Below are 57,671 nucleotides of genomic sequence, written 5' to 3'. Positions count from 1 at the left end.
ATATTTTGAAATCTTCGAAGACAATTGCAGTTGTCGGTTTATCCGATCAGCCTCATCGAACTTCTTATCAAGTGAGCGAAGCTATGCAGAAAGCTGGTTTTAAAATCATCCCGGTCAATCCGAATATCAAAGAGTCCTTAGGAGAGAAGGCGGTAAATTCTCTCAGTGATATTCAAGAAAATGTGGATATCATCAACGTATTCAGACGATCGGAATTTTTACCTGATGTAGCGAAAGAGGCGAAACAGAAACACGCCAAAGCATTCTGGGCTCAACAGGGCGTCTATCATCCGAAAGCTTATGAGGAATTGAAAGACACCAGCCAGATAATAATTATGGATAAATGCATCAAAGTAGCCCATTCCATGTTAGTTTAACCCCCTTTTTATCGGGGGGTTTTTCTTTTTTATTAACAAATAACTTTTTTTATAAGAAAAAAAAAGCTACAATGATACGAGCGAAGAGGTTTACGTTTACAAACCCGAACATTAGTTCTAATATAGAGATAGATAGAATGGACGGCAGAAAGGGGAACACGGAAATGACATCTGATCAGAGCGCATACAATGACAGTTCCATCCAGGTATTAGAAGGACTGGAGGCTGTAAGAAAGAGACCTGGAATGTATATAGGTTCCACCGATCATCGGGGCCTTCACCATCTTGTATTTGAAATCGTCGATAACTCTGTTGATGAGGCCTTAGCCGGGCATGGCTCCACCATCACCGTGACAGTGAAAAAGGATAACAGTATTTCAATCAGTGATAACGGAAGAGGAATGCCGACCGGGACACATCAGACGGGGAAACCTACTCCTGAAGTGATTATGACAGTCCTTCACGCAGGAGGAAAATTCGGCCAGGGAGGTTATCAGACCAGCGGCGGACTTCACGGCGTGGGGGCCAGTGTTGTGAATGCGCTCTCAGAGTGGCTCGTCGTTGATATTTACCGGGAAGGCACGCATTACAGACAACGCTTTGAAAATGGTGGTCTCCCGGTCACCACCCTGGAGCAAAAAGGGAACACACGAAAATCCGGGACGACGATAACGTTCAAGCCGGATACTTCTATCTTTTCAACGATTAACTTTCATACGGAAACACTCATGGAAAGGTTAAGGGAAGCCGCTTTCCTTTTGAAGGGCCTGGAGATCAAACTTATCGATGAAAGAGAAGGATCCCCGTTTGAAGAAACCTTTTATTATGAAGACGGAATAGAATCTTTTGTGGCATATTTGAATGAAGAGAAAGAAGCGCTTCATCCCGTCGTTTCATTCGAAGGAAAACACGCATCCATTGAAGTGGATACGGCTTTTCAGTTCAACGATGGGTATACAGAGAACATTCTATCTTTCGTCAACAATGTGCGTACCAAAGATGGGGGGACGCACGAATCGGGAGCAAAAACGGCAATCACCCGTGTGTTCAATGAATATGCAAAGAGAACACAGTTGCTTAAAGAAAAAGATAAGAATCTTGAAGGCAATGACATACGTGAAGGATTCACTTCGATAATATCCGTGCGTATTCCGGAGGGACTGCTTCAGTTCGAAGGCCAGACGAAAAGTAAACTCGGAACGCCCGAGGCTCGTTCAGCGATTGATAATGTCGTATCAGAACGACTCGCCTACTTTCTTGAAGAAAATCCTGAAACAGCCACTATGCTTATCAAAAAAGCGATCAAGGCAAAAGAAGCTCGTGAAGCTGCGAGAAAAGCGAGAGAGGATGCAAGAAGTGGGAAGAAAAGGAAGAAGAAAGATGCTCTTCTAAGTGGAAAACTCACGCCTGCACAATCCCGCAATCCAAAAAGAAACGAGCTATATCTCGTCGAGGGTGACTCCGCTGGGGGATCAGCGAAACAAGGACGAGACCGCCGCTTTCAGGCCGTGCTTCCTTTGCGGGGAAAGGTCATAAATACAGAAAAAGCGAAGATCGATGATATATTCAAAAACGAAGAAATTTCGACGATTGTTCACACAATCGGAGCAGGGGTCGGAAACGACTTCGAACTCGAGGACTGTAATTATGATAAAGTAATCATTATGACAGACGCAGATACTGATGGAGCCCATATCCAGGTACTGCTACTTACGTTCTTCTATCGCTACATGAAGCCCCTGATTGAAGCTGGAAAAGTATTTATCGCTTTGCCGCCTTTATACAAAATTTCCAAAGGAAAAGGAAAGAATGCGAAAGAAGAGTATGCGTGGGACGAAGAAGGGCTTGAAGGTGTATTGGAGAAATTCAAAAACGGATATACGATCCAGAGATATAAAGGACTCGGCGAAATGAACGCCGATCAACTATGGGAGACCACTATGGACCCGGACTCCCGTACACTGATCCGTGTTACGATTGACGACATCGCCACTGTTGAGAAACGTGTCACAACATTGATGGGTGATAAGGTCGCACCGCGGAGAAAATGGATCGAATCCCACGTGGCATTCGGTCTTGATGATGGAGAAAATATTCTGGAAAATGAAAAATTGCACGACTAACAGGAGGAAGTTTTCATGTCCGAAACAGAAAGGCTATTAGACCTGCCCCTCGAAGAAGTACTTGGAGACAGGTTTGGACGATACAGCAAATACATCATACAGGAACGTGCTCTTCCGGACGTCAGAGACGGTCTGAAGCCCGTTCAGCGAAGAATCCTGTACGCAATGCAGCAGGAAAAAAATACGGCTGACAAACCATATAGGAAATCCGCAAAAACGGTAGGTACAGTGATCGGTAATTATCATCCTCATGGGGATTCCTCTGTCTATGAAGCTATGGTTCGATTGAGTCAGACGTGGAAGGTGAGATATCCGCTTGTCGAGATGCACGGAAACAACGGGAGTATAGACGGTGATCCACCCGCAGCGATGCGTTATACCGAGGCGCGTCTTTCCGGTATTTCCACTGAGCTGCTGAGGGATATTCAGAAAAACACGGTAGAGCATATCCCTAACTTTGATGATACGATCGAAGAACCCACAGTACTGCCGTCTCGATTTCCGAACTTATTAGTTAATGGTTCGACAGGGATTTCGGCGGGTTACGCCACAGACATCCCTCCTCATCGCCTTGAAGAAGTGATCGATGCAGTCATTATGAGAATCGATTCCCCCAATTCCTCTGTAGATAAGCTTATGACTAAACTTCCGGGTCCTGATTTCCCGACCGGAGGGATCATACAGGGGAAAGAAGGGCTCAAAGAAGCCTATGAAAATGGAAAAGGGAAAGTGGTCGTCCGTGGTAAAACCGAAATCGAAGAAATCAAAGGTGGCAAAGAACAAATCGTCATTGATGAGATTCCGTACGATGTGAATAAATCCACGCTTGTAAAAAGGATGGACGAACTTAAAATCGACAGGAAAGTAGAAGGGATTGCAGAAGTCCGTGATGAAACGGATCGCACGGGGCTGAGAATCGTAGTTGAACTTAAAAAAGAAGCCAATAGTGAGGGGATTCTTCACTATCTGTATAAGAACACGGATCTCCAAGTGTCGTATAATTTCAATATGGTCGCGATTTCGGAACGTACTCCGAAACAGATGTCCCTGCCGATGATCCTTGATTCCTATATAGCCCACCAGAAAGAAATAGTTACTAATCAGTCAAAACACGATTTGGAAAAAGCGAAAAACAGAGCTCATATCGTACAAGGTCTTATCAAAGCTATTTCCATTCTCGATGATGTCATCAGTACCATCCGTTCCTCCAATGACAAAGGTGACGCAAAAGAAAGGATAAAAGACAATTATTCTTTTTCTGAATCTCAGGCGGAAGCTATCGTCAACCTCCAGTTGTACAGGTTAACGAATACTGACATCACCTCATTGGAAGAAGAAGCCGATACTCTTGAAGCTACTATAAAAGAATTGGAAACACTGCTGTCGGATGAAAATGTATTATTAAAAGAGATCAAGAATGATTTACGTGCTATTAAAAGGAAATATAAAGATGAAAGACGGACAGTCATTGAAGAAAAGGTACAGGAACTGAAAGTTGACCTCGAAGTTACTGTAGCCAGTGAAGATATACTCACTTCAGTGACGAAGGACGGATATGTCAAACGGACGAGCCTTCGTTCCTACGGTGCGTCCCAGGAAGATGACCTGCCCTTGAAAGAGGGAGATTACTTGCTTCGTTTAATGGAGCTGAACACAACCGACACGTTGCTTCTTTTCACTAATAAAGGGAAATATCTTTATATTCCCGTTCATAAATTGCCTGACATCAAATGGAAAGAATTGGGGCAACACGTAGCCAATCTTGTACCTATCGAAGTCGGAGAAAAAATTGTTGAAGCGATTCCTGTGCGAAGTTTTGAATCAGAGGATTATTTGCTCTTTGTTACGAAAAATGGCATGGTCAAACGCTCCTCATTAAAAGAATATCAGGCTCAACGTCATTCTAAACCTTTAGTAGCTATTAAAACGAAAGAGCATGACGAGGTTATTTCTGTGTCTCTCACTGATGGAACGAAAGATGTCATATTAGCCTCGAATAAAGGATATTGTCTCAGGTTTGAAGAAGCTGAAGTGAATACGGTAGGTCCTAAAGCAGCCGGGGTCAAAGGTATACAATTACGAGAAGGGGAGTCTCTCGTCTCGGGTGAAGTGTTCGATCCGGATGCCTCAAATATGATTTTTGTCGTCTCCCAGAGGGGAGCAGTTAAACGTATGGACATGCGGGAACTCGATAAAGGAACCCGAGCTACCAGAGGAGTAGTCGTTTTCCGGGAACTCAAAAAGAACCCACACCATCTTGTCCAGCTGCTCGTAGTGAAGAAAAATTCCTTAGTACGTATAGTGACTGCCACGGATTCTCTGGAAGTCGAACCAAGCCAATACCGTGCCAAAGACCGCTACAACAACGGAACTTTCGTTATTGATACCGAACAAAACGGGAAAGTTGCAGGGGCGTGGCGAAAAGTGGATTATGAAAAGCCCTTAGACAAATAAACTTCTTATGTAAAAATAATAGCGCTTTTAATGGAGATAATGTTATTCTATGTATGTATGTTGATTTAGGAGGGAAAGAAAAATGAAAATTATTGTTGCCGGAGGGGATGGCTTCTGCGGTTGGCCGACAGCTTTATACTTGTCAAAGCAAGGTCACGACGTAGCAATCCTCGATAATTTAGTGCGCCGAAAAATTGATGATGAATTACATTCCAATTCAGTAACACCAATCGCTTCTTTGGAAGATCGTGTGAACAAATGGAAAGAAATAACCGGGAAAGAGATCAAAACATTCGTTGGGGATCTGAATCATTACGATTTCCTTGCTCAGGTATTCGAGCAATTTGAACCGGATGCTTTCGTACACTTTGCTGAACAGCGCTCTGCGCCTTATTCTATGATTGATCGTGAGCATGCCGTTTATACACAAACAAACAATGTCATGGGGAATTTGAACGTCCTGTATGCCATCAAGGAATTTGCTCCAGAGTGCCACCTGATCAAACTTGGTACTATGGGAGAGTATGGCACACCAAACATTGATATTGAAGAAGGGTATATCGAAATAGAGCACAAAGGAAGAAAAGATACAGTCCCATACCCTAAACAACCAGGGTCTTTCTATCATCTTTCCAAAGTTCACGATAGCCACAATATTCAGTTTGCATGTAAAATTTGGGGCATCCGTGCAACGGATCTGAACCAGGGAGTGGTGTATGGTTTACATACAGAAGAAACTAAGTTGGATCCGGCTCTCAATAACCGACTTGATTATGATGGAGTCTATGGTACTGCATTGAACCGTTTTATCAGTCAGGCAGCTATCGATCATAATCTGACCGTGTATGGGTCCGGAAATCAGACAAGAGCATTTCTCAACATTGAAGATACAGTGAGATGTGTAGAAATCGCTGCAGATAATCCAGCCGACAACGGTGAATTCCGCGTGTTCAACCAGTTCACGGAGTGGTTCTCTGTGCAAGAACTTGCTGATAAAGTTCAAAAAGTGGCAAAAGAAGAAGGAATCGATATTTCTGTCGACCATTTGGAGAATCCGAGAGTGGAAAAAGAAGAACACTACTATAACGCCATCAATACCAAACTACGTGATCTTGGTCTGGAACCTCACTTGCTTACGGACGAAGTAATCAGAGATATACTTAAGACGGTCATTGAACACAAAGAACGTGTTATCAAGGACAATGTTCTACCGTCGATCTCCTGGAAGTAAGAGGGGAATCTCATGAAAATAGTCATTGTAACGGAAACTTTTTTGCCTTCTACAGACGGGGTCGTCACTCGTCTGAAGGAGGCTATTACCCATATACACAAGCAAGGTCATGAGGTAGTGATCATCGCACCGGATTTGGGCGTCAAAGAATTTGATGGAGCTATAGTAGAAGGGGTGAAACCTACAAAATTACCGGTTTACTCATCAAAGTATTTCTCCCTTCCTCAAAGAAGGGTGAAATCTCTGCTTGAAAAGCACAATCCTGATATCGTTCATGTCGTCAACCCTGCATTTGTAGGCGTTTCTGGTGTCTACTATGCGAATAAATTGGGCTTACCACTCGTTGCTTCTTATCATACTCACGTTCCTAAATATTTGGATTACTATAATTTACATCTGTTCAAGCCATTATGCTGGGCATACTTTAGAAAATTGCACAGCTATGCTCATTTGAATATTTGTACATCACAATCCATTTTGAAGGAATTGCAGCAAAAACGTTTCCATAATCTTGAAGTATGGAAACGCGGAGTAGCTATCGAGCATTTCCATCCTAAGCATGAGAATCAGGAGATGAGACAGCGTCTGACCAATGGCAATACAGGGGATAAATTACTTGTATTCGTCGGACGTCTTGCTCCTGAAAAAGAGATTCACAAGATCAAACCATTATTGAAAGAAAGAAATGATATTTCTCTTGCTATTATCGGTGATGGGCCAATTAGACAGCAGTTAGAAAAAGAATTCGAAGGCACAAAAACGATTTTCACCGGGAATTTACACGGAGAAGAGCTCGCAGAAGCATTTGCAAGTGGAGATGCCATGATTTTTCCATCTATTACGGAAACTTTGGGGCTCGTCATACTAGAAGCAATGGCCTCAGGATTACCGGTTATTGCAGCGCAAAGTGGACCTACGAAAGAACAGGTAGTCGATGGGAAAACGGGCATACTTTTTGAAAATGAAAATACACAAAGTATGATCGATGCAGTAGAAAAACTCGAAGACCCGGAATTATTAGAAACATTAAGTGAAAACGCGAGAAAAGAAGCAGAGAATTTCAGTTGGGAAAAGCCATCTGAACAAATTTTGGAGATTTACAAAAAAACCATTGCTATAGCTAAATAAAAGCAACTCCCGTTACATATGTATCAGGGAGTTGCTAATTTCTTTATCTGTCTCACTATCAAAAGTAAACTTGGTAAATGAGACGAGAAATGTATTTTACTTATTACTTCCTATAATATATATTATGTAAACTAGAATAAAATAAAATATATTTAGATTGCACCCTATTCTTATAGAAAGAAATCAGCAGTAATTGTAATCACTGCTGATTTCTCGTTAAGAATGCTTTATAACGGTACGTTCTTTTTCCTGGATTACTTTATCTTCTTTCATCAATTTGCCCATGGCTCGTTTAAAAGCTGCTTTGCTGATACCGAATGTCTCTCGTATAGCTTCAGGGCTGCTTTTGTCTGTCAGAGGCATAACACCGTCATTATCCTCCAAATACTCATAGATTACTTCGGCGTCTTCTTTTTGACTGATTGACTTTACAGGTCTCAGCGATAAATTCAATGTTCCGTCTTCTTTTACAGCTATTACGCGTGCCGTAAGATTTTGACCCATACGGGGCTCTTCTGTACGTTCATGCGGATGAATGAATCCTCGATACCCTTCTTCTGTTAATACAGCAGACCCTGCCTTTGTAGCTTTGTATACGCGTACTGTAACTTCTTTTCCGAGCATTTCTTCCGGGGCCTTGTCCAATTCGCTGATTACTTCATTCTCTGATATAGGTTCAGCTTCAAGTCTCCCTTTCTTATCCACTTCCAAAGAAACGAATAAAGAATCGCCCTCTTTTGGCCAGACAGATTTCAATAAGGGTAGATCGTCTTTTGAGACGAGGATGTCTTTACCTTTTACGCCAATGTTGACGAATGCTCCAATATGAGGAAGGATACTGGCTACTTCCGCCCATCCATAAGAATACCTCGTTGCTTGTGGCAAGCTATCACTAGCCACTTTATCTCCTTGTTTATTCAGATAGATGAACACCTGTATCTGCTCGCCTTCGACATATTCTTCTGAAGAGCTTTCCAAAGACAGAAGCGTTCCATTAACTTCCACTTTCGAATCTTTCATTACTTTACCGTTTTGAATCGTTCCAATATAGTCTAAGTTCATAAATGATCCTTCCAGGCTGAATTATGCAAGATTATCTACAGCCATTTTAATATTTTTGTATGAAGCTTTTTTCTTTTTGAAATCATAAATGTTCGTAATCAAAAGAAATTCCTCTACTGAATAGATATCTGCCAGCTTTTGAAGTTCCTTTGCTACCTCGTCAGGTGTTCCGATAATGCATCGTTCTCTATTTTTAGATATTTTACCTTTTTCTTCTTCAGTTAAATCTTCATATGATAATTCCTCAGGGGGATGAATCCTCGTGTCCAACCCTTTTTCTACTTGCAGTAACCACATATCCTGACTTTTCGCCAGGAACTCTGCTTCTTCTTCAGTCTCAGCACAGACAGCAAACACACACATGTTCACTTCAGGGCGCTCCAGTGAGTACGACGGTTGAAAGTTGTTTCGGTATACTTCTATAGCTGTACCGGCGTCCCTCGGGTCAATGAAATAACCATAAGTGAAGCCGGTCCCATTCAATGCAGCATGTTTAGCCCCTCTTTCAGAAAGACCGAGAACCCAGACATCAGGGTTAGAAGATGTATCAGGTTTCGCTTTTACTCCATAGTAGTCATGCCCTTTAGGTATGCTGTCATGTAAGAATTGCTGGAGTTCTTTCACTTGTCTTTGAAAAGAACTCAGGGATTTATTCATGCCATCTGTTAAAGCTGTTCTCGTTTTATTTCCACCTCCAGGGGACCTTCCTAACCCAAGGTCCACTCTACCGGGATGAAAAGCTTCCAGCATCCGGAACGTTTCCGCCACCTTCAACGGGCTGTACTGCGGAAGTAAGACTCCTCCGGATCCGACTTTCAGTTTTTCGGTGTAATTCAAAACTGTACTTACAGCTATTTCAGGTGCTGAGCTGGCAAGACCATTTGTATTATGATGTTCTGCGAACCAATAACGAGTAAATCCCAATGATTCGGTTAATTGAGCCAGTTCTATGGAATGATTCAATGCCTCTTCGGCTGATTCACCTATCGATACGGGCGATTGATCGAGCACACTCAGTTTCATATCAGTTCAACTCCCGATGTCACTTGTAGATATCATTCATTATCTTATTCAAAATCTGCTGTTGCTCTTCGAAAAGTATCTTATATCTTTTTTTCAGAACCTCAAATTCTTCTCTGCCGTCATCGGTCAGATAATACCAGTATACTTTTTGACGTTTTTTATCGTGAGACTTATAGTCTTCTTTCCTGGCTAATAGTCCTTCTTCAGTCATCTCATGCAGTGTATCAAGTAATGTAGAAGGTGCAGGTATCCAATTCTTCGTTAATTTTTTGAATTCTTTTTTGAAATGTTCACTGATCATCGGTTGACTTACTTGAAGTAAATGCATAATATAAAATTTCGTGAATTGAGCAGCACTCATATTAAGAGCGAACTTTTTCGGATTATTTTTATGACTCATAAAACTCCCCTCCTCCCTTTATTTTACCTTAGAGACGAGGGGAATTAAATAAATAAGAACATTTGTTCATTTATTGTTTTATTTAAATTTATATTTCGGAGTTACTACTAAGTATGAAGAAAGATTAGAATTCGATTCCTACCTTCCCAAGATTCTTTGATTCTTTGATATATGAAAATGCAGATTGACAGTCAGCGGCAGCAAAGATCTTATCGACTACGGGGTGAATGTCATATTTTTCAATGAAATGAAGCATCTCTTTCCATTCTTCTGCACTCCCCATGGTCGACCCCAGTAGATTGTACTGACCATAAAAAAAGCTTCGAATATCCATCTCGAACGTATCCTCCGTAGTAGCACCGAACGCTACAATAGTTCCTCCTCTTCGCACTGCATCGATGGACTTTTGAAATGTCTGTCTCCCTATGCTTTCTACTACTACATCAATTTTTTCATCCGAGAGCACTTCGTTCCAGTCATCATACGTGTTCACTGCTCTGTCGGCGCCAAGTGCCAATGCTTCTTTTTTCTTGTCTTCGGAACGGGATGTCACAATCACTCTCGCTCCAGCCGCTTTGGCGAATTTAAGTGCGAATGTCAATACCCCACTTCCGATTCCGGGAAGCAGTATTGTATCCGATTCTTTGATTTGAGCACGAGTGAATAAAACCCTGAAAGCTGTGATAGCTGCCAGTGATAGGACCCCGGATTCTTCAAGTGTGAGATGAGATGGTTTTTTCATCACATTTTTTGCAGGGACGACGATATACTCCGCAAAAGTACCATCTTCCGGAAAGCCTACAATCTGATACCCTTCTGGAGGAGCATCACTGTTTTCATCCCAACCGGTACCGGGATACACAACGACTTCTTCTCCTTTTGTAACATTTGTCACTTGCTCTCCGGTTTCTTCTATGATCCCGGAAGCGTCGGATCCGGGTATGAACGGGCCGGAATCTGGGTCGTGTTTATTCTCTATTACAGAAACATCCCTTCTGTTCAACCCGCCGACTTTCACTTTAAGTAATACGTCTTCGTCCCCAGGAGACGGAGGTGTCACGCTTTTATATGTAAGACCCTCTATACCTGCTACGTGTTCATGTACAATCGCTTTCATTGATAAAACTCCTTTCCGTAGTAAATCTAATACTAGCTTACCAATAATTCACGCAAAATAAAATAAGAGTCTATCCAAATTTGGATAGACTCTCAAATAATTTATTATTAGTCCAGTACTTTAACAGTTACTGACTGACGTCCGAAATCAAGTGCATCTCCTCTGTTAGGCATGAAGACATCGATACGGTTACCGTTGATGGCACCACCAGTGTCACCAGCGATAGCTGTTCCATATCCTTCTACCCATACCTTGGAACCGAGTGGGATTACATCAGGGTCAACCGCAATTACTTTCTGGTTAGGGTTAGCTCTTAGGTCCTGACCAGTTGCAGTTACACCACTGCACCCAGTGCAATAAGCTGTATAAGCTGTAGCTTCAGCCGTGAATTGCTGTGCTACTTCCTGGCTACTGCTTTGAGTAGACTCGGAACTGCTGCTTTGGCTCGCACTGCTGGAAGCATTGCTGGAAGCAACATTTGTTGCAGCTCCGCTTCCTACAGCAAGCTGATCTCCTGGATGGATCAAGTTACTGGAAAGATTGTTCCAGCTTTTCACCTGAGATACGCTTGCTCCGTGAGCGGAAGCGATTCTATAAAGAGTGTCTCCGGATTTGACAGTATAAACATTCGTTTCAGATTCAACTGCTGTGTTATTTCCAGAAGCTTGACCATCCACGGATAGGGATTGGCCTGGGTAAATGATGTTTGAATTAAGTCCGTTTGCTGATTTCAACTGACTTACGGAAACATTATACTGCTTGGAAATACCCCAAAGCGTGTCCCCTTTGTTTACGTTATAATCTTCCGCACTTACCGTTGTTGCGAATGCACCTGTAAGTGCTGCCGTTGTTGCTAGTGTAACGATCTGTTTTTTCATTACTGATTCCTCCTTGCTAGTTATCTCATCTGCACAATACCCATCATAACAGGTGTACAGAATAATTCTAGAACAAGGAGCTAACAGTTAGATTGCAATTCTAACATTCGTGTTTCACTGAGATTACAAAGCTAGATTTTTTGCGCTTCCGCCTGTGCTTTTGCATCATCAAGGTATTCATCGTATCTCATTTCTTTATCTACCATACCATTAGGCGTTATCTCTATTATACGATTAGCCACTGTCTGAATGAACTCATGGTCATGAGAAGCGAAAATGACGGATCCCTTGAAGCTGGCCACTCCTTTGTTTAAGGAAGTGATAGATTCAAGATCAAGGTGGTTCGTCGGTTGGTCAAGAATGAGAACGTTCGCTCCAGAGAGCATCATTTTCGATAGCATGCAACGGACACGTTCCCCACCTGATAATACATTAGGACTTTTCAATGCTTCCTCACCGGAAAATAACATACGCCCTAAAAAGCTCCGCAAGAATGTTTCCGTCTCATCTTCAGGAGAATACTGGCGCAACCAGTCCACTAACGTTTTTTCATTTCCTTCAAAATACTTTTGGTTGTCTTTCGGGAAATAACTTTGTGAGGTAGTTACTCCCCATTTATAAGTCCCTTCATCAGGTTCCATTTCGCCTGCGAGAATTTCAAGCAGTGCTGTTTTTGATAATTCATGGGAACCGACAAGTGCAACTTTATCATCTTTATTCAACGTGAAACTCACATTGTCCAATACTTTCTGGCCGTCTATAGTCTTGGAGAGATTCTTTACTGTCAAAAGATCGTTTCCGATTTCCCTTTCAGCCTGGAATGCAATATAAGGATATTTCCTGGAAGAAGGTTGGATGTCATCAAGCGTTATTTTATCAAGCATCTTCTTCCTTGATGTCGCCTGTTTTGACTTCGAAGCGTTCGCACTGAACCTGGCGACGAATTCCTTCAATTGACTGACCTTCTCTTCTTTCTTCTTATTCTGGTCTTCTGCCATTTTTCTTGCAAGTTGGCTGGATTCATACCAGAAATCATAGTTACCTACATAGAGCTGGATTTTCTGAAAGTCCAAATCAGCTATATGGGTACAAACATTGTTAAGGAAGTGACGGTCATGAGACACGACGATTACTGTGTTCTCAAACTGAATCAGGAATTCTTCCAACCAGCGAATAGCATGAATGTCCAAGTGGTTGGTAGGCTCATCGAGAAGAAGAACGTCAGGATTACCGAATAGAGCCTGAGCCAGTAGAACTTTCACCTTATCAGTTGCAGGGAGTTCACTCATTTTTTTATCGTGCTGGGCGTCATCGACTCCCAAACCTGTCAACAATCGCGCTGCTTCCGATTCCGCTTCCCAACCGTTCATTTCAGCAAATTCACCTTCTAGTTCTGCTGCACGCATGCCGTCTTCTTCAGTGAATTCTCCTTTTGCGTAAATAGCGTTCTTCTCGGCCATCACTTCATAAAGACGTTCATATCCCATAATGACAGTTTCGAGCACATTGTATTCATCATAAGCGAAGTGATCCTGTTTCAAAACCGCAAGACGTTGTCCTTTTCCAAGAGCCACATCGCCGGTCTGTGCTTCCGTCTCTCCGCTTAAAATATTCAAAAACGTAGATTTTCCTGAACCATTAGCTCCGATCAGACCGTAGCAATGGCCTTCCGTAAATTTAATATTTACATCCTCAAACAATTTTCTATCTCCGTAACGTAGACTTACGTTTTGTACTTGTAGCATAGTAAAGGTCCTCCATTCCAAAATTCTTATTCATTATATCAGGAAATAACAAAATAAAAAACGCGGGTGTCCGCGCTCTTTACTGATTATAATATAAACTTTTATTTTCAACCACTTGAACAACTTTTGTTGCCCGCTTCATTTCACTCTGACAGACGGGGCATGTATGAACTTGTTTATCTTTAAAGTTATCCCTCATCCAGCAATTGCAATCATCTGCTGTACATTCCCATACAGACGTTTCTTCTTCGGGTGCTTTCTCTTGATTCTGTCTACCAAATGCCATAACTCTTCACCTCTTATTCTAGAGAATAAACAATTGTCTTAATTTTACTACTTTTTATTGTAAAAGTCAAAATTGTATGGCACAAATGTGTAAATCCTACTGGACGTTTTACACCACTATACCTGTGTGCTACACTCCAATTAACGCTTTACGGAAAGGAGCTTTTTCATGAAAAAAGTAATAATGATCGCATTGTTTTTAACAGCAACTCTTCTCGCAGCATGTTCCTCCGGAGATGACGGAGAAAGCAGTAGCGGAGGAGATTCAGGAAATAGTGAAAGTTCAGGAGGAAGTGGCGGTGAAGCCGCGGCAGTCGTAAACGGAGAGGAAATCTCCCAGGAACAGTTCAAATCGAACGTAGAAAGTGTCAAACAGCAATACAAACAGTTCGGCATGGACCCTTCCAAACAGGAAGACCAAATCCAACAGACAGCAATCGATCAACTGATCGGCACAGAACTTGTTATTCAGAAAGCAGAAAAGGCTGACATTGAAGTTACTGAAGAAGAAGTCAACAAGCAGTTTGAACAGATGAAATCAAAGTATACTGAACAGGATCAATGGGATCAATTCCTTGAACAACAGGATATGACAGAAAAAGAAGTGAAACAGGAACTTAAAACGAGCGCAAGAGTCCAAAAATACGTCGATAACAACGTAGAGGTTCCGGAAGTAACGGATGAAGAAGCTAAAAAACAATATGATAAAATGAAAGAACAACAGGAAAGCGCTGAGCAGCAGGAAGGCTCACAACAACAGCAAGAACTAGGTTCCTTTGAAGAAATGAAAGGTCAGATCAAACAACAGCTGTCCTCTCAAAAACAAAGCGAAGCAGTCAACAAACACATTGAAGCGCTTCGTGAAGATGCAGATATCACTGTTAATGTATAAATAAAACCCCCGACTAGCGGGGGTTTTTTATATGAGATCTTTTAATGTCTCCTCCAGGTTACGTAATTCCTCTAAACTGAATTCTTCTCCTCCGCTCTGCTTCAGATTATCGTAATACTTGATAAGTTTCTCTTCGTAACTCTCCAACATCTCTTTGAGCAATCGCTCATGCTCCCTGTTGTAATATGTTTCAAATCTCTCTTCAACAGGGGCGAGTGCCTCTGTAAAAACATCCGGTAACTTTTCAGCAAATTCATCTTTCAGTTTCTCTTTTTTATTAGCTTCAAAGAGTAATTTTGTACTGCTATATTCCTGCAACCCCAAATCAAGATCACTTACACTCTCCGTAAACTTCACCGTAAATGCAGGGGTATCTATCGCGATGGCCGCTTCGTTCTCCCCGAAAGGTTTCGCATCAGTGATTTGCTTCACCTGCTCGATTACTTTAGTTGCCCGTTCATTGACTACTTGAGCGATGAAGCTTTCCATACGGAGCGTTAAGGCTCTGATTTCATCCACGAGTTCATTTTCATATCTTTTCAGCAAGCGATCACAAGCCTTATGGAGTTGTTCTTTCACTTCCAGTTTATTGCCCTGGATCGTACCTGGATTGACTTCTTCTTTAAAGAAATCCGTCAGTTGAAGTAGCTGTCTTTCCTGAAGGTAGTGGAACTGTTTATTTATCTTCTGAGTGATCAACGTAGGATCCACCCGCTCCTTCTCTTCCTGTAGAACGTGATGAATCGACTCTTCTTCCTCCGACCACTTTTCAAACCGTTCCTTCTTCTCTTTTTCGTCGGACATAGCATACTCAATCAGTTGATCCGTAACCTGAAGCGTCTCATTCAAGTCATAGTCGATCGACTGGAATACCATAGACTGAAGGTCTTCATGGATAAACCTTTCAAAGTCACGTTCAAATGAAGGGAAATTGCTTTTTTCCCGTTCTTCATTTTTCGCATGAAGACTGGATACTGCGTGAAGTCTGGGGTGACGTACGCCGTAATACGTCAGCTGGGACGTAATGTAAGACTGGACTTCCCGCAGGTCTCCCTCATTCTGAGCCAAGTCACTCGCATTAATGATGAAAAACATCTTATCTACAGCGAAACTATCCTTGACCCTGCCAAGTTGTCTCAGAAATCCGGCATCAGCTTTCGTGAATGCATGATTGAAGTACGTTAAGAATAAAATAGCATCGGCTTCTTTGATATAGTCGAAGGATACGTCGGTATGACGATCGTTCACAGAATCTGCGCCAGGTGTATCGACAAATGTAATACCTTCTCTCGTATATGCGGAATCTACATAGAAATCTATCGCTTTCACAAATACAGAATGGGACTCCTCACTTACATAAGTGGCAAACTCCTCGACGGAGACATCCATGTGACTGCCTAAGGAATTTTCGAACTGTCGGTAACCGGCCTGGAAAGCCTGCACCATCGTGCTTTTTCTCGTTTCGAGAAGAGTCGTATCGAATTCCTTTATTTCTTCTAAAGACGTTACATCCAGAAAGTCGAACGACCGGATCAGTTCCTCTTCTGTCAGAAAATAAACGGTAGCAGTCTCATTCGGATGACCTTCCTCCGGAGCCATGACTCTATTAATCGAAGCGGTGGTCGGATTAGGAGACGTAGGCAGGTAGTCTTTGCCCAACAATGCATTGATAAAGGATGATTTCCCTGCACTGAAAGCACCGAAAAGAGCGACGGTGAAGGTCTGATTCTCTATCCGCTCCATTTTCTCGCTGATAGATCGATGATAAGGCTTCAGAAATTCATAGTCGGATAGAACGGAAAGAGCTTTTTCAGCCCTGTGCTGGATATCAGCGCGAGCACCCTGGTATTCACTTGCTTCCTCCTCTGATTCCTCCATCTGTTCGAGGCGCTGGTCAGTATCCAGCTCAAGCGCTGAGGAAAAATCTTCTTTCTTTCTGGACTGTAACGCTTCCTCGGCCAGCTGTGCATCCATCTCCTCCTTCCCGTCGTAAACCTCGTAGAGGGCTTTAAGCTTTTCCTCCCATTTCCGAGTCTGAAGCTCGACCATTTCTTCCAGGTCCCGCTTCTTTTTCAGCTCTTCCTCTTTATCGTCGCTGAGGGAAAGCTCCCGCTTCTTTTGCTCCTCAAGCTGAGTTTTCATCTGTTTGTATAAACGTTCGGTCTCCTGCTGGTATACCTTCAAAATTTCTTTGCTCAAGTCTTCCATGTATCTCAGCACATACTCTCCGGTAACTCCTGCCCCGCTTGCGATCACATCTTCTAATAGCTGTTTATCGATGGTCGCTTGAAAATTATGGATCTCCTGATCGAGCTTCTCGTTCGTCAGGGAATGGGTCTCACTCAATTCCCTGAGTCGATCCCTAAGAGGCCATTCCAGGTTCTTTTCGAGCGTCTTCTGTAAATTACGGTAAAACGCTTCCGTACGATTTTCCCGTTCTTCCCGTGTTCGATCTTTCGAAAACAATAAGCCTTTTTTGAAATTCGGCTGCATCGACTCCAGAAAAGAAGCAGCATCATCTCTGAGCACGGCAGGAGTGATATAAGCATTCTTCAAAAAGCCGCGTACTCGTTTATTATATTGCTCCTTTAACGATGTGAGTTTTTCGTCGTACGTCTGTTCAATGTCCTGCATTCGGGATTCCGCTTCTTCTAACGTGTCCGTGTTATATGCTTGCAACTCTGATTTGTAGTCATATAATTCGTGTTTTTCAGCTAACGCCTCTTCACACTCTTCGAGAACAAAAGAAAGGTGGTTCTGCATCTCCCGTTCCTCTATCTTTTGCTGAACATGATGATATAATTCGCCATTTTCATCATAAGAAGAACGGTAATCCGAATGCATGGATGTATAAAAGATTCTGTCCGGCTGTAGATTGTATCCATTCAGCCATTTTTCAATAGAGGAGGAGAATACAGTAAAAGGTACTTCCTCCTCTTGATGCTTATCCATCTGATTAATTACGAGAGTAAACGGAATCCCTTTTTTCTCAAGCTCTGTCAGAAAACTGCTGTTCACTTCCGACTGGACATGGTTATAGTCCACCACGTAATATAGATGATCCAACACATGAAGGGACCCCTCCGTAATGGTGCGGTCCATGTCCTCGGTAGAATCGACGCCCGGCGTATCTACGAACACTACGTCTTCAGGGAACTCTACATCAGACTTATAAATCGATAACGAAGCGATCTGACTGTTATCTTTACACATCTCTTTCAGTCGTTCCATATCCCGTGAGGACTCTTTGGCTATGGGGTGCTTCTCATGATTGTAGGCGACTGCTTTTTCCTCCCCCTTCCTGAGGTTCACGATATTCGCACTCGTCGGTATCGGACTCGAAGGAAGAACATCTGTTCCGGAAAGATAATTGATCAACGAAGATTTCCCGGCAGAAAAATGCCCCGCAAACCCGATCATATAAGTATCTGACTTTTCTTTTTCATATATATCAAGAACTTTTTCAGCCTGCTCCGTCAAACCTTCCTTTATCAGAAAAGCGTATAATTGTTTCGTCGTATGCAAAGTTGATGGTGCGATCGTCATAAAATAACTCCTTTACGTCTCTTTGAAAATATCCTTCGCGCTCTGTAATCCGAATGCGCTCCCCGCTTCCAGCACAGCAGTTGCTATCGCTTGTTCAACCACGTGCACGACGAGAGTCGAAAGTGTGAGCAGAGAAGTTTCCTTTTCCCCTTCGGCCATGACGAACATAGCATCTCCGTCCATGACTGTATGGACCGGCCGGATGCATCTCGAAAGTCCATCATGCGCAGAGGCTGCCAAATGGTTGGCTTCCGGTTTGGTTATCCGTGCATTCGTCGTAATACAGCCAATGGTCGTATTTATACCTTCCTGAGAATCTGGTGAGGAAGATTCCCTTAGTATACGCTCCGTATCAAGGAATCCTTCCTTCTGATTATAGGCTCCCGCAATAATCCGGTTCGTTTCCGGATCCATTATATCACCGAACGCGTTCACAGCAATACAGGCTCCTACCTTCACGCCACCTGCGTCCACAGCATAGGTTCCTATCCCGCTTTTCATTGCGCTATCAAATCCATGGACCTTTCCGACACTCGCTCCCGTCCCTGCCCCTTGATTACCGGAAAGGAATTCCGTGCCCTGAAAAGCTCTCTTTGCTGCCTCATACCCATAGGAAGCATCGGGGTATACGGAATTTGTAGACGGTAGGAAATCAAATAAAATTGCTGACGGCACAATAGGAATGATGTTACCGAGAAGCTCGAAACCGATCCTTTCCTCTTCCAGGTATCTCATCACCCCTCCGGCTGCATCCAGGCCGAACGCGCTGCCTCCGCTCAAAGTGATCCCGTGAATTTGTGCGACAGTATTTTCGGCTTTCAATAGATCGGTTTCTCTAGTGCCTGGAGCTCTCCCCTGGACACTGACTCCCCCTGTAGCTCCTGCCGTATGAATAATGGCGGTCGTTCCTGTACCATTATCGGCATCGGTATAATGGCCATACAAAAAATTTCCTACATCACGAATATCTATTTTTTTCAAAATAAATCCCTCCACGTTTGAGATATCGAATTATAAGGAAAATAAACATGAGAAAGAAAGGAGTGGTGGTATGCTGAAGCAAATAGTAGTACACGGCCGCGTTCAGGGTGTCGGCTTTCGCATGACGGCGAAACAACTCGCCGACACTCACAACATCAAGGGTCAGGTCAAAAATAAAGAGGATGGGACTGTTGAGATCTTAGCAAGCGGAGAAGAACAGGAAATGGATACGTTCATCGAAAAAATAAAAAACGGACCTTCTCCAGCAGCTCGTGTAAAATATACCGACATTACCGATCTTAATGGAAAAGAAAACTTCAACGGTTTTAAGATTATCGGTTAATCCCTATCCTTATGAAAAAAAGCTGCCTGAATAAGGCAGCTTTTTTATGATATTTTATTCCTCGAAGAACTTCCTATTCATCTCGATGTATGGTGTTTCTTCCTCCGGCACTTCATCTTCAATATAAATAGCCTCTACTGGACATACAGCTTCACAGGCGCCGCAGTCAATGCAGATATTCGGATCAATATAGAACATATCTTTACCTTCTTCTATACAATCAACAGGGCATACCTCTACACACTCACCTGATTTTTCCGATTTACACGGAGATGTAATGATAAACGCCATTATTCTCATTCCTCCTTTTATAAAGATAAACCTTCCCTCTACCTTAATCTAGAAAGAAGCACTATCTGTAATCATACCTATATTCCTAAGAGCTCGCAATTAATTATACCAAATTCTATTAAAATTCCATGTGTCCCCGGACTTTTCCAATAAAAATGCATCGGGGTAAGAAAAATTAAGCCAATCTTCAAAAGAGACGTCTTTCCCGAAATATTCCAGAATGTAAACGAGCAGTTCTCCGTGAGTGACTACAAGTGGGTACGTATAGGAATCAAGCTCAGCGAGAAAAGACGTGACACGTTCTTTCGCTTCCCGTGAAGATTCCCCATCTCCGAATTTAAGCTCTCGATCATGAAAACTGTCTTCGATAAAAGCCTCCCAGTCTTCGAGAGGAGTTTCACTCAGAATTCTTTCTTTAAGACGTTCATCTGTATGAATCGGAAGCTCGTGCTGTTCAGCAAAAGGTTTTATCGTTTCGATGGCACGCAAAAAAGGACTGGAAAATATGACTTCACAGCAGTGGTGCTCATTCAACACTTCGACAAGTTTACTCGTCTTTTTCAGGCCACGGTGACTCAAAGGAGAATCACGATGCTGCCCTTCCGCTTCCGCATGTCTGATAATTAACACTCGCTCCATCTACAAAACCTCACTTTATCTGTGAATACTATAAGTATTCCCGAAGCGAGGCCCTTTTACACGTAAAAAAACGTCGATTCTATTTCTCTTCTTCGAAATAGTGTTTATAGAAACCGCCCATGCGTCCGGAATCGTCTATGATAAAGTAAAATTCGCCACTTTCGTTTTTCACTTCATAGATTTTCCCTGGAGTGAGTACATCTTCCACGACGAATTTCTCGGCGTCATTGTGAATACACTTGATCTTCTTGATCGTTTCATTGCTTTCCCACGTCTTGTGAATCATTCTTTCCCCTCCTCCCTTTCATTTTACAATGAAAATTCATTAGGAGACAACCTGTCTCGGCTGATTATGTAGAAGAAAAAGGACAGCCTTTTTCTTCTTGCTTCTTTTATTTGAATAAATAAAGGTAATCCTCGTACCCCTGGGCTTTCATTTCCTCTTTCGGGATGAATTGAAGAGCAGCGGAATTGATACAGTACCTCAATCCTCCCTCTGCTTTAGGACCATCTTCGAAGACATGCCCCAGATGAGAATCGGCCTCTGAACTTCTGATTTCCGTACGGATCATACCGTGCGTCTGATCGACTTCCTCTTCCACCCGCTGTTTCTCTATAGGTTTGGTGAAGCTCGGCCAGCCGCAGCCAGCGTCATATTTATCGGTGGAAGAGAATAGTGGTTCCTTAGAAACGATATCCACGTAAATCCCCTCTCCTTCATGGTCATGATATTCATTGTGGAAAGGTCGTTCCGTGGCGTTCTCCTGCGTCACCCTATACTGGATATCCGTGAGCTGTTGTTTCAAGTCCTGTTTCGTTTTGTCCGTTTTCCAGTGGTCTTTGATAAATTTCGCCCTCCCTGAACCTTTTTTGTAAAGCTTATAATGGAAGCGATTCTTCTTATAGTAATCCTGGTGTTCTTTTTCCGCTTCGTAGAATTTCTCGACAGGCACGATCGGAGTAACGATCGGAGCTTTGAACTTACTGGAAGCTTCCAGTTCTTTTCTGCTTTCTTCAGCAAGTCTCTTCTGCTCATCATCATGATAATATATTGCAGTGGTGTAGGAAAAACCACGATCGGCGAATTGACCCTCGTCATCCGTCGGGTCGATCTGCTGCCAGAAAATCTCAAGCAGTCTCCGATACGGAAACATCTCCGGATCAAAGACGATCTGCACGGCTTCTCTGTGACCTGTGTCTGTCGTAATCACCTGCATATATGTCGGGTCATCAACATGACCTCCTGTATAACCGGATATTATCGAGTGGATGCCCGGACGCTCATCAAATGGTTCTACCATGCACCAAAAGCATCCACCTGCGAATGTTGCCGTCTTCAATTGCTCTGACAAAAATGACCCCTCCATACATAATTGGTTCTTCGTTCATTGTTGCTAAAAAGAAGGGAAATATCAATTTTCATGCTTATCTCCGTACTGATATTTCTATATAATTCATTATTTCAGGCTCCAATCAATCGGGGACCTTCCATTCTCCTCGAGGAATCTGTTCGTTCTGCTGAAAGGTCTGCTGCCGAAGAAGCCTCGGTGAGCAGCGAATGGACTCGGGTGTGAACTTTCGATGACAAAGTGTTTCTGTCTATCAACGTTCTCCGCCTTTTGTCTGGCAGCTTTTCCCCATAGAATGAAAACCAGGGGATCCGTTCTTTCATTCAGCCGGTCGATCACTTCATCGGTGAACCGTTCCCACCCCTTCTTCCGATGCGAATGTGCCTCTCCTCGCCGGACAGTAAGTACATCATTCATCAATAGGACACCCTCTTCAGCCCAGGGGACAAGCGAACCATGAGAAGGTACGGCAATCCCTAAATCTTCGTTCAGTTCTTTATGAATATTGCGCAGGGAGGGAGGAACATTCATCCCTGGTCGCACGGAAAAACTGTACCCGTGAGCCTGATGGGGTCCATGATAAGGGTCTTGCCCCAGTATGACTGCTTTCGTATCGGTGTACCCGGTCGTACGAAAAGCGTTGAATATATCGTTCATCGCAGGATAGATTTCATGATTCCCATATTCCTCTTTCAGAAAAGCCCTCAACTGCTTATAATATTCTTTCTCCTGCTCCGGTTGCAGAAGAGGATCCCAGTCGTTCCCGATCTCTATCACAAGCTTCCCCCGCTTTCGAAACGTTTTAGTCGTATCGCAGCTATTCTTTCAGTTGACGGAATAAAGAGAGACGAGTCGATAATGACAAATCGTCTTGCCATCTTTCAAACTCAGTTGTTCTATATCCGCTGTTCCGATTTGATCGGATTTTCGATGACGTCTCACTTCTAAATGTTCATTCATTGGAAATAATTGGTACCCATCGAAAACTACTTCGAACAGGTTATCATCCGGGTCGAGTCTTTTTTCATTCCCTTCCGTAATAAGTACCCACGCCATGGAAAAGGGAGTTGCCATATGAATTCCTCCTCATTTGTATTTGATAGTCACATTAGAGCCGCTTCCCGCTGAAGTAACTTGCATTTGTACCGGAATCTCTTCTTTCAACTGTGGAACATGAGAAATGATTCCTAACAGTCGATTCCCGTCCTGCAGAGATTTTAGACATTCGATTGCCTGCTGAAGGGAAATATCATCAAGCGTTCCGAAGCCCTCGTCAATGAAAAGTGTATTGAGTTGAATGCCCCCCGCATAGGATTGGACCACATCAGCCATTCCGAGAGCCAGACTCAAGGCGGCTTTGAACCCTTCACCGCCCGATAACGTGCGTACGGATCTTTCGAGACCGGTGTATTGATCCATCACTTCCAGATCCAATCCGCTTTGAGCCCCGCGTTTGGCAATTTCCTCGCTTCTTTTCAATTGGTATCGGTGGTCGGTCATAATCTGCAGACGTTGATTCGCCTGGAGGAGAATTTCATCCAGATAAGAAGCCAACACATACCTCTCCAGGGAGAGACGGAGCGGGTTATCTCCGCTGGTAATACTGGCAAGATCACCTACGTCATAATACAATTGTTCATTCGCATCCTGCTCTTTCAGTATCTGATTCAAAGACGCGAGGGAGTCGTCGTTTTGTTTTTGTTCGTACTGTATTTTCACCAGTTGCTCCTGGAGATTATCTATAATAGATGTCAATTCTTCTTTTTCTCCTAATAGTTCATCAGTAGGAACAGTCGTTTTATCGTCACCTATTTCTTCTTCAAGCTCATGTATACGACTGGTGATGATCGCCTGATTTTGAAAGAAGGCCTGGATCTCCTGTTTCATTTTTTCGATTTCTTCCCTCGAGCGTTTACTGTCTTCATAGGCGTTCATATCCTCGAAGGATGTTTGATCAAACGTTTGTTTGAACTGCTCTTGTTTATCTTTCGCCTGGTTATGAGCTTGTTCAAGATGCTCCACCAGCTGATTTCTCGTTCCCTGAATCGTATGCACCTCTTCAGATAAACGGGAAATCTCTTCCTCCACTTTCTCTTTCTCTTTTGTCATCTGTACGAAGCGTTCCCGTATCTTTTCATATTTTTGTTCCAGAATATCCGCAGAAACCTCTTCCCCTTCTTTAAACTGGGAAAAGGATCGATAAAATTCCTTCAATTCCGCTTCCAGCCCCGTTATCATCCGGATCTGCTCATACCGGTTCTCCTTTTCCGACTTCAATCTTTCGGATATTTCTTCCGTTTGCTGCTGAGTTTTTTCATAGTCTCTTTCCAGTTTTTCTTTCTCTTTCTTCGATGACGCAAGATCGCTCACTTCTTTGTCCACTTCAGCGATCTCTTGAGCCTTTGCAGAAACAAGCATTGCTAAGGTTTCCCCATCCACCGAAGTTATATCAATCTTAGATGCGGACAGGCTTGATTGAATCGTCTCCTTTTTAGTTTTCTCTTCCGCTTCCAACCGATAGACATCGGAGAGCACTCTATCCCGTTCTTTTTTCAACGCTTCCAGCTCGAGATCAACGCGTGCTATTTCTTCCTCTTCCACAGCTTTTTCATGGGTCGCAGGAGACGGATGGTGTTCGGAACCGCAAACAGGACATGCATCTCCGGGACGGAGCGATTGTGATAACAAGTAAGCCTGATGTCCCTCTTTTGCGGTAGTAAGAGAAGCGATATATGACTCCTTTTCTTTTATATCCCCCTCTTTTCTGTTCAGTCGTTCTCTTTCAGAGTGAAGTTTTCCGGAAATATTCTCTCTCTCTTTTGCTGCACTCTTTAATTGACGCAGAAACTCAGCTTCCGTGTTTCTGTCATTCTGCGCTTCTTTTCTATCGAAATACTTTTGTTCGATTCCGTACAATTGTTCCAGGGATTTTTTCTGTCTTGAAGTTTCCTCTTTATGCTGAGCGAGCCTTTTTTCTTTTTCCTGTATAGATTTATCCAGCTCATCTTTCGTTTTTTTGTTCGATTCCAGTTGTCGTTCTTTTTCTTTCACTTCCGGGAGACGAGTCTTGGCCTCTTCTAAACGCTCCATTTCTCTTTGTAGTTGAAGGCGCTCCTCCTCTCTTTCTGAAAGCAGGTCCTTTTCTTGTTGCTTTTTTTCTTTTTCTTCCTGTTTTTTGGTCAGTTTCTCTTCTGTCTCTTTCACCTGCTTCTGAAGAGAACGAAGCTGACTACCAGCTTCGTTTGCCTGAGTTTCATAAACTTCTATCTTGGAGGCTTCTTCGGCTTTTGCAACCTCTTTTTGCATAGTCTCCGTCACATGTCTCCTGGCGTAATGGTCCTCCTGTTTCTTCGAATATTCCCTCCACTCTTCGACCAAAGAGTTGTGACGTTCTATGTCCTGTATTCTTTTCTCGAGCTTCGCTTTTTCCTCGGTTTTCATTTTTTTATGTTCTGTCATGGAATCAATCCGTTCCTTTTTGAAGCGGATATCCTCTTCGATGACGGGTACAGCTTCTGCCGGGTACTCTGGCAGTTCGGTTTGTTCTTCCATATAAATTCGTTCCAGAACTTCTTTGGCACGGGAACGGGACTTATTGATTTCCCCTGTAAGCTCCGACTTTTTTTGTTTCAGCCGTTCCGTAACATCCGAGTATAAAGAAGTATCAAAAATTTTCCGTAGTACTTCTTCTCTTTCCCGGCTGTTTTCAGAAATCAGTTTCCGGAACTCCCCCTGGGGGATCATCATCATTTTTCTGAACTGCTCATAATTGAGCCCGAGCATTTCTTCGATCAGCTGATCCACTTCCCGGACTTTTGAAGCGACAAGAGTATTCTCACCATAAGGATCGAAATACAATTCCGCTTTTGCCGGCTCTTCTTTCGTACCTTCGCCTCTTTCTTTTGATACCGTTTGTTTCGGATATCTGAAAAGAGAATACGTGTGATTATTGATACGGAACGTAAACGTCACAAATGTTTTTTCTTCCGGGGTGGAGAGCTGACTTCGGAGCGTTTCCTGATCACGGTCGCTGCCGCTGGCTTTTCCGTATAGAGCGAAACAGATAGCATCAAAAATCGACGTTTTCCCAGCACCGGTAGGACCTGTAATCAGAAAGATGGGATATTGTTTGAGCTTTTCGAACGATATCGTTTGTTGTTGTTTGTAAGGCCCGAACGCCTGCAATGTCAATTCAACGATTTCCACTTCACTGCCCCCTCTCGGACTGTCTGGTCTCTTCTATGGTTCTCTGGAGAATTTCTTTCTTCTCTTCAGATAGTCTTTCTTCTTTCACCAACTCATAGTAATCGGTGAGAATTTCAATCGGAGATTTATTCCGCTTTTGCCTCACTTTTTCTATCTCTTCTTCCTGAAAAGACCCCGAAACGCCTTTTCGCTCCAGATGAAGAATATTGGGATACACATTTCTAAGTTGTCCGACCGGGTCCAGAATTTCTCCGCTATCAAGGAGTCGTACATTCAAATAGTTGCGCGGATTCGAAGCGGCATTTCCGTTCATCAGATCTTTGAAATAACCTTCTACGGCTTCGAGGTCGACTTCCGGAACGAGAGGAACCTTCCTCGTCTCGATATCTTCTTCCAATTCAACGATTGTGACCGACTTACGGTGATTCACTTCGGAAAAGGAATACTTCAAAAGGGAACCGCTGTACCTTATATGAGGCGATCCTACCTGTTGAGGCTGATGGAGGTGACCCAGGGCGACATATGAGAAATCCTGAAGAAGTTCCGCCCCGATATAAGGGGTTCCCCCCATCATGGTGAGACGCTCTTCTGAATCGGATTCCATCCCCCCCTGAATGAACGCATGCCCTACCAGCACGTGACGTTCCTTCTTCATGTCAAACCTGGCTTCGATATCTTCTACGATAGCTTCATATGCTTCCTGATGAGAAGTTATATTCTTTTCAAAAACCGCCTGTGCTTCAGCCGGTTCAATATAAGGAATCAGATGAAAGTGTACGGCCCCCCTTTCATCATGAAGAACGACAGGCTCCCTGTTAGTTTGCAAATGCGTATGTAAATGTATGTCTCCTAGTTCAAATAAAGAGGCCCCGAAAGCGAGACGATCGCTACTGTCATGATTACCGGAAATCATCAGTACCGGAATATTACGCTCACTCAACTGGAGCAATGCGTCATTCAAAACATGTACAGCTTCCTTCGGAGGAATGGAACGATCGTAAAGATCCCCGGCGATGATGACCGCATCCGGTTGTTCCTCGTCGCATATGTCAATGAACTTGGCGATGACTTCGGCCTGGTCCTCTGTAAGATGTTTCTTATGGATGATTTTACCTAAATGCCAGTCGGCAGTATGAATGATTTTCACTGTGTCTCTCCCTCACTCTTCTTCTTCCATGTAGGTTTCGTAAAGTCTGTCAAACGCAGCAAGTGACCCGGGAAAAGGGCTGTGGTGTTCCAGGTACTCACTGAGTTCATCGTACGATTCAGACTGTTTCGGGAAGCTGTGCTCCTCGAACATCCAATCTGCAAGTTCTTTCTCTTTGCCTGTTTCGAGATTGCCTCTGAATCTCATCATATAGTGATAAAACGACCGCTTCATAAGAGCTCCTCCTCAATGATTGCTTACTACAGTTTTATCATGCTTTCTCTTTTGTTACAAAAAAGAACGCCGACCAGTGGTCAGCGTCTAATCTTCGTCAAGCCATTCCCGCTGTTGTTTCATGCGTTTCCTGAAAACGATTCTCGAAAGAATGATGCTGATTTCATATAATAGTATGAGCGGCACAGCCACAACCAGTTGAAGAATGAAATCTGGAGGGGAAAGAATCGTCCCCATAATGACGAGAATCAAATAAGCATACTTCCTGACCTTCACCAAAAACTGGGGGTTCACAATCCCGAGACTGGTCAAAAACATAAGAACAAGCGGTATTTCAAAAAACACGGCAAACGGTACTGTGACGCGAAAGAGAAACTTGAAATATCTCTCGACCGTATATATTTCTGTGAACATTCCATCATTCAGATCCAATAAAAAAGGCATGATGAATTTGATGAATATGAAATACCCGAACACCAGACCGCCGACGAACAAAAGAAAGATGAACGGTATATACATTAGAGAAACGCGTTTTTCTTTCTTCGTCAATGCCGGTTTAATGAATAACCATAATTGAAAAGAAAACATCGGAAGGGTTGCAGCAATAGCGATGATAGTAGCAATCGTAAATACAATCCAGATGATTTCTCCCGGACTTGTCATATGAAGTTCAAACGTGACGTCATTCAGGAAAAAGGTTTGAATAGGTCGATGATAAAGGAACCCTACAACAAAAAATGCGATGAATGTCACCAGCGTCAGGATGATTCGTTTCCGCAATTCCCCAAAGTGTTCTATATAATCCATGTCCTGATCTGCCAATGTTTACCCTCCCTGTCAAAACCTGCACAAAAAAGTAGATGTAAGGATTTACCTTACATCTACACTTATCCTTGCTTGTTCTCTTTATCCGATGATTTCTTCGAATCGTCAGACATGAGATCTCCGGTGGCTTGCTTGAATTCTTTCAAGGTCGTACCGAAAGCTTTACCGATTTCAGGTAATTTGGAAGGTCCGAAAATGACCAGTGCGATAACTAGAATTAAGATTAAACCTGGTACACCGATTGATGCCACGTGGATTCACCTCTTTATTAAGTATATTAATTTCTGAACTCTCAGTTTTGTCATGATTTTGAGCAATGACTTACCTACAATCATAAGATGACTACACTCATCATATCACGTAAGTCTTCTTCTGTCTCTACCATTTTATTATATTACTTCCTATCATAAACGCAGAAGAAATAATCATAGGGATTCTTGTCATCTTTTATCCCTTTCTCTTTGCTGGTCAATTCCCATTCGGACCAGTCGATTTCAGGAAAGTAGGTATCTCCTTCGAAAACGTGTTCAATATGTGTAACATACATACGATTCGCTTCTTCCTGCATGGCTTCAAATAACACAGTGCCCCCGATAATGAACCATTCCTTCTCCGGATCACTGTTTGTCAGTTGAAGGATTTCTTCAATGGAATGTACAACTGTACAACCCTCTGCTTCGTAATTTTGGTCACTTGTTATAATCACATGCTCACGCCGAGGAAGAGCTCCTCCTAATGATTCGAACGTCTTTCTTCCCATAATCACCGTACGATTCACCGTTTTATCTTTGAAGAATTGAAAATCCTTCGGTATGTGCCAGGGCAAATCATTGTTTTTTCCTATCAGTCGATTTTTATCCATTGCAAAAATGAATGAAATCATTACGCATCCTCCTAAACGGCTACGGGAGCCTTGATTCCCGGGTGGGGGTCATAATCCTGAATAGTCACATCTTCTATAAGCAGGTCAAAAATCGATTTTTCCGGTGCTTGCAACTTTATAGCCGGGAGAGGTCCGGGTGCACGAGCGAGTTGCTTTTCCACCTGTTCAAAATGATTATGATAAATATGAGCATCTCCCAGGGTGTGTACGAATTCCCCAGGTTCTAATCCACATTCATGAGCAACCAGGTGAGTAAGCAGTGCATAGCTCGCTATATTGAAAGGAACCCCAAGAAACGTGTCCCCGCTTCTTTGATAAAGCTGACAGGAAAGTCTACCGTCATGAACATAGAACTGGAACATCGTATGACAAGGGGGAAGGGCCATATTTCCGGGTACATCCTCCGGGTTCCATGCTGTAACGATGTGCCTTCTTGAATCAGGATTGTTTTTGATGGATTCAATCACATTCTTCAATTGATCGATGGTTTCCCCTTCTGTCGTTTTCCAGGCACGCCATTGTTTACCATAAACATTTCCGAGTTCGCCATATTTTGCAGCGAATTCCTCATCAGTGAGAATTCTTCTTTTGAATTCAGCCATTTGCTGGTCATAAATCTCAGCAAAGTTCTCGTCAGAAAGTCTTCGTAAACCGAAATCGGTCATATCAGGGCCTTCGTATTCATCACTTGTAACCCATGCTTCGAACGCCCACTCATTCCAGATGTTATTGTTGTTTTCAAGCAAAAATCTTATATTCGTATCTCCACGGATAAACCAAAGCAATTCACTCCATATCAAACGGAAGGGGACCTTTTTGGTCGTCAGCAAGGGGAACCCATTTCTAAGATCGAACCTCATCTGATGGCCGAAGACGGATCTGGTCCCTGTCCCCGTGCGGTCACTTTTATCCTGTCCATTATGTAAAATATGCCTGCACAGGTCTAAGTATACCTGTTCACTCATCATTCATCCCTCCTGCAAATGATTGTTCTTCTTTAAATTGGCGAATGTACGTTTGCATAAGCTCGTGTCTGTTTTCGGCTTCCCTTCTGGCTGTGGGAGTCGATAACTTATCATATATTCGTAACAATTTTTCATGAAAGTGTTCTATCGACTTTTCTATACTCTGCTCATGAACTGCACCATAGCTGAAACAGCGGGCGATTCCGATTGCCCCGATGGCATCAAGCCTATCTGCATCCTGGACTACCTGCTGTTCCAAGGATACAACTTTTCCCCCTTTGGAGAAAGAGACTGAAGCTATAATTTTTTCAATGGTTGTAATTGTTGCATCACTAAATCCCAGCTCGCAGAGGAACTCTTTACGTTTCTTTCTTGCAGCGCCAGGGTCCCTCACCAATTTTTCATCGTCGATATCGTGGAACCAGGCCGCCAATTCAACGGTGACAGAATCCGCACCTTCTCGTTGAGCGATAAACACCGCATTACGGACGACCCGTTCTATATGGTCGGTGCCGTGACCAGAATGGTCCTCCCCGTGATACGTATGGACGAAATCTTCTACGCACTTTCTCGTTTGTTTTGAAAGACTCATTCAAAAAAGTCCTAACTGGCGAGGATTCAGATCGTCATACGTAACGCCAAGATATTCTATCATTTTCTTCGCATTAGGCGCTGCATCGTGGCCGGAATTATTATTGAACAACATAGTGACTGAACGTGATTCTTCCAATAATTTTTGAATAGAGGGGATCCACTCTTTTAATTCTTCTTCGCTGTAGTCGTACAGAAAACGAACAGCCCGCCAGTCTTTATGACCATTTTTGTTCCACCCGTGCACATTCCTACCGTGAAGCCTAATTAATGTCTTTTCAGAATTTGTCGCTTTCACTACTGCAGGTACAGAACCTTCACCAGCCTGCGGTTCGTCGCATACTGTATGAATAAAATCCTCCTCCTCAAGAAACTGCAGCGTTCTCTCACGGTATGCTTCTCTATACCAGCTTTGGTTCCGAAACTCTATGGCTACTGGATAATCTTCAAGCCATTCTCTGATTTGTCTCAACCTTTGAATGTTCTCTTTTTTTACATCAAACCATGGGGGAAACTGAAAAAGCAAAGCATCCACCTTTCCGGCTTCCACCGCAGGAGCAATCGACTCCTTATACGCTTCCATCAATTCTTTCGCTTCTTGCTTTGTTCTTTTTTCACGGTCATGACCGGTCAATCCCTGGAAAGCTTTAATGACGAAAGCGAAACTCTCCGGTGTATCTTTCACCCATTTTTCATAATAAGCCTGTTTCTGAATAGCATAAAAAGCCGTATCTACCTCAACTACAGGGAAATGAGATGCGTAGGATTGAAGCTTCTCATGAGCCCTTACGGATCCTTCATAAAGAGAAGGATGATCGCTCCACCCTGTAAGTCCTATATTAACATTCATCTAGCCTCCCCCTCCATTACTACTACCAGTATAATATTTTCATCATATAAATAAAAATTTTTCTCCTGCTCCCTTGACTCATTCCTTGAGATGAGATATATTGATAGTAAGCAAATATGAACGGAATCATAAAACAAAGGTAGTTCCCACCAAGAAGTGCTTATGATTTTATATTCCGCACTCCTTGTGGGGGCTTTTGTTTTTTTTCCACCTCATATTTGTAATATCACGTGTAACGTGCAAGATTCTAGGAGGATTTAATTATGCAAAACGGTACAGTAAAATGGTTCAACGCGGAAAAAGGTTATGGCTTCATCCAGGTAGAAGAAGGTAACGACGTATTCGTACACTTCTCTGCTATCCAAGAAGAAGGTTTCAAGTCTCTTGAAGAAGGTCAAGAAGTTACTTTTGAAATCGTAGAAGGCGACCGTGGCCCACAAGCGGCTAACGTTGTTAAACAATAAATAAAAAGCCCTGAAAGCAACAGCTGCCAGCTGTTGCTTTTTTATTTTTGCCGAATGATAATTACCCTGCTTTCAAAATGGGTACTCCCCTATTGAAGTAGATACTACTTTCTTCTGGAGTTTCCTTTATTGCAACTTTCGTTCTGACTGAGTATAATGTTTTTTTGTCAGGTTTTCGCGGTTCGAAAATTCCCGCGTTATCAAAACTAAGGAGGACGAATGGATGTTCAACGAATTATTATGGATTATTTTTGCCATTGTCAACTTCACACTTTTGCTGACTGTTTACCGCCTTTTCGGCAAAAATGGTCTATTCGTATGGATTGGCATGGCTACTGTGGTAGCAAATATTCAGGTTGTGAAAACAGTCGAATTATTCGGATTGACCGCTACCCTCGGAAATATCATTTATGGTACAGCCTTTTTGGCTACAGATATTTTGAACGAAAAATACGGAAAGGATTCCGCAAAAAAAGCCGTATGGCTCGGTTTTTCGGCACTGATCGCTATGACGATCATGATGCAGATTTCCCTCAGGTTCATACCGGCTGAAAGTGATATTGCTCAATCCGCCCTCGAGACACTGTTTGGAATCGTACCTCAAATTGCAATCGGGAGTTTGCTCGCATATATTATCAGTCAATACTTTGATGTATGGCTGTACGCATTTTTGAAAAAAATATTCCCGAAAGACAAACACCTTTGGATTCGAAACAACGGTTCCACTATGATCAGTCAATTGCTCGATACAGCAGTATTTTGTGGTATCGCCTTTTATGGATTATATCCTTTCGGAGTCTGGATAGAAATATTCTGGACGACGTATTTTATTAAATTCCTTGTTTCTTTACTGGATACCCCATTTTTGTATGCTGCAAAATCCTTTAGATTGAAGGAGTGATGAAGATGCTTGAGGTTTATACAGATGCTGCAACTAAAGGAGACCCGGGACCGAGTTTTTCGGGCATTTATATAAAAAGTAAGTCTGAAAAGTATTCTTATTCCTCTTATCTCGGGGAACTTTCCAATCACGAAGCGGAATTCGCGAGTGCCTGTCAAGCACTCAGGGTCTGCAAAGAGCGTTTCCCGAAAGAAATCATTTCTTTACGAACGGATTCTAAAATTGTGGTCGAGACTTTTGAAAGGAACAGAACGAAGAATCACATTTTCTTTTCCTATCTTGAGACTCTGGACCAGTTGGCTGAGAACTTCCCTTTCGTTTTCATGAAATGGATCCCCGAAAAACAGAATATCCATGCAGACCAACTCTCCAAAGAATCTTTAAGAAAATATTTATATGATAATAAAAACGATACGTAACTTAACGGTATCGTTTTTATTATATTTTCGGAGTTGCTACTAAGTATTAATACAAAACTAAAAACAGGCTGTAGCTCCAGTTCTCGGAATACAGCCTGTTCTGAAATCTACTCTATTCTTTTTTTCCGAAAAACTGATAGTACGTCGTTTCAATGAATCCGTTGAATAATTTCCGTTTCTTCGTAGCTTCCGTGCCGTATACCTTCTCAAACTGAGGATGGGCAGTGAGCAGATAAACGCTCCAGGTAGGAAAGTCTTTCATCACTCCGCCAAGCTGACGGTACGTCTGCTCAACTTCTTTCTTATCCCCTATTCTTTCTCCATAAGGTGGATTCGATACAAGGTAACCACCTTTTTCCATCGGTTTGAAATCTCTGGCCTGCATCTGCTTGAAGGGAATCAGTTCACCGAGCCCTGCCTCCATAGCGTTCGCTTTCGATATTTCGATCATCTTAGGGTCGATATCTGTACCGGTTATATTAATGGGCTGATCATAGTTCGCTTTATCTTCCGCTTCTTCGAATGCCTTCTCCCACTGTTTATCTGTGATGAAGGACCAGTTTTCAGACGCGAACTCCCTATTGAATCCAGGAGCGATATTCTGACCGATAAGGGCCGCCTCGATTGGAATCGTGCCGGAACCACAGAAAAGATCGATGAAAGGGGCATCCCCTCTCCAATTTGTAATCTGAACGAGAGCAGCCGCCAATGTTTCTTTCAAAGGAGCGTCCCCCTGCCCGACACGATATCCGCGTTTATGAAGACCTGCGCCGGAAGTGTCTATAGTGAGCCAGGCCTCGTCTTTATCTATAGCTACCTCTACCCTGTAAAAAGCCCCTTTCTCTTCAAGACGGCTGGCAATTCCATATTTTTGTTTCATCCGTTCTACAATCGCCTTCTTAACGATTGCCTGACAGTCAGGTACACTATAAAGCTTGGATTTTTTCGACTTCCCTACCACCGGAAATTCTCCATCCTCTGAAATGAAATTCTCCCATGGAAGAGCCTTCGTCGCCTCGAAAAGTTCATCAAAACTGTAGGCATGAAACTTTCCCACGAGCAATTTGACACGATCCGCTGAACGGAGCCACAAATTGACACGCGGGATATCTGCGGGAGTAGCTTCAAATATGGCCCGGCTGTTCTCCACTCTCACATTTTCATAACCAAGATCCCTCAATTCCTGCCCGACAATGCCCTCAAGGCCCATCGCTGCAGTTGCGATTAAAGTAACTTTGTTCATTGTATAATCACATCCTTCGCTCTTAATTAAAAAACCTCCAATACGGTAATCCTACCATAAAGGAGGTGACTTCTCTTATGTAAGACCGGGAGATGCTTTGTAAGCCATGTTCTGTACCTTTGTACTGCGAGCGGTGGTCAGCCTCGTACTCCGGTGGTAATCATCTATCTGCTGATGTTCATCAGCCTCTTTCTCCGTTTGATTCCTTTGAAAGAGTGCCCCTACCTAAGTTTGGGTTGCTCGCTCGAGGGGTTTACCTCGTTCCACCTGAAGTATTTCTACTTCAGCTCCGTCACTGTGGCACTTTCAAGATAATCAGACCATATCCAAAGAAGGACACAGGTCTTTTCTCTGCCGTTAGTGCATGAAAGCACTACCCAGACTTATGATTTCGTCTGGCACGAACACTACAAGCGTCTCAGCTTGTGCGAGCATGGACTTTCCTCTGCCTGATGGCAGCGATCACCCAAACATCTCCCTTATTCCGAAAACCATTTTATCAGATTCCGGGAAGCATGTCATTGGTAATTTTATTCATCTACATAGCGGTTACCAAATACCGCTTTCTCCAAATTGGAGAGACGCTTCAAAATATCATAGTTCACTTGATGACCGGACTGTCTCGATCTTGTTTCCTGTTTCTCTTCCTGTTCGGGCCCTTGAGAAACAGAACGATTTCTTTTCAGCCGTTCATTTTCTTCCTTCAAATCTTTGATCATTTCATCGTACTGATCATAATCTTTGATCACTAAATCGAGAAATTCATCCACTTCTTCCTGATTATAGCCTCTCATCGATGTTTTGAAGTCTCTTTCCAGTATTTCTTTACCTGTCAAATGAAATCGATCTTCCGTCATTCCATTCACCTCTTATCCAGCAAGTACTTATATTCTTTCAAAAGTCTTACAATCTGTCAATGTGCATCTTCTCCCCTGAATATTTCCGGGCTCGTCCATTCGAGCTCTTCGACAGTGTCCTCTAAATCCTGGGGGGTGATCCATTCCAATTCATAGTTATCTACGTGCTGGACCATTGCAAGAAAATATTTCGGTGTACCGGGAGTCTCCTCATCATAGAGGACTAAAGCTTTGTCCGAGTGCTCAATCAGGAAACGGTCCTTGGCTTTGAACTGAAAAGCTCCCTGATATCCCCCTTTGTACACAGGTTTATAAAAATCAGCCTCTTCTATAATATGGTGGTACATCACCTGTATATCTTCCGGCCACCGCTCTTCCGCGCCCTCAAAAGGGGGTATAACTGCGAGAGAAACATCATACCCTTCCTTCAACTCCAGCACAACTTGCGCAGTCCAGAACTCCACTCCGGGCTGACAGGAGACGAGCACCCATTCCCCGCCTTCTTCTAAAAAAGCGATGATCCTGTTTCTGAGAGCTTCCTTAATAAAAGCGACGCGTTTATCATTTTCCTGAAATATTCCCAGCTCGTGTGATTTATAACCGGTGACCAGTAATCGCTTCATCAAATTCTTCACCTCTTGAAAAACTCACTCGTCTTATCATTATTAAGAAATAGATGTACCCTGATTGTAACCTGTAGAAATTTCTCTCCAGGTGGATTCATTTTCAGCGTAGGCTATATAAAAACCTGCTACAATCATTATAACTGCAGCAGGTAGATATGGAAACTATTCATGTTTTGAAAGGTCGTCCGGAGTGAACGAGAACGGTAGAAGTTCCGCCATTGTCATCGTCTTCGTCTTACCACTGAGATTAGCAGTATGTACCGGCGTATCAGGAGCAAAGAATTCACTCATCACCTGACGACACGAACCACAAGGTGGCACAGGACGATCCGTATCCGCGATAACAGCCAGAGTCTCGAAATCATAATGGCCGTCCGCTACGGCCTTGAAAATAGCTACTCGTTCTGCACAACAAGTCGTGGGATAAGCCGCATTTTCAATATTGACGCCTTCATAGATTTCTCCGCTTTTCGTCAGAAGCGCCGCTCCTACCGGAAATTTCGAATACGGTACATAAGCTCTTTCGCGTATATCTTTCGCCTTTTCTATCAGCTTTTCTTTATTCATCGGGTTCTCCTCCTTCATTGGGATATTCATTATATTAAATAAACAGCCCAATGTAAAGCGTTTGCATGAGGAATCAAAGATTGTCGAGAACCATATCCAACACGTAATGAGAAGACTGGTAAAGGTCTTTGTATCTGTTCTTCTCCACATCGAGATAATAGGAGTGGAGGATAAGCATTTCGATATTTTCGTTTGTTGATTGTATCTGGTTTGGATGGACGCTGACCTCTCTGTTTTTTACAAATGGTTCCGCCACTTCGAACCATTCCTGTACAAGTGAAAAATATGGCGTTGTCTCCTCTTTCACCTTTTCAAAGAACTCGTGATCTGAACGATCCACAGGACCTGATTCACGCAGATATCGATCGTGCAATTCATCGATGGAGCTTTTTAATCTATGTGTTAATTCGTAGAGACTCATAGTTATCCTCTCCTTTCATATTTCAGCCTAGCACGAACTCCAAAAGCAGTAAAACATGCTTTTCCTTTATTTATTGGCTCTGTTATCGTTCCTTGTTGATTTTCGTTCTACGGGTGGAAGCTTGCCGCGGGCATGACGTAAACTTCCGGAATCTCTCTACGTTCGATTCCGGTGATTCCCCCGTTCATGCTTCTCCATCAGGCATCCCCACCCTTCGTTCCTAAAATCAACAACAGGCTTTAACAGAGCCTATTTATTAGGCTCAAAACAACTCATTCAACAGGAAAATTTATATCCTTCCCCTTCTCCCCCCCTGCACGCGGAAAGAGGTTTTAACTCGGACGGACGAAAATATCGGAATGAATTTCGAACTTATAAAGGATAAACATTTGTCGTTTGAAGGGGAAGAAAGTATAATAAGATGAGAATTCTATGAGGAGGAGCATGAGGATGCGATACCCGAATGGCACCAGGAGAAAAAACAATATCACTAACAGCACTCCCACCTCTTCAGGAAAAAGTTACAGCAATCGCGGGATGACTCTCGAAGAAGATATTAACGCAGCAAACACTTATTACGTTTCTCGTGATATGGCAATCGTACACAAAAAACCTACTCCCGTTCAAATTGTAAATGTAGACTACCCTAAGCGGAGTGCTGCAGTTATAAAGGAGGCATATTTTAAACAGGCTTCCACTACAGATTATAATGGAGTATATAAAGGCTACCATGTAGATTTTGAAGCAAAAGAAACGAAAAACAAGACCTCTTTCCCTTTAAGTAACATGCATGAGCATCAGATTACTCATATGGAACAGGTGATGAAGCAGAAAGGACTTTCTTTTATTATCGTCCGGTTCGCTCCCCTTGGAGAAACATTCCTGCTTGAAAGTAAGTATCTCATCGACTACTGGTATAAACAACAAGATGGAGGACGGAAATCAATCCCCTACTCTATCGTCAAAGAAAAGGCCTATTTAATTCCTTTTCATTTTCAGGCAAGAGTAGATTATTTGAAAGCCGTGGATAAGGTTTTAGCAAAATTGGAGGAAGATGTAAATGTCTAAAGAATATAATTCCCGTAAAGAGCGGCGTGAACAGTCGAGTCAGGCGAAAAAAGAAACAAAAGGTACAAAGGGGAAGAAAAAGGCTACAAACAAACAGCCTTCGAAGTTGAAGAAAATTTTGAGCATCCTTTTGATTGCAGGTCTTCTCCTCGGACTTGGAGGAGCGGGGATGTTCATATACTACGCTTCTAACGCACCTGAACTCAAAGCTTCAGAGCTGACTTCTCCGTTCTCATCCAAAGTTTATGATATGAATGATGAACTGGTCACCGACCTCGCAGGCGAAGAACGACGCTCGCAAGTGTCTTACGGTGATCTCCCTCAAAAGTATGTGGATTCAGTTCTCGCAACCGAAGACGTGCGTTTCTTCGAACACAGTGGTGTAGACCCCAAGCGGATTTTAGCAGCTATATGGGCTAATATTACCCAAGGGTTCGGTTCAGAGGGTGCCAGCACGATTACTCAGCAGGTGATCAAGCAGTCGCTGCTTACTTCTGACAAAACGATCGAACGGAAGGTGCAGGAGCAGTACCTTGCCTTTAAGTTGGATCGTGAGTATTCCAAAGAAGAAATATTCGAGATGTATGTAAACAAGATTTATTTTGGTCAGGGAGCTTATGGAGTTGCTGAAGCTGCCGAAACGTATTTCAACAAAACGGACCTTGATAACCTTACCTTAGCGGAATCCGCGTTACTAGCAGGTCTGCCCCAACGTCCAAGCGGTTACGACCCTTATGAAAACCCGGACCTTGCCAAAGATCGCATGAACACCGTCCTTCATCTGATGGTGGACCATGGAAAAATCAGCGAAGCAGAAGCGGAAGAAGCCAGGCAGACAGAGATCTCTTCCATGCTTGCTGAACAAACTGAGGAAACGAGACAGTACCAGGCTTTTATCGACAGGGTGAAAAAAGAAGTGGAAAGCCAAATGGGAGATGTAGATATTTTCAAAGACGGACTGAAAATCTATACAACGCTTGACCCGGAGGCTCAGGAACTGACAGAACAATCACTCAGTAGCGACGGTGGTCCTATCAGCTGGCCGAATGAGGACCTTCAGACAGCCGTTACAGTAACTGACACACAGACGGGTGCAATCCGGGCTATCGGCGGGGGCAGGGACTATGTCTCCGGAGGACTCAACTATGCTTCCGACGACCCCCGCCAGGCAGGCTCAACCATGAAACCGATCGCAGCGTACGGTCCTGCCATAGAATTTGAACAGTGGTCCACGTATCACCAGTTGCAGGATGAACCGATCGAATTTGGAGATTGGAACCCTACCAACTGGGATGATAGATATCGGGGGTGGATGACTATGCGTGAAGCGCTCGCTGATTCCATCAACATTCCCGCCATCAAAACGTTGGATGAAATCGGCACAGACAGGGCTTCCGAGTTTGCCGAGAAGCTTGGTATTTCCTTTGGTGAAGACGGTATGGTGCTTTCAGATGCCATCGGTTCCGAGGAGGTCACTCCGATTCAAATGGCCGGTGCCTTTGCCGCCTTCGGTAATGAAGGTGTGTATAATGAACCGTACACGGTCAGGAAGGTCGAAACGCCTGAAAACGGCACGGTCGATTTCACCCCTGAACCGGTTTCAGCGATGAAAGATTATACAGCTTATATGATCACTTCCATGCTTGAGACAGTAGTTACTGAAGGAACAGGCACAGCTGCCGATGTTCCGGGAGTACCTGTAGCAGGAAAAACCGGAACCACGAACGAAGAGGTGGACTCCTGGTTCAACGGCTACTCTACAAATTACTCGATTTCTGTATGGACAGGGAATCAGGATAGGTCTCCTATTCAAAGCGGAAAAGATATACCGAAACAAATGTTCCGCCACCTTATGGGTGAACTATCCCAGGATGTAGAAACAGAAGACTTCAGCAGACCCGAAAGTGCGGTCTGGGTTGATGTCGAAGCTGGCTCCCGTCCTGCTAAACTGCCGAGTGCTTACACTCCTTCTTCAAGAATTGTGACTGAACTCTTCCAGGTGGATAACCAGCCTTCAAATGTTTCTTCACAATTTCAGCGGATGGACCCAGTAAGTAACCTGGCTGCAACGTACAGTGAATCAAGCGACAGCATCAATGTCTCATGGTCTTACTCGGAAAGTGCTCAATTCAGTGTATACGCTAATGGAAGCACTCTTTCCAACACCGAACAGACCAGTCTGCAGATTAGTAATCCTCAACCCGGAAGAACGTACGACATTACGGTAGTAGCTTCAGGTTCCGGAGGGTCCTCAGACAGTGAAGGCCGTTCCGTTTCCGTACAAGTTCCTGGCGAAGAACCTTCTTCTGGCGAGGACGAAGAGAACCAAGAAAGCAATGAAGGTGAAAATGAGCAAGAGCAAGAAAATGATGAAAATAATAACGGCGAATCAGGCACCGACCAGGAGAACAATTCAGGGGAACAGAATAATAACTCCGATGGAGAGAATGGTAACGGTAACTCCGGCAATCAGAACAATGGTTCCTCTGAGAATGAGGGTGGTAGCTCCGGCAATCAAAACAACGATTCAGAACAGCAAAACAATGATCAGGATAATGGAAGCAACCAGCAAAGCAATGACCAGAACAATGACACCGAGCAACAAAGCAATGATGAGAATGATCAAGTTGAACAACAGAGCAGTGACTCTTCAGGTAATTCTTCATCAGAAGGTGGTTCCGGATCCTCTGAGGATTCGGACGAGTCGAACGACTCGACAGACCAGCAGAATCAGTAACTCATATAAAAACTCCGCTGCCTATTCAGGCAAGCGGAGTTTTTTTCTGTTTCATTCTTTTTTGTCCTTCTCTGCATAAAGAAAGGAGAGGGCATTTTTCACAGTTAGGATTTTTAGCTTTACAATGGTATCTCCCGAAAAATATCATCCTGTGATGAGTGGCACTCCACTCTTCTCTAGGAATTTTTTTCATCAATGTTTTTTCTACCTGCAACACGGAATCTTTCCATCTGCATATGCCAAGTCTTTTTGAAACCCGCTCCACATGTGTATCGACTGCAATCGCCGGTTCACCGAAAGCTACAGATGCAACCACGTTCGCCGTTTTTCTTCCGACTCCTGCCAGGGTTTCCAACTCTTCTTTCGTTTGAGGTACTTCTCCATCGAATTCTGTTAATAAAGTACGAGCCATTTGTTTCAAATTTTTCGCTTTGCTTCGATAAAGACCGATTGATTTGATATCCTGTTCAAGTTCTTCAATCTCTGCTTGATCAATGTCTGTAGGAGTGACGTATTTCTGAAATAGATCCGGGGTAACTTTATTCACAAGATTATCTGTTGCCTGTGCAGATAAAATCACCGCTACAAGAAGTTGAAAAGGATTTTCATGGTTCAGTTCACAATCCGCTTCCGGGTACATGTCTTCCCATACATCCAAACAGTATCTTATTTCTTTAAGTGTAAGCATCTCTTCTCACTCATCCTCTAGCCAATTGTAATAAAGCGACACATCTCTCTTCGAACTTTCTGAGATCGTATTTTGTTTCTGGTTATTTCTGAACTGTTTTCCCTGATTTTTCGCTTGATCTACAGTTTTTATTCCTTTTCTTTCCCATTCAGCCAATATTCGATCAATATATTTGAAATTCATCTTTCCCATCAGCACTGCTTCTCTTAATGCAGCTTTGATCAAGTCTTCTCTGTATTCTTCATCATCAAGCCATATATTCACCGTTTCTATTTCAAATGGAGATAGCGGTCTGCCGAATTCTTTTTCAAACAAGGAAAACAGAGATTCTTTAGAAATATCCTGTGATTCTTTTTTCTCTTCTTTCGTCTCGAATAACCGTACAAATAAAGGTTCGAGTGAATATTTTTCCTGGATAATACCTTCAGGGCCTTTTTCATGCAGAATTTCGACCAGCCCTTTCTGAATCAATGTACGTAAATAATTCGAACATTCTTCTTCTGAAACAGTTACAAAGTCGGTGATTTCAGAAGGGGTCGGAAATGTTACCTTTTCCTGCTGGAATCTGAGAAGTTGAAGTATAATTACGAGTTCCGTTTCATTCATGTTCATGTTTTTATAAGAGGTCAATAGCACTTGCGGGAGGACCAGCTGATTCTGAAGCATTTGTTCATAAGGTAGATGATTCGACACGATGATCCCTCTTTCTTTGAAGAAAACTTTCTTAATTTCTTAATCAATCAGGTTCCGTTATCGTACTTTGCTGATTTTTGTCTATACGTGGGAAGTTTGAGATGAGCAGGCAGGTCTTTACGGAAACTTTCCATGATCGCTTCCGGTGATTTTTTTAGTTCATACCGTTTCAGACAGGACTCTTTCCGCCTGTCGTTCCCAAACCATCACCAGCTTTGCCGAAGTCCATCAATTAAAATAACAAACACCGAGGCGGCTCGGTGTCTGTCAGTCTCTATATAGATCTCTTTACGGATATAGTCGGTTCAAGAGGCGTGGAAATGGAATAGTTTCCCTCACATGCTCGACCCCAGCTATCCATGCTACCGTCCGCTCAAGCCCAAGACCAAACCCGGAGTGAGGTACACTACCGTATTGGCGAAGCTGGAGGTACCATTGATAAGCATCTCCTGTAAGATTATGCTCTTCATACCTTTCTTTCATCAATTCCAGATCATCAATCCGTTGGGAACCTCCCACAATTTCACCGTACCCTTCCGGTGCAATCAGATCGGCACAAAGAGCGAGGTCCGGACGTTCGGGGTCCGGCTTCATATAAAATGCTTTGATATCCAGTGGGAAATGGGTTATGAATACCGGCTTTTCATAACTTTCTGCAATAGCCGTTTCGTGAGGAGCTCCGAAATCATCTCCCCACTCGATATCTGTGAAACCTTTTTCATGCAATAATTGAATCGCATCATCATAAGTTATTCGTGGAAAAGGAGCTTTGATTTTTTGTAACGAAGTCAAATCTCTTTCTAAAGTTTCTAATTCCACCTTGCAATTCTGAAGAACAGATTGGACGACGTGGGAGACGTATTGTTCCTGAACTTCAAGACTGTCATTATGGTCCATAAAGGCCATTTCGGGTTCAATCATCCAAAATTCAATAAGATGGCGCCGTGTTTTAGACTTCTCCGCGCGGAAAGTGGGACCAAAACTGAAAACTTTATTAAAAGCCATAGCTGCAGCTTCCATGTATAACTGACCACTCTGGGAAAGATACGCGTCTTCATCGAAATACTTCGTATGGAATAATTCCGTCGTCCCTTCAGCGGATGAGCCCGTAAGAATCGGCGGATCAATTTTAACATAACCATTTTCATTGAAGAACTCATACGTCGCTCTGATGATTTCGTTTCTCACTTTCATTACAGAGTGTTGTTTTTTTGAACGTAGCCATAAATGACGATGGTCCATAAGAAACTCTGTCCCATGTTCTTTAGGTGTAATAGGGTAATCTTCCGCTTCCTGAATAATGGAGAAATCTTTGATCTGCATTTCAAATCCGAGGGGAGATCGCTTATCTTCTACAATGGTACCTGTTACATACAAGGATGTTTCCTGAGTAAGCGATTTAGCCTGATCGAATTTATCTTCGCCTATATCATTTTTGCCTATCACACCCTGGATGAATCCCGTACCGTCCCTGAGCTGCAGGAAGGCAATTTTCCCGCTGGAGCGTTTGTTGTGAAGCCAAGCTCCGAGTGTGACTTCCTCATTTAAATGTTTCGATACATCTTGAATCGTTGTTTTAACCATAGCTGACTTCCCTTCCTTACTATTGATGTTTCTGAATAAATTTCTTGATTCTTTCTGCTGCTTCATTCAAATTTTCCATAGAAGTTGCGTAAGATAGCCGCACATTCTCCTCAGCTCCAAAACCGGAGCCGGGTACGAGAGCTACTTTCTCTTCTTCCAGGAGAGCTTTCACAAATTCATCCACGTTCGAAAATCCGCAATTCGAAGCCGCTTCTTTCACATTCGGAAATAGATAAAAGGCTCCTTTCGGTTTCACACAGCTTATTCCCGGGAGATCGATCAGTTTGTCGTAAAAAGCATCGAGACGCTCACTGAAAGCATTACGCATCTTTTCCACTTCTTCTTCTCCATTCGTATAGGCAGCCAACGCTCCATATTGTGCAATCGATGTAGGATTAGAGGTGGAATGGGATGCCATGCTGGTCATGGCTTTTATAATATCTCTGTTCCCGACTGCGTAGCCGATTCTCCACCCGGTCATGGAATGGGACTTGGATACCCCATTGATCAGAATGGTCCGATTGTACAAATCTTCAGAGAGTTGTGCTATAGACACATGTGGGTCCTCGGTATAGATGAGTTTCTCATAAATTTCATCGGAAACGATGAGTATATCTTTTTCTTTTGCCACTTCTCCGATTTCACTTAACTCTTCCCGGGAGTACATCATTCCTGTCGGATTACTAGGAGAATTGATAATTACAGCTTTTGTTTTAGAGGTCACTGCTTGTTCCAGCTGTTCCCTGGTAATTTTAAAGTCATTCTCTTCACGGGCTTTGACAAATACCGGTTTCCCTCCGGCAAGTTTGACCTGCTCAGGATAACTCACCCAGTAAGGAGCCGGGATGACCACTTCATCTCCGGGATTCAAAAGCACTTGAAACAAAGTGAAAAGAGCGTGTTTAGCTCCTGTCGTAACCACCACCTGATCTTCGTCGTAGGTGAGCTGCTGATCTCTTTTCAATTTCTCGGTTATCGCTTTTCTCAGTTCAGGGATACCGCCTGAAGGAGTATATTTTGTCATCCCCCGATCCATTGACTCTTTGGCAGCGTCCAGAATATACTCAGGTGTGTTGAAGTCCGGCTCTCCCGCCCCGAGCGCGATAACGTCATGTCCTTGTTGTCTTAGTGCTTTCGCTTTCGCGGTGATTGCCAGTGTACTAGAAGGAGTAAGCGATTGTACTCTTTGTGCCAATTCCATAATAAATTCCCCTCTCTATTCATTATTTTTGAAAGAAAACCTTTGATACTCTTCCCCGTTACTCATATGGTAATATGCAAGCCCATATCTTCCCTTACTATCTGTATACGTGATTTCCCATAAGGGACGATCATTTTTATATGCAGGTTGGATATGTGTGAACTTGCATTGCCCACAATTATTATTCCAGGTTTCCCGGATGTCCGCTTTTTCCATTTGATCGTTCTGAGGAACCCGGTCGACAATCGTCCCTTCATCCGGATTCACATAGTAAATCATGGATTGCTCCTCACCGGAAGCGTAAAGAATGTGAACGGGAAAATCCCCATTAAAAGTATAACTCTCGTTGACTTCTACACCTTCTACCTGGGATTCTACTGTATCGATGGATGAGGGAATCCCTTCCGTTCGCCTATCATCTAATATGTTATAAAAAATACCGTATAATAAAGCTGCAATTAAAAGTATACCTGCCAGTGACCCGGCGATCCACCATAAGTAATTAGGTTTCATATACTGTCAATACCGCCGTATCCTCATTTTTCAAAGTCAAACCGACTATTACACCTTTTGATTTAAGTGATTTGTTCAACATATCTGTAATTCTATACAAATCTTTTGAGTAGTCCACTTCCAAACTTGAAATCATTTCCTGTTTTTTCATGATTCACTCCCCGTTCCATCTGTCACAAAAACTGATATCATATAAAGGTTAATCTTTTCTTTCAGGAGCGTCAATGGGCAGAAATTCATGAAACCGTTCCAACATATCTCTGGTAGTCGGTTCATAAACAGTTCTATTAGGTAGAGCTTCGACAAAATATTTTCCATAACTTGCCTCTACAATTCTCCGATCAAGGATAATCAAAAGGCCTTTGTCTTCCTCTCCTCTAATCAGACGACCTACTCCCTGCTTAAATCTGATGATAGCTTTAGGAAGGGTAAGCTCCATGAAAGGGTTTTCTCCTTTTTCGATCCACAGATTTTCTTCGCCCTGCTGCCCCGGGTGTGAGGGAGGATCAAAAGGAAGCTTAACCATTATAAGACAACTGAGGTCCTCGCCGGGAATATCTATCCCTTCCCAAAATGTGTTTGTGCCAAGGAGAATGGAAGACTCCAGGGTCTGAAACTCCTTCTTCAGCCGATCTCTGCTGCCGCTGGTTATTCCTTGAGCGATCAGTTGGTAAGAGTCGAGTTCCTGGAACTCTTTTAAAATGTGATAGACATTCTTCAGCATCGAGTATGACGTGAAAAGAACAAGCATTCTTCCATTGGTTTTCAGAGCGATAGAAAGAATCAACTCTCCGACCGCATACAAGAATTCATCCCCTTTCTGTTTCACGGATGGCATATCAGAAGGAACTACTACCTTCATCTGTTTCTCGTAGTCATAAGAAGAAGGGATGATTTCCTCCTTTGTCACTTTTTGAAGCCCTAATTGTTTTTTTATATATTCAAACGAACCCCGGGCTGCCAAAGTAGCACTTGTATAAATGATACTGTCCTTTTCGGATTCCAGACGAAGAGCCAGCTGTTCAGAATGTCGATAGCTTTCGCTTTCGATTGTCAGGGTCCCTTGAGGATGTTTCAGGTCGAGCTCCGCCCATACAGGATTCGACGTATTCTTCAGAAAAGTGTTTTCTATATCCTGAGACAATTCCTTATAATATCCCGACTGGTAATCAAGACGTGTAAGCAGCACGGTAATGTCTCGATTTTCCTTCGTTTGCAACTGCAGGAGCATTTCGTTCATCAACGTTTCCGTATTTCGAATAAGTTCATTCAATTCTTTAAGCAGACGTGCGCACATTTCAGACACCGTTTGTAGAAATCGTTCCGAACTATGACCACGAAAGTCGAATAGAACTTTACCGGTGTCGGATGAAAAGGTGATGCGATGCTTCACTGCGTAATCGGCAAAATAAGAAGAGAGATCGGCCCATTCTGTTTTGGCATTATCAATGTGGGTCGTGCATGCTTTCAGCAAAGCTATCTTCCTGTTCTTATCCAGAGATATATTCTGATAATAAGACGGTTCGAACAGCTCTTTCCATTGAGAAAACAATTGCTGCACAGCAGGATAATACAGGCGCGATCCAAAGTATTTGGAGGCGACGCTCTTTAAATGGTGTGCTTCATCAATAATAGCATAACGACAGTTCGGAATAAATTCCTCATCTTTCAATAAATCGAAGCAAAACAGTGCGTGAGTCGTGACAATAATATCCGCCTGCTTCGCTTTTTCATAAGCCTTATGATAATACGAATAATCCCCCATCGACAGGGAAAGTTCTTTCCCTTTCTGGTCCGCAGACACTTTGCGCCAAAATTTGTACCCATTCGAAGGCAATTGGATTTCTTCAATATCGCCCATCTCTGTTTCTAATATCCAGACCAGAAGCATCGCCTTCGTTAATACATCATCATAATTATCGAGTGTACCGTACTCCAGCTCATAGCGGAAATGCGCAAGACTCAGATAGTGTTCACTACCCTTCAGAGTAGCGAAAGTGAAAGGTACAGGAGAGATTTTTTGTAAAAGAGGCAACTCTTTTTGGGCTAATTGAGATTGCAAAGCATTTGTGTAAGTGGAAATAAGAACACGATTATTGCTCTGTAAGGATGTGTGCACAGCCGTCAAAACATAAGCCATGGACTTCCCGATCCCTGCACCGGCTTCTATAAAAGCGGACTGATGATTCAGAAAAGATTCACGAATTGATTCAGCCATTTTCTGTTGTTCTTTCCGTAATCGATAAGTGTCGATTACACTTCGCAATCCTTCAGAGGATTCAAACATGAAGTCTTTCCATTCTTGCCAGTCCGGAACGGTATGGCCATCATTCTTTTCTGAAAGCTCATGACTCATAGGCCGGACAGGGAGGCCTTCCCAAATGTCATACCCTTTCCTCTCTTCATTATTAACCTTATACCTTTTTTCCATAAGCAGGTCGTTAAGTACTGCTTTCAAATCACTTTTGAAAGAAGTGGAGAGTTTCAGAAGATATAACAGGGTTTTCTCAGGAAGCTCTTTGAGTTTCTCATATAAAATCGTCCATAATTCTGCAGTAACCCTGGCATCGGATATAGCACGATGGGGCTGATCATGACTCAAATCCAGATAGTCGGATAGCTCGGATAATTTATGGCCGGAAGCTTTGGGGAACAATACCCGTGAAAGCTCCACGGTATCTATCACTTTCGATGTTATTTCATTTTCCCCTAAATGGAGAAGAGAATCGTTGATGAATGTCAAATCGAAATCTATGTTATGAGCGACTATGTAGTCCTGGTCGAGCATCCGTTTCAAGTCAGGAACGATTTCTGAAAAAAGCGGGGCATCCAGTACATGTTCATCCGTAATACCGGTCAATCGGCTGATGAAGGAAGGGATGTCTGCCTCGGGATAGACGAATGTCGATAACTCTTCCACTACAGTATTTTCATTCATCACCACTATACCTATTTCTATGATTTTATCTCCCCGGGCAGGAGCATTTCCAGTTGTCTCCAAGTCGATTACGGCATAGGTACTCACATTTACCCCTTCTTTCCTGATACGTCTTAATAGTTTTCATTCCACAGAATTTCTGCGGAATAGAGTTGATGCTCTCTCCCTGAAGAATCAAGAACCATCAGAGCACCATCCGCTTCCATCCGATCGATTTTTGCACGCCAGGGTTCCCCCCATGTCGATACAGAAACCCATTGGCCTACTTTATAACCGATCTTTCCCCATTCCTCTTGGAAAGGGGAAAAACCCAGCTCGAAGTAACGGTTCAACTCGTATTCTAAACGATTCAACAGTTCAGTTACAATTTCACTAATAACCCTCTCCTCCCCTGTCTCCATATACAGGGAAGTAGCTTTTCGTTCAAGTTCCACAGGCATATCCTCAAGGCTCTGGTTCACGTTCAATCCAATTCCGAGTGCCAAGTAATCGATCGAGTCCTGTTCGGCTCTCATTTCAGTCAATATACCACACACTTTTCTATCACCGATCATCAAATCGTTCGGCCACTTGACCGTTGCTTCTATTCCTGACGCTTGTAACACGTTAACGATTGACGTAGCTGCCACGAGGGTTAATTGGGGCGCTTTCTGAGGGGGTATGGATGGTCTCAGGAGCAGACTCATCCATATCCCTTTCCCTTTCAGCGAGTTCCAGTCCCGTTTCATTCTCCCTTTCCCTGCAGTCTGCTCATCAGCCAGCGCTACAGTTCCGTTTGGATATCCCTCTTTTGCCATCGTATGTATCTTTTCCTGAGTGGATTTCACTTCAGTAAAATGGTAGAAAGTGCGGCCTATCTCCTTTGTGTTTAGTGTTGATTGAATAGATGCTGGAGAAATGCCGGGGGACGTCCCTACAAGTTTATAGCCTTTTTTCTTGACTACTTCAAACAGAAATCCTTCTTTCTCCAATTCTTTGATATTCTTCCACACCGCTGTTCTCGATACACTCAAGGTATCAGCCAACCATTGACCGGACAGGTAATCCTCCGTTTCTTTGAAAAGATCAATCAGTTTCCTTTTTGTCGATCCCGTTCTTTCACCCATTTTATCAACTCATCTCTATTATTTGCAGAGGTTCCTTCTGCAACAATTCTAAGTAAATAATCAATGTATTCCCCTATCCACTTGCCTCTTTTACGTTCAGGGAACAGTCGGAACAACTCGTAAGTGTCTATATCCAGATCCGCCCGGGAATGAATCGGGAGAGAAGCATACTTGATCGTCGGGTCTTCAGGCAGAGAGTAGTTCAGACTGTGCATAACATTCTCCCAACTCTTTATGTAGGCTCCTCCGAGCCTATAAAGCATGTATCCGCTCATACCTTCCCGTTGATACATTTGCGCAGCTTCAGTGATTTTTTTCGCTTTCCTTTTCACCTGATTAGACAACCTCCAGGCGGACACCCATTCTTCCGGAGATACATCTTCATACGACAGGTGATAAAAGCCGATCAGCTCTCCCCAATCTGAAAGAAGCACCAGAGGTTCACGTTGGACTAAAGCGGGGTGATCCTGGAAGACAGGCAGATATTGAAAGCTTTTAGTCGCCAACAGATAGTTCCATCCTTTCCTATAGAAAGGGGAAGTCATCATTTTTCCGAACTCAGATGCTAAGCGTTCCACCGACAAAAATTGCAGGAGATTCCTTTTTTCAGTTATAACCTCTGTTACTGAATGATCGATAGAAAAATCGAGTTGGGCCGAAAAACGAATAGCTCTCATCATACGTAACGGATCTTCTGCGAAACGTTCCGCCGGAGCTCCCACTGTTTCAATTCTTCTCTCCTGTATCGCTCTCTGACCGCGGAAAGGATCGATTATGTCACCATTGACCGCCAAGGCCATAGCATTCATTGAGAAATCTCTGCGCGAAAGATCTTTTTCAATAGACGTGACAAAATATACCCGGTTCGGATGACGGTAATCTTCATAATCCTCTTCCATTCTATACGTCGTCACTTCGAAAGAATGGGAGTGATGCCTGACAATGACCGTGCCGTGCTCCAAACCGACAGGGATCACTTTATCGAAGATATCCATAATTTGTTCCGGGAGTAGAGAAGTAGCTATATCAGCATCTTTCATCTCGTGCCCGAGAAAATAATCCCGCACACATCCTCCGACTATAAAAGCCTCTCCCCCATGTTCTTCAATGATGGAAATCACTTCAGCTGCACGTTTCAATAAAGGATGCTCATCATAGTTCACCATGTAACACCTGCTCGTATAACCTTTCGTACTGACCTACTATTTTTTTTGCGGAAAATTTCTCATTCACTGCACGAACCGCATTTTTCGAAAATTCGCTGCTTTGTTCAGGATCTGTGAGCAGTTCCAATGCTTTTTCTTTCACCTGATTAATATTCTGGACTTCTACAATGAATCCATCGACACCATCTTCGATCACTTCGGGGATGCCTCCGACGTCTGCGCCTATGCAAGGCACTCCACAAGCCATAGCTTCAAGCAGGACAAGTCCGAAACTTTCCTTTTCACTGAGTAATAATTTCAAATCCGCAATAGACAGCAATTCCTGAACGCGTTCCTGTTTACCCACAAAGAGCACTTTCTCCTCCATTCCAAGGCTTTTGACCAGGTCATACACATGGTTGAACTCAGGACCATCCCCGACAAGGATAAGCTTGGCTTTCACTTCTTGTTGGATAAGATGGAAAGATTTAACTACATCATCCACCCTTTTAACTTTTCTGAAATTAGAAACATGAATAACCACTTTTTCATCTTCCTGTATATCAAACTGGCTTTTGAGGTTGGCCGTATCTATATTTTGATACTCCCGTTCATCCACGAAATTATAGATAACGTGCATATCTTTATCCGTTTTAAGCATACTTCTTGTTTGAGAAACGAGGCTTCGGGAGACGGCTGTGACTGCATCTGATTTTTCAATACCGAATTTGATCAGCTGTTTCAGATTGTCATCAATCCCGAGAACCGTAATATCCGTACCATGTAATGTAGTGACCACTTTCAGGTCCAGATCGCTGCACATCTGCTTTGCGAGGATCGCGCATACTGCGTGTGGCATAGCATAATGGACATGGAGTAAATCAAGGCCTTCCCGTTTTGCTACCTCCGCCATCTTATTGGCCAGAGCCAGATCGTAGGGAGGGTGTTGAAAAACAGGATAAGAATTCACTTCCACTTCATGAAAATAAATGTTTGGATATATTTTATTTAAACGAAATGGAATCTGAGTCGTAATGAAGTGAATCTCATGCCCTTTTTCTGCAAGAAACTTTCCCAGTTCTGTCGCTAAAACCCCTGATCCGCCTACAGTCGGATAGCAGGTAATCCCTATTTTCGCCATATCAGTCACCTACTATTTCAATTAGACTCTTTGTTGATTTTTCGATAATCAAGATCTCCTCTATTAATTCCATGGACGAGCATCTCTGCTCCTGCCATATTGGTTGCCAAAGGGACCTGATGGACATCACTCAATCGAAGCAAAGCACTGATGTCAGGTTCGTGCGGCTGAGCCGTCAATGGGTCACGGAAGAATATTACCATGTCCATGACCTCCTCGGCGATTTTTGCACCTATTTGCTGGTCCCCCCCAATAGGTCCTGACTGGAACCGGATTATATCAAGCCCGGTCGCTTCAGAGATTCTTGCACCAGTAGTCCCTGTGGCATAGAGGGTGTGGTTTTCGAACACGGGCAAATACGCTTGAACAAAGTTGACTAAATCATCCTTCTTTTTATCATGGGCAATAAGTGCAATATGCATCTTCTGCTCCCCTTTCTCTCAACTTCCACTGTTTTCATACTACGTAGAGTCTTTTATTCCAAAAGGTGCTCGAGCCCATAAACAAGTGTATTGATCTCCATGACTTTTTCGCAGGAAAGTTTTACCCCGGACATGAAAGATGCACGATTCATGGAATCATGTTTGATTGTCAGCGTCTGTCCCTCGCCTCCGAACACGACCTCCTGGTGAGCTACAAGACCCGGGAGTCTCATGCTATGGATTTTCATACCATCCATATCCGCGCCTCTGGCCCCTTGTAGTGTTTCTTTTTCGTCAGGATGCCCTTGCCTCTTGGATTTTCTTTCCTCTTTTATCAATTGAGCTGTTTTGACAGCTGTCCCTGAAGGTGCGTCCAGTTTCTGGTCATGGTGTTTTTCAATAATTTCAACGTCCGGAAAATGTTTGGCAGCCCATTTGGCAAATTGCATCATCAGGACTGCTCCTGTAGCGAAATTAGGGGCGATCACAGCTCCTAATTTATTTTCCTCACACAGCTCAGTTATCTCCTGTAGTTGTTCCTCAGTGAAGCCTGTAGTACCTACAACCGGCCTTACGCCATGATTCAAGGAAGCTTTCGTATGCTTGTATCCGAATTCAGGAGTAGTCAAATCAATGAGCACGTCCGCTTTTGTTTCCCTAAGACACTGTTCTGCGTCTTCATAAATGAGTGCATCAAAAGCCGGAAGTCCTTCGATATCTTTCACACGACTTTGATCATTCTTACGATCGATACACCCTACCAGATTCAGGTTTTCTTCCTCTGCAATCATCTCAAGAGCAGCGGTACCCATCTTCCCTCTCGGTCCTGCAACAATAACATCGATCATCGCTCTTCCTCCTTTTTCGTCCATCTGTCTTTGTCTCTTGTTTCGATTTTACCCATGGACAAATCAAACGCTTCTGATAAATCTATATCCAGAGAGTTGGCGAAGCTGGTCAATACAAACAAAACATCTCCCAGCTCTTCTTCCAAGGCTTTTTCAGCTTCAGTGTCTTTTTTCGGTTTTTCACCGTATACATGATTCACTTCCCTCGCAAGTTCTCCGACTTCTTCTGAAAGTCTGGCTTGCATACTGAGTGGCGAGAAATAACCTTCTTTGAACTGAGATATGTACTGGTCTACCCTTTTCTGCATTTCTTGTGTCGATAAGTTCACAACATCCGACTCCTTTATTAAACATCTTCTTAAATGGTAGCTAAAACTCGTCGATTTGACAAATCTTTCTCACTTTTATTGTAAGTCTTTTTCTCTTTCCTTATAATTTAAGAGTAGGTGTTCAGAAAAGGAGGACATTCATTGAAAAAAATAGGTATTAAATGGAAAAACATTATATTCATTTTATTCGGTTCCGCTATTTTTTCATTCGGCCTGGTCCACTTCAATATTCAAAATGAATTGGGCGAAGGTGGGTTTACAGGTATCACACTGCTATTATTGTACTTATTCGACCTAGACCCTGGAGTGATGAACATCGTTCTGAACATTCCGATCCTGCTGATTGGATGGAAGACACTCGGAAAGCAGACGTTTTTTTACACATTGCTAGGTATCATCGCGGTTTCTGTGTTCATCTGGATTTCTCAAACCTATATGATCATTTTTGACCTTTCTTCCGATTTGACACTGGCGGCACTATTTGCCGGAGTGTTCATCGGAGTAGGTCTCGGCATCATCTTCCGGTACGGCGGTACAACAGGAGGGGTCGATATCATCGCAAGACTCGTAAACAAGCATTTCGGTTGGAGTATGGGAAAAGCCATGTTCGTATTTGACAGCTTCGTCATTTTCACTTCAATCGTTACATATCTGAATCCTATCCGTGGTATGTATACGCTTGTAGCCGTCTTCATTAGTGCAAGGGTCATCGATTTCATTCAGGAAGGCGCTTATGCAGCCAGAGGCGTTACCATCATCTCAAGCAGGAGTGAGGATATAGCCAGCAAAATAATTGTTGAAATGGACAGAGGAATAACCACCCTCGAAGGACGCGGTACGTTCACCGGCGAAAAGAGGGATGTTCTCTATTGCATTGTAGGTCGTTTGGAAATCGTTAAAATGAAACAGATCATAGAATCTATCGACCCTCATGCATTTGTTGCAGTCAGTCATGTCCATGACGTTATCGGGGAAGGCTTCACACTGGATGAAAATAAAAATCCCATCGACCCTTGAGTAATCATAAGAATAAAATGCAAAAAAAGTAGCGGAATCAAGCGTTCCGCTACTTTTTTATATGAGTGTAGCATTTAATCCTGGTTCATCCCGATAAACATGAACACGAAACGTAACAGTTCCGCCAGAGCGACAAGCGCACTCGCTACATATGTCATAGCAGCTGCATTCAGTACTTTTTTGGTACTCTTTTCTTCGTCATTCTTGATGATCCCTGTCGATATAAGCTGGGTCATCGCCCGGTTCGAAGCATCGAATTCCACCGGCAAGGTGACAAGCTGAAAGAGTACTGCGGCTGCAAAGAAGATAATCCCGAAAAGTAATAGTCCTTGCATATCCAACAAAAGACCACCGATAATTAAGAAGATGGAAATGTTGGAACCGAAACCGGCAATCGGTACGAGAGCACTTCTGAACTTCAGGAATGCATATTCCTGCGCATCCTGAATAGCGTGTCCCACTTCGTGAGCAGCTACTGCAGCACCGGCTTGTGAAGCCTGATGATAGTTGTGCGTCGACAAGCGAACAACTTTTTTACGGGGATCATAATGATCCGTGAGACTCCCCTTCACTTCTTCAACACTGACGTTGAATAAACCGTTATCATCCAATATCTTACGAGCTACTTCTGCTCCACTCATACGCGAGGAAGTAGTGATCTTCGAATATTTTTTATACGTACTTTTGACTTTTGACTGTGCCCATAGTGGCAGAATCATAAGGATCGCAAAGTAGATAATGAAACTCATCATAAAGTAATCCCCCTGTCCTCACCAATAGTGTCTCTTTTCATACTTTTGTTCTTCCATTCATAGAGGTGTTCTCTCTGCATTTTCACGATTCTTTTTCTACCCCCAAGTATATTAGTTACATCATTATTGTACCTATAATGGCATTCGGTGTCCACAACAATGCATTGTTTCCCGGGAAGTCTATGAACTCCTGGCAAAATCAGTGTTTCAAACATAAATACTACCACATTTTCGCTCAATCATTTTATAGCTATGCTTTTCCTATAGATCTCTGTTTTCTATTCACGACCCACCAGGCGAGTCCTATGCAAAAGATGCTTAGCCAGAACGTCGCATATCCTATCTCGTTCATATATTGGTTGATAGAAGGATATACAGGCATCTGCTCAAAGACATAATCGATAATATCGTTGTGCAGTGTCCAAACTGCGACGATCGCGACATGAACATAGGAGAACGTGTATTTCCCCATATATAGCAATGCTTGAAGTGCCATGGCTCCATGTGAAATTATCAGCATGTAACTTTGCCACGGCAACGACCCTTCCACTAATAGTGTAAGAATGTTCATAGCAACCGCCCATAGTCCATACTTCACTAGAGTAATCAGAGCAAGAGCTTCTATAAGACGGAAATGTTTACCCAGCAGCCAACCACCTATAGCTAATGTAAAAAAAAGGCTCGCCGTAGGACTGTCCGGTACGAATATAAGGAAAACAGGGTCAGTTCTTTGTAACTGTGGGAGATACCAAATATACCCGTAAAGTGTGCCAAAGAAGTTCACAAAAAATAATGAAAGTAAAAATAATCTGGAATTCAATATGTAGTTCAACATCAACAATGCCCCTTCTTTATGTAAAAGTCGGCTCCTATCGAAGTGATGATCGGAACCCTATGTTCAATCAAAAAAATGAAGCATCATCTTTTCTATTTTATTGGCTACCCTGAACATAAATATTCAGGCGGACGCTTCCCGCCGGCAAGACGGCAGACTATCAGAATCTTATTACGTTCGATTCCGGTGATTTTCCTTTCATACTCGTCCCTCAGGCGTCTCTACCCTTCGTTCTGAAATCAATAATGAACGATAACAGAACCAATTTATTAAAAAAACAAGCCGTGCAAAGAAGCACGACTTGTTTCCAATGTGAATATCAGTGAGAACCTCCGCCGGAGCCTCCGCCAGAACCGCCTCCGCTATTAGCTTCAGCAGTTTCTTTTACGAATTCTGCGAGTTGTTGCAACTCTTCGTCAGATCCACCGAAAATCCCTTCCGGCATACTACCGATACCATTCACGGCAATGTCCTGTATTTCCTCTACTGACTTTTCAGTCGCAAGTAGAGATGGATTATTACCGGAACCTTGCAATTGTTCACCGTGACAGGACATACAGTTTGCTTCATATGCCCCATAACCTGCGTGATCCGTATTCACTTCCACTTCCGTTTCCTGGGCTGCTACGTCAACCGTATAGTCCTCAGCACGCTGTTGATAATCGACAGAAGAAACCGATTCATATGTGAGCCAGATGGTTGCAGCCACACCGAGAAGCATAAGTCCAGTAGCAATCGGTCGCTTGGATACCCTTCGTCCCGGTGCACGGTCGAGAAACGGAGCTAAGAGCAACGCACCGAACGCCAGTCCAGGCATTACTATCGCACCGATGACGATATACTCCCCACCAGCGAACTGATATTTAAGTATTTGATAAATAAACAGGAAATACCAGTCTGGAAGCGGAATATAAGAAGCATTCGTCGGATCCGCCTGTTGCTCAAGCGGTGAAGGGTGGGCTGCCACCAATATTAAGAATCCGATCAGGAATACCGATCCGGTCAACCACTCTTTGAGCAGAAAGTTCGGCCAGAAAGCTTCTGTACGGCCAGGATATTCCGAATAATCCTTCGGCACATTTTGGGTTTTATTCGCCTTGATACGGGAATCCCCGACAAATTTCATTCCTTTTCCTCTATGCACAGCTATCCCTCCTTTTGTTACGCTAAATTTTTATAGCGGTCCTGAAATACCTTGCCTTCTGATCAGTACAAAGTGTGCTCCTAGCAGAACAAACAATGCAGCAGGAAGGAAGAATACATGGATAGCAAAGAACCTTGTTAAAGTCTGTGCTCCGACAATCGTCTGATCTCCTGCAAGCAGTGTCCGGAGCTGATCTCCGATCACCGGAGTAGCTGCAGCTATTTCAAGTCCTACCTGTGTTGCAAAATAGGCTTTGTTATCCCACGGAAGCAGGTAACCTGTGAAACCTAAACCGAGTATGACGAAGAATAATAGTACACCTACGATCCAGTTAAGTTCCCGTGGTTTCTTATAGGCTCCCTGGAAGAACACCCGGAGTGTATGTAAAAATAACATCACCGTAACAACACTGGCTCCCCAGTGGTGCATACCACGAACAATCTGACC

60 protein-coding genes and 1 other RNA gene (2 of these 61 running past the window's edge) are annotated in these 57,671 nt (G+C 43.2%); 13 read left to right on the top strand and 48 right to left on the bottom strand.

The window, feature by feature from the left end:
* The 5 genes from BW944_RS01530 to BW944_RS01510 form a co-directional block, all read left to right on the top strand.
* Positions 1-377, top strand: the 3' portion of a protein-coding gene (locus tag BW944_RS01530) for a CoA-binding protein (protein ID WP_076556570.1). 37 nt of this gene lie to the left of the window's left edge; the window shows 377 of its 414 coding nt (coding positions 38-414); its start codon lies off the left edge, out of view; the stop codon is at positions 375-377.
* Positions 378-541: 164 nt separating this feature from the next.
* A complete protein-coding gene (gene parE, locus BW944_RS01525; protein WP_076556569.1) occupies positions 542-2,500 on the top strand; it encodes a DNA topoisomerase IV subunit B in 1,959 nt (652 codons plus the stop codon).
* A 15-nt stretch (positions 2,501-2,515) separates the two neighbouring features.
* Complete coding sequence (gene parC / locus BW944_RS01520; protein ID WP_076556568.1) at positions 2,516-4,954, top strand: DNA topoisomerase IV subunit A; 2,439 nt, start codon at positions 2,516-2,518, stop codon at positions 4,952-4,954.
* Positions 4,955-5,036: 82 nt separating this feature from the next.
* The gene (locus tag BW944_RS01515; protein ID WP_076556567.1) at positions 5,037-6,185 is read left to right on the top strand and encodes an NAD-dependent epimerase/dehydratase family protein; all 1,149 of its coding nucleotides are present in this window, start codon (positions 5,037-5,039) and stop codon (positions 6,183-6,185) included.
* A 12-nt stretch (positions 6,186-6,197) separates the two neighbouring features.
* On the top strand, positions 6,198-7,313 hold the full coding sequence (locus tag BW944_RS01510) for a glycosyltransferase family 4 protein (protein ID WP_076556566.1): 1,116 nt from the start codon (positions 6,198-6,200) through the stop codon (positions 7,311-7,313).
* Between the two features lie 216 nt (positions 7,314-7,529).
* Here the strand turns inward: BW944_RS01510 and BW944_RS01505 are convergent, their stop codons facing one another.
* From BW944_RS01505 to BW944_RS01475, 7 genes are all read right to left on the bottom strand, one after another.
* On the bottom strand, positions 7,530-8,375 hold the full coding sequence (locus BW944_RS01505) for a CvfB family protein (protein WP_076556565.1): 846 nt from the start codon (positions 8,373-8,375) through the stop codon (positions 7,530-7,532).
* 21 nt (positions 8,376-8,396) lie between these two features.
* Positions 8,397-9,398, bottom strand: coding sequence for an LLM class flavin-dependent oxidoreductase (locus BW944_RS01500; protein WP_076556564.1), 1,002 nt, complete (start codon positions 9,396-9,398; stop codon positions 8,397-8,399).
* 19 nt (positions 9,399-9,417) lie between these two features.
* The gene (locus tag BW944_RS01495; protein WP_076556563.1) at positions 9,418-9,798 is read right to left on the bottom strand and encodes a PadR family transcriptional regulator; all 381 of its coding nucleotides are present in this window, start codon (positions 9,796-9,798) and stop codon (positions 9,418-9,420) included.
* 124 nt (positions 9,799-9,922) lie between these two features.
* Complete coding sequence (locus BW944_RS01490) at positions 9,923-10,915, bottom strand: zinc-binding dehydrogenase (protein WP_076556562.1); 993 nt, start codon at positions 10,913-10,915, stop codon at positions 9,923-9,925.
* A 107-nt stretch (positions 10,916-11,022) separates the two neighbouring features.
* Positions 11,023-11,793, bottom strand: a complete 771-nt coding sequence (locus BW944_RS01485; RefSeq protein ID WP_076556561.1) for a 3D domain-containing protein — start codon at positions 11,791-11,793, stop codon at positions 11,023-11,025.
* A gap of 131 nt (positions 11,794-11,924) precedes the next feature.
* Positions 11,925-13,538, bottom strand: coding sequence for an ABC-F family ATP-binding cassette domain-containing protein (locus BW944_RS01480; RefSeq protein ID WP_076556560.1), 1,614 nt, complete (start codon positions 13,536-13,538; stop codon positions 11,925-11,927).
* A 79-nt stretch (positions 13,539-13,617) separates the two neighbouring features.
* On the bottom strand, positions 13,618-13,824 hold the full coding sequence (locus BW944_RS01475) for a cold-shock protein (RefSeq protein WP_076556559.1): 207 nt from the start codon (positions 13,822-13,824) through the stop codon (positions 13,618-13,620).
* A 168-nt stretch (positions 13,825-13,992) separates the two neighbouring features.
* On the opposite strand from BW944_RS01475, the gene BW944_RS01470 reads away from it, so the two are divergent.
* Complete coding sequence (locus tag BW944_RS01470) at positions 13,993-14,715, top strand: SurA N-terminal domain-containing protein (RefSeq protein WP_076556558.1); 723 nt, start codon at positions 13,993-13,995, stop codon at positions 14,713-14,715.
* Between the two features lie 27 nt (positions 14,716-14,742).
* On the opposite strand, the gene BW944_RS01465 is transcribed toward BW944_RS01470, so the two are convergent.
* Positions 14,743-18,261 (bottom strand): dynamin family protein, encoded by a 3,519-nt coding sequence (locus tag BW944_RS01465; RefSeq protein WP_076556557.1) that lies wholly within the window; start codon positions 18,259-18,261, stop codon positions 14,743-14,745.
* A gap of 12 nt (positions 18,262-18,273) precedes the next feature.
* Positions 18,274-19,242, bottom strand: a complete 969-nt coding sequence (locus BW944_RS01460; protein ID WP_076556556.1) for a P1 family peptidase — start codon at positions 19,240-19,242, stop codon at positions 18,274-18,276.
* A gap of 70 nt (positions 19,243-19,312) precedes the next feature.
* On the opposite strand from BW944_RS01460, the gene BW944_RS01455 reads away from it, so the two are divergent.
* The gene (locus tag BW944_RS01455; protein WP_076556555.1) at positions 19,313-19,585 is read left to right on the top strand and encodes an acylphosphatase; all 273 of its coding nucleotides are present in this window, start codon (positions 19,313-19,315) and stop codon (positions 19,583-19,585) included.
* 54 nt (positions 19,586-19,639) lie between these two features.
* Here the strand turns inward: BW944_RS01455 and BW944_RS01450 are convergent, their stop codons facing one another.
* From BW944_RS01450 to BW944_RS01380, 15 genes are all read right to left on the bottom strand, one after another.
* Positions 19,640-19,876 carry an indolepyruvate ferredoxin oxidoreductase subunit alpha gene (locus BW944_RS01450; protein WP_076556554.1) on the bottom strand — a complete coding sequence of 79 codons (237 nt, stop codon included), beginning with the start codon at positions 19,874-19,876 and terminating at the stop codon, positions 19,640-19,642.
* Between the two features lie 99 nt (positions 19,877-19,975).
* Complete coding sequence (locus BW944_RS01445; RefSeq protein WP_076556553.1) at positions 19,976-20,515, bottom strand: histidine phosphatase family protein; 540 nt, start codon at positions 20,513-20,515, stop codon at positions 19,976-19,978.
* Positions 20,516-20,594: 79 nt separating this feature from the next.
* Positions 20,595-20,801, bottom strand: a complete 207-nt coding sequence (locus tag BW944_RS01440) for a DUF6501 family protein (RefSeq protein ID WP_076556552.1) — start codon at positions 20,799-20,801, stop codon at positions 20,595-20,597.
* A gap of 106 nt (positions 20,802-20,907) precedes the next feature.
* On the bottom strand, positions 20,908-21,867 hold the full coding sequence (msrB, locus tag BW944_RS01435; RefSeq protein ID WP_076556551.1) for a peptide-methionine (R)-S-oxide reductase MsrB: 960 nt from the start codon (positions 21,865-21,867) through the stop codon (positions 20,908-20,910).
* 105 nt (positions 21,868-21,972) lie between these two features.
* On the bottom strand, positions 21,973-22,641 hold the full coding sequence (locus BW944_RS01430; RefSeq protein WP_076556550.1) for a uracil-DNA glycosylase: 669 nt from the start codon (positions 22,639-22,641) through the stop codon (positions 21,973-21,975).
* Between the two features lie 48 nt (positions 22,642-22,689).
* Positions 22,690-22,938 carry a DUF2584 family protein gene (locus BW944_RS01425; RefSeq protein ID WP_076556549.1) on the bottom strand — a complete coding sequence of 83 codons (249 nt, stop codon included), beginning with the start codon at positions 22,936-22,938 and terminating at the stop codon, positions 22,690-22,692.
* Between the two features lie 12 nt (positions 22,939-22,950).
* Complete coding sequence (locus BW944_RS01420) at positions 22,951-26,070, bottom strand: AAA family ATPase (RefSeq protein ID WP_076556548.1); 3,120 nt, start codon at positions 26,068-26,070, stop codon at positions 22,951-22,953.
* Position 26,071: 1 nt separating this feature from the next.
* A complete protein-coding gene (locus BW944_RS01415; RefSeq protein WP_076556547.1) occupies positions 26,072-27,217 on the bottom strand; it encodes an exonuclease SbcCD subunit D in 1,146 nt (381 codons plus the stop codon).
* Between the two features lie 12 nt (positions 27,218-27,229).
* Complete coding sequence (locus BW944_RS01410) at positions 27,230-27,451, bottom strand: YozE family protein (protein ID WP_076556546.1); 222 nt, start codon at positions 27,449-27,451, stop codon at positions 27,230-27,232.
* 87 nt (positions 27,452-27,538) lie between these two features.
* Entirely contained in the window at positions 27,539-28,273 is a 735-nt protein-coding gene (gene tatC / locus BW944_RS01405) for a twin-arginine translocase subunit TatC (protein ID WP_084193583.1), read from the bottom strand.
* Positions 28,274-28,338: 65 nt separating this feature from the next.
* Positions 28,339-28,527, bottom strand: a complete 189-nt coding sequence (locus BW944_RS01400) for a twin-arginine translocase TatA/TatE family subunit (protein ID WP_076556545.1) — start codon at positions 28,525-28,527, stop codon at positions 28,339-28,341.
* 143 nt (positions 28,528-28,670) lie between these two features.
* Positions 28,671-29,159, bottom strand: coding sequence for a dihydrofolate reductase (locus BW944_RS01395; protein WP_076556544.1), 489 nt, complete (start codon positions 29,157-29,159; stop codon positions 28,671-28,673).
* An 11-nt stretch (positions 29,160-29,170) separates the two neighbouring features.
* The gene (locus BW944_RS01390; protein WP_076556543.1) at positions 29,171-30,127 is read right to left on the bottom strand and encodes a thymidylate synthase; all 957 of its coding nucleotides are present in this window, start codon (positions 30,125-30,127) and stop codon (positions 29,171-29,173) included.
* Complete coding sequence (locus tag BW944_RS01385) at positions 30,117-30,716, bottom strand: HD domain-containing protein (RefSeq protein ID WP_076556542.1); 600 nt, start codon at positions 30,714-30,716, stop codon at positions 30,117-30,119. The genes BW944_RS01390 and BW944_RS01385 overlap by 11 nt, the downstream gene beginning before the upstream one ends.
* A complete protein-coding gene (locus tag BW944_RS01380; RefSeq protein WP_076556541.1) occupies positions 30,717-31,565 on the bottom strand; it encodes a DUF72 domain-containing protein in 849 nt (282 codons plus the stop codon).
* 263 nt (positions 31,566-31,828) lie between these two features.
* Here BW944_RS01380 and BW944_RS01375 point away from each other — a divergent pair, with 263 nt between their 5' ends.
* From BW944_RS01375 to BW944_RS01365, 3 genes are all read left to right on the top strand, one after another.
* Positions 31,829-32,029, top strand: coding sequence for a cold-shock protein (locus BW944_RS01375; RefSeq protein ID WP_008587582.1), 201 nt, complete (start codon positions 31,829-31,831; stop codon positions 32,027-32,029).
* Between the two features lie 223 nt (positions 32,030-32,252).
* On the top strand, positions 32,253-32,930 hold the full coding sequence (locus tag BW944_RS01370) for a queuosine precursor transporter (protein WP_076556540.1): 678 nt from the start codon (positions 32,253-32,255) through the stop codon (positions 32,928-32,930).
* A gap of 5 nt (positions 32,931-32,935) precedes the next feature.
* Positions 32,936-33,349, top strand: a complete 414-nt coding sequence (locus tag BW944_RS01365; RefSeq protein ID WP_076556539.1) for an RNase H family protein — start codon at positions 32,936-32,938, stop codon at positions 33,347-33,349.
* 112 nt (positions 33,350-33,461) lie between these two features.
* Here BW944_RS01365 and BW944_RS01360 read toward each other — a convergent pair whose 3' ends face one another.
* The 6 genes from BW944_RS01360 to BW944_RS01335 all read right to left on the bottom strand — a co-directional run bounded on the left by BW944_RS01360 (position 33,462) and on the right by BW944_RS01335 (position 37,063).
* Positions 33,462-34,592 (bottom strand): THUMP domain-containing class I SAM-dependent RNA methyltransferase, encoded by a 1,131-nt coding sequence (locus tag BW944_RS01360; RefSeq protein ID WP_076556538.1) that lies wholly within the window; start codon positions 34,590-34,592, stop codon positions 33,462-33,464.
* A gap of 95 nt (positions 34,593-34,687) precedes the next feature.
* Positions 34,688-35,066, bottom strand: an RNA gene (gene rnpB, locus BW944_RS01355) — RNase P RNA component class B.
* Positions 35,067-35,122: 56 nt separating this feature from the next.
* A complete protein-coding gene (gene gpsB / locus BW944_RS01350; protein ID WP_076556537.1) occupies positions 35,123-35,449 on the bottom strand; it encodes a cell division regulator GpsB in 327 nt (108 codons plus the stop codon).
* A 56-nt stretch (positions 35,450-35,505) separates the two neighbouring features.
* Positions 35,506-36,072, bottom strand: a complete 567-nt coding sequence (locus BW944_RS01345; protein ID WP_076556536.1) for an SLOG family protein — start codon at positions 36,070-36,072, stop codon at positions 35,506-35,508.
* Between the two features lie 165 nt (positions 36,073-36,237).
* Complete coding sequence (gene cdd, locus BW944_RS01340; RefSeq protein ID WP_076556535.1) at positions 36,238-36,642, bottom strand: cytidine deaminase; 405 nt, start codon at positions 36,640-36,642, stop codon at positions 36,238-36,240.
* Between the two features lie 73 nt (positions 36,643-36,715).
* Positions 36,716-37,063 (bottom strand): DUF1798 family protein, encoded by a 348-nt coding sequence (locus tag BW944_RS01335; RefSeq protein WP_076556534.1) that lies wholly within the window; start codon positions 37,061-37,063, stop codon positions 36,716-36,718.
* Positions 37,064-37,513: 450 nt separating this feature from the next.
* On the opposite strand from BW944_RS01335, the gene recU reads away from it, so the two are divergent.
* Together recU and BW944_RS01325 are read left to right on the top strand one after the other, a co-directional pair.
* Positions 37,514-38,131, top strand: a complete 618-nt coding sequence (gene recU / locus BW944_RS01330; RefSeq protein WP_076556533.1) for a Holliday junction resolvase RecU — start codon at positions 37,514-37,516, stop codon at positions 38,129-38,131.
* Positions 38,124-40,868, top strand: a complete 2,745-nt coding sequence (locus BW944_RS01325; protein ID WP_076556532.1) for a transglycosylase domain-containing protein — start codon at positions 38,124-38,126, stop codon at positions 40,866-40,868. The genes recU and BW944_RS01325 overlap by 8 nt, the downstream gene beginning before the upstream one ends.
* Before the next feature lie 25 nt (positions 40,869-40,893).
* On the opposite strand, the gene nth is transcribed toward BW944_RS01325, so the two are convergent.
* The 13 genes from nth to BW944_RS01260 all read right to left on the bottom strand — a co-directional run bounded on the left by nth (position 40,894) and on the right by BW944_RS01260 (position 53,455).
* Positions 40,894-41,556 (bottom strand): endonuclease III, encoded by a 663-nt coding sequence (gene nth, locus BW944_RS01320; protein WP_076556531.1) that lies wholly within the window; start codon positions 41,554-41,556, stop codon positions 40,894-40,896.
* Between the two features lie 6 nt (positions 41,557-41,562).
* Complete coding sequence (locus BW944_RS01315) at positions 41,563-42,249, bottom strand: DnaD domain-containing protein (RefSeq protein WP_200806484.1); 687 nt, start codon at positions 42,247-42,249, stop codon at positions 41,563-41,565.
* A gap of 288 nt (positions 42,250-42,537) precedes the next feature.
* Positions 42,538-43,833 carry an asparagine--tRNA ligase gene (gene asnS / locus BW944_RS01310; RefSeq protein ID WP_076556530.1) on the bottom strand — a complete coding sequence of 432 codons (1,296 nt, stop codon included), beginning with the start codon at positions 43,831-43,833 and terminating at the stop codon, positions 42,538-42,540.
* A 19-nt stretch (positions 43,834-43,852) separates the two neighbouring features.
* Positions 43,853-45,034 carry a pyridoxal phosphate-dependent aminotransferase gene (locus tag BW944_RS01305; RefSeq protein WP_076556529.1) on the bottom strand — a complete coding sequence of 394 codons (1,182 nt, stop codon included), beginning with the start codon at positions 45,032-45,034 and terminating at the stop codon, positions 43,853-43,855.
* A gap of 15 nt (positions 45,035-45,049) precedes the next feature.
* A complete protein-coding gene (locus tag BW944_RS01300; protein ID WP_076556528.1) occupies positions 45,050-45,547 on the bottom strand; it encodes a hypothetical protein in 498 nt (165 codons plus the stop codon).
* A complete protein-coding gene (locus BW944_RS01295; RefSeq protein ID WP_076556527.1) occupies positions 45,537-45,698 on the bottom strand; it encodes a DUF4264 family protein in 162 nt (53 codons plus the stop codon). Before BW944_RS01295 ends, BW944_RS01300 begins: the two co-directional genes overlap by 11 nt.
* A gap of 48 nt (positions 45,699-45,746) precedes the next feature.
* Positions 45,747-48,572: an ATP-dependent DNA helicase DinG gene (gene dinG / locus BW944_RS01290; protein ID WP_076556526.1), complete on the bottom strand. Its 2,826-nt coding sequence runs from the start codon at positions 48,570-48,572 to the stop codon at positions 45,747-45,749.
* Between the two features lie 26 nt (positions 48,573-48,598).
* Positions 48,599-49,591 carry a biotin--[acetyl-CoA-carboxylase] ligase gene (locus BW944_RS01285; protein ID WP_076556525.1) on the bottom strand — a complete coding sequence of 331 codons (993 nt, stop codon included), beginning with the start codon at positions 49,589-49,591 and terminating at the stop codon, positions 48,599-48,601.
* On the bottom strand, positions 49,555-50,757 hold the full coding sequence (locus BW944_RS01280; RefSeq protein WP_076556524.1) for a CCA tRNA nucleotidyltransferase: 1,203 nt from the start codon (positions 50,755-50,757) through the stop codon (positions 49,555-49,557). Before BW944_RS01280 ends, BW944_RS01285 begins: the two co-directional genes overlap by 37 nt.
* The gene (bshA, locus tag BW944_RS01275) at positions 50,744-51,877 is read right to left on the bottom strand and encodes an N-acetyl-alpha-D-glucosaminyl L-malate synthase BshA (RefSeq protein ID WP_076556523.1); all 1,134 of its coding nucleotides are present in this window, start codon (positions 51,875-51,877) and stop codon (positions 50,744-50,746) included. Before bshA ends, BW944_RS01280 begins: the two co-directional genes overlap by 14 nt.
* Positions 51,878-51,894: 17 nt before the next feature.
* Positions 51,895-52,299 carry a methylglyoxal synthase gene (gene mgsA / locus BW944_RS01270; protein ID WP_076556522.1) on the bottom strand — a complete coding sequence of 135 codons (405 nt, stop codon included), beginning with the start codon at positions 52,297-52,299 and terminating at the stop codon, positions 51,895-51,897.
* 53 nt (positions 52,300-52,352) lie between these two features.
* Positions 52,353-53,147 carry a 4-hydroxy-tetrahydrodipicolinate reductase gene (gene dapB, locus BW944_RS01265; protein WP_076556521.1) on the bottom strand — a complete coding sequence of 265 codons (795 nt, stop codon included), beginning with the start codon at positions 53,145-53,147 and terminating at the stop codon, positions 52,353-52,355.
* Positions 53,144-53,455 carry a nucleotide pyrophosphohydrolase gene (locus BW944_RS01260; protein ID WP_076556902.1) on the bottom strand — a complete coding sequence of 104 codons (312 nt, stop codon included), beginning with the start codon at positions 53,453-53,455 and terminating at the stop codon, positions 53,144-53,146. Before BW944_RS01260 ends, dapB begins: the two co-directional genes overlap by 4 nt.
* 162 nt (positions 53,456-53,617) lie before the next feature.
* Here BW944_RS01260 and BW944_RS01255 point away from each other — a divergent pair, with 162 nt between their 5' ends.
* Positions 53,618-54,493, top strand: a complete 876-nt coding sequence (locus BW944_RS01255) for a YitT family protein (protein ID WP_076556520.1) — start codon at positions 53,618-53,620, stop codon at positions 54,491-54,493.
* 74 nt (positions 54,494-54,567) lie between these two features.
* Here the strand turns inward: BW944_RS01255 and BW944_RS01250 are convergent, their stop codons facing one another.
* The 5 genes from BW944_RS01250 to qcrB form a co-directional block, all read right to left on the bottom strand.
* A complete protein-coding gene (locus tag BW944_RS01250; protein WP_076556901.1) occupies positions 54,568-55,242 on the bottom strand; it encodes a zinc metallopeptidase in 675 nt (224 codons plus the stop codon).
* Entirely contained in the window at positions 55,242-55,460 is a 219-nt protein-coding gene (locus BW944_RS01245) for a hypothetical protein (protein ID WP_076556519.1), read from the bottom strand. Before BW944_RS01245 ends, BW944_RS01250 begins: the two co-directional genes overlap by 1 nt.
* Before the next feature lie 35 nt (positions 55,461-55,495).
* Positions 55,496-56,080: a lipoprotein heptaprenylglyceryl N-acetyltransferase LhaT gene (gene lhaT, locus BW944_RS01240; RefSeq protein ID WP_076556518.1), complete on the bottom strand. Its 585-nt coding sequence runs from the start codon at positions 56,078-56,080 to the stop codon at positions 55,496-55,498.
* A 319-nt stretch (positions 56,081-56,399) separates the two neighbouring features.
* On the bottom strand, positions 56,400-57,224 hold the full coding sequence (locus BW944_RS01235) for a menaquinol-cytochrome c reductase cytochrome b/c subunit (RefSeq protein WP_076556517.1): 825 nt from the start codon (positions 57,222-57,224) through the stop codon (positions 56,400-56,402).
* Positions 57,225-57,254: 30 nt separating this feature from the next.
* Positions 57,255-57,671: the 3' portion of a menaquinol-cytochrome c reductase cytochrome b subunit gene (qcrB, locus tag BW944_RS01230; protein WP_076556516.1), read on the bottom strand. The gene runs 258 nt beyond the window's last position; 417 of the gene's 675 nt are visible here — the last part of the coding sequence; the start codon falls outside the window, past its right edge — the gene reads right to left on this strand; the stop codon is at positions 57,255-57,257.

The organism is Salimicrobium flavidum, assembly GCF_900156645.1.
Taxonomy (GTDB): Bacteria; Bacillota; Bacilli; order Bacillales; family Halobacillaceae; genus Salimicrobium; species Salimicrobium flavidum.
This window is presented reverse-complemented; position numbering and strand designations above follow the sequence as displayed.

Bases quoted from the DNA above. Each gene is read 5' to 3' on its own strand.
- parE (WP_076556569.1), top strand. From the start codon at position 542: ATGACATCTGATCAGAGCGCATACAATGACAGTTCCATCCAGGTATTA.
- parC (WP_076556568.1), top strand. From the start codon at position 2,516: ATGTCCGAAACAGAAAGGCTATTAGACCTGCCCCTCGAAGAAGTACTT.
- BW944_RS01515 (WP_076556567.1), top strand. From the start codon at position 5,037: ATGAAAATTATTGTTGCCGGAGGGGATGGCTTCTGCGGTTGGCCGACA.
- BW944_RS01510 (WP_076556566.1), top strand. From the start codon at position 6,198: ATGAAAATAGTCATTGTAACGGAAACTTTTTTGCCTTCTACAGACGGG.
- BW944_RS01505 (WP_076556565.1), bottom strand. From the start codon at position 8,375: ATGAACTTAGACTATATTGGAACGATTCAAAACGGTAAAGTAATGAAA.
- BW944_RS01500 (WP_076556564.1), bottom strand. From the start codon at position 9,398: ATGAAACTGAGTGTGCTCGATCAATCGCCCGTATCGATAGGTGAATCA.
- BW944_RS01495 (WP_076556563.1), bottom strand. From the start codon at position 9,798: ATGAGTCATAAAAATAATCCGAAAAAGTTCGCTCTTAATATGAGTGCT.
- BW944_RS01490 (WP_076556562.1), bottom strand. From the start codon at position 10,915: ATGAAAGCGATTGTACATGAACACGTAGCAGGTATAGAGGGTCTTACA.
- BW944_RS01485 (WP_076556561.1), bottom strand. From the start codon at position 11,793: ATGAAAAAACAGATCGTTACACTAGCAACAACGGCAGCACTTACAGGT.
- BW944_RS01480 (WP_076556560.1), bottom strand. From the start codon at position 13,538: ATGCTACAAGTACAAAACGTAAGTCTACGTTACGGAGATAGAAAATTG.
- BW944_RS01475 (WP_076556559.1), bottom strand. From the start codon at position 13,824: ATGGCATTTGGTAGACAGAATCAAGAGAAAGCACCCGAAGAAGAAACG.
- BW944_RS01470 (WP_076556558.1), top strand. From the start codon at position 13,993: ATGAAAAAAGTAATAATGATCGCATTGTTTTTAACAGCAACTCTTCTC.
- BW944_RS01465 (WP_076556557.1), bottom strand. From the start codon at position 18,261: ATGACGATCGCACCATCAACTTTGCATACGACGAAACAATTATACGCT.
- BW944_RS01455 (WP_076556555.1), top strand. From the start codon at position 19,313: ATGCTGAAGCAAATAGTAGTACACGGCCGCGTTCAGGGTGTCGGCTTT.
- BW944_RS01450 (WP_076556554.1), bottom strand. From the start codon at position 19,876: ATGGCGTTTATCATTACATCTCCGTGTAAATCGGAAAAATCAGGTGAG.
- BW944_RS01445 (WP_076556553.1), bottom strand. From the start codon at position 20,515: ATGGAGCGAGTGTTAATTATCAGACATGCGGAAGCGGAAGGGCAGCAT.
- BW944_RS01440 (WP_076556552.1), bottom strand. From the start codon at position 20,801: ATGATTCACAAGACGTGGGAAAGCAATGAAACGATCAAGAAGATCAAG.
- BW944_RS01425 (WP_076556549.1), bottom strand. From the start codon at position 22,938: ATGGCAACTCCCTTTTCCATGGCGTGGGTACTTATTACGGAAGGGAAT.
- BW944_RS01410 (WP_076556546.1), bottom strand. From the start codon at position 27,451: ATGAAGCGGTCGTTTTATCACTATATGATGAGATTCAGAGGCAATCTC.
- BW944_RS01395 (WP_076556544.1), bottom strand. From the start codon at position 29,159: ATGATTTCATTCATTTTTGCAATGGATAAAAATCGACTGATAGGAAAA.
- BW944_RS01390 (WP_076556543.1), bottom strand. From the start codon at position 30,127: ATGATGAGTGAACAGGTATACTTAGACCTGTGCAGGCATATTTTACAT.
- BW944_RS01385 (WP_076556542.1), bottom strand. From the start codon at position 30,716: ATGAGTCTTTCAAAACAAACGAGAAAGTGCGTAGAAGATTTCGTCCAT.
- BW944_RS01380 (WP_076556541.1), bottom strand. From the start codon at position 31,565: ATGAATGTTAATATAGGACTTACAGGGTGGAGCGATCATCCTTCTCTT.
- BW944_RS01375 (WP_008587582.1), top strand. From the start codon at position 31,829: ATGCAAAACGGTACAGTAAAATGGTTCAACGCGGAAAAAGGTTATGGC.
- BW944_RS01370 (WP_076556540.1), top strand. From the start codon at position 32,253: ATGTTCAACGAATTATTATGGATTATTTTTGCCATTGTCAACTTCACA.
- BW944_RS01365 (WP_076556539.1), top strand. From the start codon at position 32,936: ATGCTTGAGGTTTATACAGATGCTGCAACTAAAGGAGACCCGGGACCG.
- BW944_RS01360 (WP_076556538.1), bottom strand. From the start codon at position 34,592: ATGAACAAAGTTACTTTAATCGCAACTGCAGCGATGGGCCTTGAGGGC.
- gpsB (WP_076556537.1), bottom strand. From the start codon at position 35,449: ATGACGGAAGATCGATTTCATTTGACAGGTAAAGAAATACTGGAAAGA.
- BW944_RS01345 (WP_076556536.1), bottom strand. From the start codon at position 36,072: ATGAAGCGATTACTGGTCACCGGTTATAAATCACACGAGCTGGGAATA.
- cdd (WP_076556535.1), bottom strand. From the start codon at position 36,642: ATGAATAAAGAAAAGCTGATAGAAAAGGCGAAAGATATACGCGAAAGA.
- BW944_RS01335 (WP_076556534.1), bottom strand. From the start codon at position 37,063: ATGAGTCTCTACGAATTAACACATAGATTAAAAAGCTCCATCGATGAA.
- recU (WP_076556533.1), top strand. From the start codon at position 37,514: ATGCGATACCCGAATGGCACCAGGAGAAAAAACAATATCACTAACAGC.
- BW944_RS01325 (WP_076556532.1), top strand. From the start codon at position 38,124: ATGTCTAAAGAATATAATTCCCGTAAAGAGCGGCGTGAACAGTCGAGT.
- nth (WP_076556531.1), bottom strand. From the start codon at position 41,556: ATGCTTACACTTAAAGAAATAAGATACTGTTTGGATGTATGGGAAGAC.
- asnS (WP_076556530.1), bottom strand. From the start codon at position 43,833: ATGGTTAAAACAACGATTCAAGATGTATCGAAACATTTAAATGAGGAA.
- BW944_RS01305 (WP_076556529.1), bottom strand. From the start codon at position 45,034: ATGGAATTGGCACAAAGAGTACAATCGCTTACTCCTTCTAGTACACTG.
- BW944_RS01300 (WP_076556528.1), bottom strand. From the start codon at position 45,547: ATGAAACCTAATTACTTATGGTGGATCGCCGGGTCACTGGCAGGTATA.
- BW944_RS01295 (WP_076556527.1), bottom strand. From the start codon at position 45,698: ATGAAAAAACAGGAAATGATTTCAAGTTTGGAAGTGGACTACTCAAAA.
- BW944_RS01285 (WP_076556525.1), bottom strand. From the start codon at position 49,591: ATGGGTGAAAGAACGGGATCGACAAAAAGGAAACTGATTGATCTTTTC.
- BW944_RS01280 (WP_076556524.1), bottom strand. From the start codon at position 50,757: ATGGTGAACTATGATGAGCATCCTTTATTGAAACGTGCAGCTGAAGTG.
- bshA (WP_076556523.1), bottom strand. From the start codon at position 51,877: ATGGCGAAAATAGGGATTACCTGCTATCCGACTGTAGGCGGATCAGGG.
- mgsA (WP_076556522.1), bottom strand. From the start codon at position 52,299: ATGCATATTGCACTTATTGCCCATGATAAAAAGAAGGATGATTTAGTC.
- dapB (WP_076556521.1), bottom strand. From the start codon at position 53,147: ATGATCGATGTTATTGTTGCAGGACCGAGAGGGAAGATGGGTACCGCT.
- BW944_RS01260 (WP_076556902.1), bottom strand. From the start codon at position 53,455: ATGCAGAAAAGGGTAGACCAGTACATATCTCAGTTCAAAGAAGGTTAT.
- BW944_RS01250 (WP_076556901.1), bottom strand. From the start codon at position 55,242: ATGAGTTTCATTATCTACTTTGCGATCCTTATGATTCTGCCACTATGG.
- BW944_RS01245 (WP_076556519.1), bottom strand. From the start codon at position 55,460: ATGTTTGAAACACTGATTTTGCCAGGAGTTCATAGACTTCCCGGGAAA.
- lhaT (WP_076556518.1), bottom strand. From the start codon at position 56,080: ATGTTGAACTACATATTGAATTCCAGATTATTTTTACTTTCATTATTT.